General features: G+C 37.3%; 50 protein-coding genes, 1 tRNA gene and 1 other RNA gene (1 of these 52 running past the window's edge). 31 read left to right on the top strand and 21 right to left on the bottom strand.

Translation table 11 applies throughout. The annotated features are described in order from the left end of the window. Window positions 1-367 precede the first annotated feature (367 nt). The 4 genes from BCL90_RS23975 (at window position 368) to BCL90_RS23995 (ending at window position 3,048) form a co-directional block, all read left to right on the top strand. Window positions 368-676, top strand: a complete 309-nt coding sequence (locus tag BCL90_RS23975; RefSeq protein ID WP_394341724.1) for a hypothetical protein — start codon at window positions 368-370, stop codon at window positions 674-676. Next, window positions 673-1,161 carry a DUF6624 domain-containing protein gene (locus BCL90_RS23980; protein ID WP_121287843.1) on the top strand — a complete coding sequence of 163 codons (489 nt, stop codon included), beginning with the start codon at window positions 673-675 and terminating at the stop codon, window positions 1,159-1,161. The genes BCL90_RS23975 and BCL90_RS23980 overlap by 4 nt, the downstream gene beginning before the upstream one ends. A gap of 734 nt (window positions 1,162-1,895) precedes the next feature. Continuing rightward, entirely contained in the window at window positions 1,896-2,258 is a 363-nt protein-coding gene (locus BCL90_RS23990) for a VOC family protein (protein WP_121287845.1), read from the top strand. A 181-nt stretch (window positions 2,259-2,439) separates the two neighbouring features. After that, a complete protein-coding gene (locus BCL90_RS23995) occupies window positions 2,440-3,048 on the top strand; it encodes a hypothetical protein (protein WP_121287846.1) in 609 nt (202 codons plus the stop codon). Window positions 3,049-3,370: 322 nt separating this feature from the next. Here BCL90_RS23995 and BCL90_RS24000 read toward each other — a convergent pair whose 3' ends face one another. After that, complete coding sequence (locus BCL90_RS24000; protein ID WP_394341725.1) at window positions 3,371-3,631, bottom strand: hypothetical protein; 261 nt, start codon at window positions 3,629-3,631, stop codon at window positions 3,371-3,373. Between the two features lie 177 nt (window positions 3,632-3,808). Here BCL90_RS24000 and BCL90_RS24005 point away from each other — a divergent pair, with 177 nt between their 5' ends. Next, on the top strand, window positions 3,809-5,095 hold the full coding sequence (locus BCL90_RS24005) for a hypothetical protein (RefSeq protein WP_121287847.1): 1,287 nt from the start codon (window positions 3,809-3,811) through the stop codon (window positions 5,093-5,095). Window positions 5,096-5,166: 71 nt separating this feature from the next. Here BCL90_RS24005 and BCL90_RS24010 read toward each other — a convergent pair whose 3' ends face one another. The 3 genes from BCL90_RS24010 to BCL90_RS24020 all read right to left on the bottom strand — a co-directional run bounded on the left by BCL90_RS24010 (window position 5,167) and on the right by BCL90_RS24020 (window position 7,781). Further along, window positions 5,167-5,988, bottom strand: coding sequence for an RpnC/YadD family protein (locus BCL90_RS24010; RefSeq protein ID WP_121287848.1), 822 nt, complete (start codon window positions 5,986-5,988; stop codon window positions 5,167-5,169). Window positions 5,989-6,239: 251 nt separating this feature from the next. Next, the gene (locus BCL90_RS24015; protein ID WP_121287849.1) at window positions 6,240-7,460 is read right to left on the bottom strand and encodes a site-specific integrase; all 1,221 of its coding nucleotides are present in this window, start codon (window positions 7,458-7,460) and stop codon (window positions 6,240-6,242) included. A gap of 248 nt (window positions 7,461-7,708) precedes the next feature. Beyond that, window positions 7,709-7,781, bottom strand: a tRNA-Lys gene (locus tag BCL90_RS24020). A 494-nt stretch (window positions 7,782-8,275) separates the two neighbouring features. Between BCL90_RS24020 and BCL90_RS24030 the strand changes: the two genes are divergently transcribed. Continuing rightward, complete coding sequence (locus BCL90_RS24030; RefSeq protein WP_121288007.1) at window positions 8,276-9,562, top strand: sugar MFS transporter; 1,287 nt, start codon at window positions 8,276-8,278, stop codon at window positions 9,560-9,562. Between the two features lie 154 nt (window positions 9,563-9,716). Next, complete coding sequence (locus tag BCL90_RS24035) at window positions 9,717-10,223, top strand: D-glycero-alpha-D-manno-heptose-1,7-bisphosphate 7-phosphatase (RefSeq protein WP_121287851.1); 507 nt, start codon at window positions 9,717-9,719, stop codon at window positions 10,221-10,223. 929 nt (window positions 10,224-11,152) lie between these two features. Here BCL90_RS24035 and fsa read toward each other — a convergent pair. Both fsa and ffs read right to left on the bottom strand, forming a co-directional pair. After that, the gene (gene fsa, locus BCL90_RS24045; protein ID WP_121287853.1) at window positions 11,153-11,812 is read right to left on the bottom strand and encodes a fructose-6-phosphate aldolase; all 660 of its coding nucleotides are present in this window, start codon (window positions 11,810-11,812) and stop codon (window positions 11,153-11,155) included. Between the two features lie 91 nt (window positions 11,813-11,903). Then, an RNA gene (ffs, locus tag BCL90_RS24050) (signal recognition particle sRNA small type) lies at window positions 11,904-12,003 on the bottom strand. A gap of 423 nt (window positions 12,004-12,426) precedes the next feature. Between ffs and gltB the strand changes: the two genes are divergently transcribed. Continuing rightward, a complete protein-coding gene (gene gltB, locus BCL90_RS24055; RefSeq protein WP_121287854.1) occupies window positions 12,427-16,926 on the top strand; it encodes a glutamate synthase large subunit in 4,500 nt (1,499 codons plus the stop codon). A gap of 3 nt (window positions 16,927-16,929) precedes the next feature. Beyond that, window positions 16,930-18,396, top strand: coding sequence for a glutamate synthase subunit beta (locus BCL90_RS24060; RefSeq protein WP_121287855.1), 1,467 nt, complete (start codon window positions 16,930-16,932; stop codon window positions 18,394-18,396). Between the two features lie 530 nt (window positions 18,397-18,926). Here BCL90_RS24060 and BCL90_RS24065 read toward each other — a convergent pair. Further along, a complete protein-coding gene (locus BCL90_RS24065; RefSeq protein WP_121287856.1) occupies window positions 18,927-20,129 on the bottom strand; it encodes a DUF763 domain-containing protein in 1,203 nt (400 codons plus the stop codon). 317 nt (window positions 20,130-20,446) lie between these two features. Here BCL90_RS24065 and BCL90_RS24070 point away from each other — a divergent pair, with 317 nt between their 5' ends. Continuing rightward, entirely contained in the window at window positions 20,447-21,550 is a 1,104-nt protein-coding gene (locus BCL90_RS24070; protein ID WP_121287857.1) for a metallophosphoesterase, read from the top strand. Here BCL90_RS24070 and BCL90_RS24075 read toward each other — a convergent pair. Continuing rightward, complete coding sequence (locus tag BCL90_RS24075) at window positions 21,536-22,603, bottom strand: sensor histidine kinase (protein WP_121287858.1); 1,068 nt, start codon at window positions 22,601-22,603, stop codon at window positions 21,536-21,538. The genes BCL90_RS24070 and BCL90_RS24075 overlap by 15 nt on opposite strands. A 150-nt stretch (window positions 22,604-22,753) precedes the next feature. Here BCL90_RS24075 and BCL90_RS24080 point away from each other — a divergent pair, with 150 nt between their 5' ends. Further along, the gene (locus tag BCL90_RS24080; RefSeq protein ID WP_121287859.1) at window positions 22,754-24,226 is read left to right on the top strand and encodes a glycoside hydrolase family 130 protein; all 1,473 of its coding nucleotides are present in this window, start codon (window positions 22,754-22,756) and stop codon (window positions 24,224-24,226) included. 388 nt (window positions 24,227-24,614) lie between these two features. Here the strand turns inward: BCL90_RS24080 and BCL90_RS24085 are convergent, their stop codons facing one another. Further along, window positions 24,615-26,885 carry a glycosyltransferase family 4 protein gene (locus BCL90_RS24085; RefSeq protein WP_121287860.1) on the bottom strand — a complete coding sequence of 757 codons (2,271 nt, stop codon included), beginning with the start codon at window positions 26,883-26,885 and terminating at the stop codon, window positions 24,615-24,617. 130 nt (window positions 26,886-27,015) lie between these two features. Here BCL90_RS24085 and ku point away from each other — a divergent pair, with 130 nt between their 5' ends. Beyond that, window positions 27,016-27,786, top strand: a complete 771-nt coding sequence (ku, locus tag BCL90_RS24090) for a non-homologous end joining protein Ku (protein ID WP_121287861.1) — start codon at window positions 27,016-27,018, stop codon at window positions 27,784-27,786. Window positions 27,787-27,905: 119 nt separating this feature from the next. Here ku and BCL90_RS24095 read toward each other — a convergent pair whose 3' ends face one another. Continuing rightward, window positions 27,906-29,024 (bottom strand): alpha/beta hydrolase, encoded by a 1,119-nt coding sequence (locus BCL90_RS24095; protein WP_121287862.1) that lies wholly within the window; start codon window positions 29,022-29,024, stop codon window positions 27,906-27,908. Window positions 29,025-29,160: 136 nt separating this feature from the next. Between BCL90_RS24095 and BCL90_RS24100 the strand changes: the two genes are divergently transcribed. Genes BCL90_RS24100 through BCL90_RS24105 form a run of 3 tightly spaced genes read left to right on the top strand, consistent with a single transcriptional unit; the run spans window position 29,161 to window position 30,531 of the window. After that, window positions 29,161-29,529, top strand: a complete 369-nt coding sequence (locus BCL90_RS24100) for a SpoIIAA family protein (protein ID WP_121288008.1) — start codon at window positions 29,161-29,163, stop codon at window positions 29,527-29,529. Between the two features lie 17 nt (window positions 29,530-29,546). Continuing rightward, complete coding sequence (locus tag BCL90_RS25850) at window positions 29,547-29,699, top strand: hypothetical protein (RefSeq protein ID WP_166792280.1); 153 nt, start codon at window positions 29,547-29,549, stop codon at window positions 29,697-29,699. A gap of 25 nt (window positions 29,700-29,724) precedes the next feature. Further along, window positions 29,725-30,531, top strand: a complete 807-nt coding sequence (locus BCL90_RS24105; RefSeq protein WP_121287863.1) for a mechanosensitive ion channel family protein — start codon at window positions 29,725-29,727, stop codon at window positions 30,529-30,531. Window positions 30,532-30,535: 4 nt separating this feature from the next. Here the strand turns inward: BCL90_RS24105 and BCL90_RS24110 are convergent, their stop codons facing one another. Beyond that, a complete protein-coding gene (locus BCL90_RS24110) occupies window positions 30,536-30,904 on the bottom strand; it encodes a response regulator transcription factor (protein ID WP_121287864.1) in 369 nt (122 codons plus the stop codon). Window positions 30,905-31,046: 142 nt separating this feature from the next. Here BCL90_RS24110 and BCL90_RS24115 point away from each other — a divergent pair, with 142 nt between their 5' ends. The 4 genes from BCL90_RS24115 to BCL90_RS24130 all read left to right on the top strand — a co-directional run bounded on the left by BCL90_RS24115 (window position 31,047) and on the right by BCL90_RS24130 (window position 34,700). Further along, entirely contained in the window at window positions 31,047-33,260 is a 2,214-nt protein-coding gene (locus BCL90_RS24115; RefSeq protein ID WP_121287865.1) for an ATP-binding protein, read from the top strand. Beyond that, window positions 33,261-33,680, top strand: a complete 420-nt coding sequence (locus BCL90_RS24120; RefSeq protein ID WP_121287866.1) for a response regulator — start codon at window positions 33,261-33,263, stop codon at window positions 33,678-33,680. A gap of 72 nt (window positions 33,681-33,752) precedes the next feature. Continuing rightward, complete coding sequence (locus tag BCL90_RS24125; RefSeq protein WP_121287867.1) at window positions 33,753-34,337, top strand: biliverdin-producing heme oxygenase; 585 nt, start codon at window positions 33,753-33,755, stop codon at window positions 34,335-34,337. A 183-nt stretch (window positions 34,338-34,520) separates the two neighbouring features. After that, window positions 34,521-34,700 carry a hypothetical protein gene (locus BCL90_RS24130; protein ID WP_010602585.1) on the top strand — a complete coding sequence of 60 codons (180 nt, stop codon included), beginning with the start codon at window positions 34,521-34,523 and terminating at the stop codon, window positions 34,698-34,700. A 497-nt stretch (window positions 34,701-35,197) separates the two neighbouring features. Here BCL90_RS24130 and BCL90_RS24135 read toward each other — a convergent pair whose 3' ends face one another. Both BCL90_RS24135 and BCL90_RS24140 read right to left on the bottom strand, forming a co-directional pair. Beyond that, window positions 35,198-36,262, bottom strand: a complete 1,065-nt coding sequence (locus tag BCL90_RS24135; protein ID WP_121287868.1) for an HmuY family protein — start codon at window positions 36,260-36,262, stop codon at window positions 35,198-35,200. A 24-nt stretch (window positions 36,263-36,286) separates the two neighbouring features. Further along, entirely contained in the window at window positions 36,287-38,359 is a 2,073-nt protein-coding gene (locus tag BCL90_RS24140) for a TonB-dependent receptor plug domain-containing protein (protein ID WP_121287869.1), read from the bottom strand. 102 nt (window positions 38,360-38,461) lie between these two features. Between BCL90_RS24140 and BCL90_RS24145 the strand changes: the two genes are divergently transcribed. Then, window positions 38,462-39,397 (top strand): helix-turn-helix transcriptional regulator, encoded by a 936-nt coding sequence (locus tag BCL90_RS24145; RefSeq protein WP_121287870.1) that lies wholly within the window; start codon window positions 38,462-38,464, stop codon window positions 39,395-39,397. Window positions 39,398-39,418: 21 nt separating this feature from the next. Here the strand turns inward: BCL90_RS24145 and BCL90_RS24150 are convergent, their stop codons facing one another. Next, complete coding sequence (locus BCL90_RS24150) at window positions 39,419-40,435, bottom strand: LacI family DNA-binding transcriptional regulator (RefSeq protein ID WP_121287871.1); 1,017 nt, start codon at window positions 40,433-40,435, stop codon at window positions 39,419-39,421. Window positions 40,436-40,697: 262 nt separating this feature from the next. On the opposite strand from BCL90_RS24150, the gene BCL90_RS24155 reads away from it, so the two are divergent. The 8 genes from BCL90_RS24155 to BCL90_RS24190 all read left to right on the top strand — a co-directional run bounded on the left by BCL90_RS24155 (window position 40,698) and on the right by BCL90_RS24190 (window position 47,373). Then, entirely contained in the window at window positions 40,698-41,792 is a 1,095-nt protein-coding gene (locus BCL90_RS24155) for an MBL fold metallo-hydrolase (RefSeq protein ID WP_166792279.1), read from the top strand. Window positions 41,793-41,844: 52 nt separating this feature from the next. Beyond that, entirely contained in the window at window positions 41,845-42,207 is a 363-nt protein-coding gene (locus tag BCL90_RS24160) for a hypothetical protein (protein WP_121287873.1), read from the top strand. A gap of 53 nt (window positions 42,208-42,260) precedes the next feature. Next, on the top strand, window positions 42,261-43,046 hold the full coding sequence (locus BCL90_RS24165) for a hypothetical protein (protein ID WP_121287874.1): 786 nt from the start codon (window positions 42,261-42,263) through the stop codon (window positions 43,044-43,046). Beyond that, window positions 43,046-43,975 carry a tRNA (adenosine(37)-N6)-dimethylallyltransferase MiaA gene (gene miaA / locus BCL90_RS24170; protein WP_121287875.1) on the top strand — a complete coding sequence of 310 codons (930 nt, stop codon included), beginning with the start codon at window positions 43,046-43,048 and terminating at the stop codon, window positions 43,973-43,975. Before BCL90_RS24165 ends, miaA begins: the two co-directional genes overlap by 1 nt. Window positions 43,976-44,092: 117 nt before the next feature. Continuing rightward, window positions 44,093-44,617, top strand: coding sequence for an outer membrane beta-barrel protein (locus tag BCL90_RS24175; RefSeq protein ID WP_121287876.1), 525 nt, complete (start codon window positions 44,093-44,095; stop codon window positions 44,615-44,617). A gap of 154 nt (window positions 44,618-44,771) precedes the next feature. Next, window positions 44,772-45,323: a hypothetical protein gene (locus BCL90_RS24180; RefSeq protein ID WP_121287877.1), complete on the top strand. Its 552-nt coding sequence runs from the start codon at window positions 44,772-44,774 to the stop codon at window positions 45,321-45,323. 96 nt (window positions 45,324-45,419) lie between these two features. Next, window positions 45,420-45,950 carry a DUF3347 domain-containing protein gene (locus BCL90_RS24185; protein WP_121287878.1) on the top strand — a complete coding sequence of 177 codons (531 nt, stop codon included), beginning with the start codon at window positions 45,420-45,422 and terminating at the stop codon, window positions 45,948-45,950. Between the two features lie 133 nt (window positions 45,951-46,083). Further along, a complete protein-coding gene (locus tag BCL90_RS24190; RefSeq protein ID WP_121287879.1) occupies window positions 46,084-47,373 on the top strand; it encodes a citrate synthase in 1,290 nt (429 codons plus the stop codon). A 70-nt stretch (window positions 47,374-47,443) separates the two neighbouring features. On the opposite strand, the gene BCL90_RS24195 is transcribed toward BCL90_RS24190, so the two are convergent. The 5 genes from BCL90_RS24195 to BCL90_RS24215 all read right to left on the bottom strand — a co-directional run bounded on the left by BCL90_RS24195 (window position 47,444) and on the right by BCL90_RS24215 (window position 52,619). After that, entirely contained in the window at window positions 47,444-48,565 is a 1,122-nt protein-coding gene (locus BCL90_RS24195) for a DUF3667 domain-containing protein (protein WP_121287880.1), read from the bottom strand. A gap of 12 nt (window positions 48,566-48,577) precedes the next feature. Next, window positions 48,578-49,957, bottom strand: a complete 1,380-nt coding sequence (locus BCL90_RS24200) for a nucleoside permease (protein ID WP_121287881.1) — start codon at window positions 49,955-49,957, stop codon at window positions 48,578-48,580. A gap of 187 nt (window positions 49,958-50,144) precedes the next feature. Further along, window positions 50,145-50,759, bottom strand: a complete 615-nt coding sequence (locus BCL90_RS24205; protein WP_121287882.1) for a bifunctional nuclease family protein — start codon at window positions 50,757-50,759, stop codon at window positions 50,145-50,147. Window positions 50,760-50,810: 51 nt separating this feature from the next. Then, window positions 50,811-51,779 carry an electron transfer flavoprotein subunit alpha/FixB family protein gene (locus BCL90_RS24210; protein ID WP_121287883.1) on the bottom strand — a complete coding sequence of 323 codons (969 nt, stop codon included), beginning with the start codon at window positions 51,777-51,779 and terminating at the stop codon, window positions 50,811-50,813. 102 nt (window positions 51,780-51,881) lie between these two features. After that, window positions 51,882-52,619 (bottom strand): electron transfer flavoprotein subunit beta/FixA family protein, encoded by a 738-nt coding sequence (locus tag BCL90_RS24215; RefSeq protein ID WP_121287884.1) that lies wholly within the window; start codon window positions 52,617-52,619, stop codon window positions 51,882-51,884. Between the two features lie 131 nt (window positions 52,620-52,750). On the opposite strand from BCL90_RS24215, the gene BCL90_RS24220 reads away from it, so the two are divergent. Further along, window positions 52,751-53,086: a tetratricopeptide repeat protein gene (locus BCL90_RS24220; protein WP_090979096.1), complete on the top strand. Its 336-nt coding sequence runs from the start codon at window positions 52,751-52,753 to the stop codon at window positions 53,084-53,086. A gap of 36 nt (window positions 53,087-53,122) precedes the next feature. After that, window positions 53,123-54,340, top strand: a complete 1,218-nt coding sequence (chrA, locus tag BCL90_RS24225; RefSeq protein WP_121287885.1) for a chromate efflux transporter — start codon at window positions 53,123-53,125, stop codon at window positions 54,338-54,340. 490 nt (window positions 54,341-54,830) lie between these two features. Here the strand turns inward: chrA and dnaB are convergent, their stop codons facing one another. Continuing rightward, on the bottom strand, window positions 54,831-56,393 hold the full coding sequence (gene dnaB / locus BCL90_RS24230; protein WP_121287886.1) for a replicative DNA helicase: 1,563 nt from the start codon (window positions 56,391-56,393) through the stop codon (window positions 54,831-54,833). A gap of 200 nt (window positions 56,394-56,593) precedes the next feature. On the opposite strand from dnaB, the gene rlmB reads away from it, so the two are divergent. Beyond that, window positions 56,594-57,361, top strand: a complete 768-nt coding sequence (gene rlmB / locus BCL90_RS24235; protein WP_121287887.1) for a 23S rRNA (guanosine(2251)-2'-O)-methyltransferase RlmB — start codon at window positions 56,594-56,596, stop codon at window positions 57,359-57,361. A 133-nt stretch (window positions 57,362-57,494) separates the two neighbouring features. Here rlmB and BCL90_RS24240 read toward each other — a convergent pair whose 3' ends face one another. Beyond that, window positions 57,495-57,671, bottom strand: partial view of a GAF domain-containing sensor histidine kinase gene (locus tag BCL90_RS24240; RefSeq protein ID WP_121287888.1) — the 3' portion only. 1,038 nt of this gene lie beyond the right edge of the window; 177 of the gene's 1,215 nt are visible here — the last part of the coding sequence; its start codon lies beyond the right edge, outside the window; it ends in the stop codon at window positions 57,495-57,497.

Here is a 57,671-nt window from a genome sequence, read left to right on the forward strand (position 1 = left end):
GCTGTAATTGTGGCATTGAGAGAGTGGGGACTATTACACCGTGAAAAAGTGAAGACGGAATGGAATTGAAAAACAACAGCTGCCAATACTTAAACCGTTATGCGTCACCAATTGATGACAGTGCAACTTCAAACTTATTCACTTTCAATACTGTAAAGAAAATTCAGGACATAGTGGGGCTCTCCGGGGAGCTATAACCAATTCACAGAGATACATTTCCCAAGACCAGATCAAATCGTATTTTATGAACTTGATAGAAAGCCTACTGAATTCCTTTTTTCAATAACTCCACCTTTTCACGCTCACTGGCAAGTAAGCGCTCATAAAGTTCTACCACTTAAGGGTTCATCTGGCTTACCGTTCTGATATACACAACCTAAATAGACAACTTCGCTTGTGCGATAGCTTTTCTCCGGCACCATCAAAGCTATTCTTATCGGGCAGTGAAGAGGATAAACGGCTCTTTGATATCATGGGAAAAAGTTATTCCGCTGCACGTTACAAGGATGACTTTAAGGTTGAACAAGCCGATGCAGAGCAAATTTTCACCCGTGTTTCAACCTTTTTAAAGCTTACTGAAATTATGTGCGTTGACAAGATAAAATCCCTTGCAAAAGTGGCGGAGACAAATTTGTGCAAAGCGGAAAACTTAGCGAAGTTTATAACGAACAAATGAAAGAGTTGCATAACGAAAATGCTAAAATCCTGAACGACATAATAGACGCATTCGGCTATCCGACAATTGACAAAGTTGGTAAAGAAGCAAACGAAGCGGCTTGGTTGGTAATACAACACTCAATCGGACAACCTCAATTTATGAAAAAGTGTGCGAAACTTTTGGAAATAGCAGTTAGTGAAAGTAAAGCAGACTCGAAAAGTTTAGCATATCTAACAGACCGTATAGCAGTTTTTGAAGGTAAGCCACAACTTAACGGAACTCAATTTGACTGGGACGAAAACGGAAATTTAAGCCCAAATCTATTTGACGAATTAAACAAGGTAAATGAAAGAAGAAAATCAATTGGACTTAACACACTTGAAGAGCAAACAGAAATATTGAGAAGACAAGTAATAGATGAAAATCAATCGCCACCAAAAGACTTTGAGAAAAGAAAGCAAGAAATTGAACAATGGAAAAAAAATGTTGGGTGGACGAAATAAAAACAGCCACTAACAGGCGTTTGGCAAAAAAGCGGGTTCAGTGGTAGTTGAACATTCTACCTCTTATCAACTTTTGTGCTGGGTTGACAGTTTTGTGCTTCGAAATCCGCTTCTTCGCCAAGCGCCAAAACGTTACCAGTAATTGCCCGACCAAAAACACAATGGTTAATGAAAGGCAAGATTGACCTATCGTAAATTGCTGACCAAATGGGCGAAATTTCTGGTAGACTTAAGAAAAAAACATACGTAAAATCGACAAAAAAAACTTTCTGACCTAATCAATCGCATTCCGAAATTGGGGTTTCAATCGACCTAAAATTGTAATGACAGAATAATTAAATAATCTTTAATGCTGACCTAAAGCCATTATCCTGACTTAAAGAAATCCAGCAAATATGGGGAAATAGACCAAAATTATCATAGTCTGAAATCAATAAAATATCGCAAATACTGACCAATGAGATCAATAATAAAGTTCCGGCCATTGCAACTACTGGTAACCGCAGTTTTGCAAATTTTTGGGCGACGGGCGCTGTGCGGGTTTCGGTATTTTTTATTAAGTTAGTGCTGTGGATTATTAGTGCAAGTAAATCAAAAATTCGCAAAGCTGCAAACCGTTAGCGGTCATTTGAAGACAACTTTCTGCAAATAACATAGACATAGTTGACAACAAAACAAAAATGATAAAAACATTAGGTCTTGACCTAACAACTAGGAGACAAACTATATAAAATATGAATTATCTATCTATTGAGCCGTTTATTCCTTCGGGACAAGACTTTGACAAATCAAAACAGCTATTTCAAGAACTGGGTTTTGAAATAGAATGGGACGGGGGAGACCTTGTTGGTTTCAGAAATGGCAACTGTAAATTTATATTACAACAATACGACAATAAGGCGTTTGCCGAAAACCTGATGGTGTCTGTTAAGGTAGCTGACATAAATGAATTTTGGAAAAATATAAACAAAAAGAATCTTTCAGAAAAATTTGACATTCCACCAGTTGGACAACCAGTAGAACAGCCTTATGGCAAAGAAGTGAATATTATTGACATAGCTGGAGTTTGTTGGCATTTTATAGAAGAATTACTGTGACAAGACAACGAACCGCTAACAAGGTATTGGCAAAAAAGGGGCTGAAGTACAAGCCTCAACATTTGTAATTCTATTGGGCTTTAGCGCATAATCCAATATGACGTTTTTCAAATGCCCCTTCTTCGCCAATACCCAAACCGTTATCGGTCATTGTGAAAGAACCAAACTATCAGACAACAAAATGATTAAAAAGTATTTAGTATTAACAGGAATTGCAATATCAGTTTCGCTACTAATTATTGCTACATTAAATTATCCAGGTGGGACAGACCAAAATATGAATACATTAGGGTTTAGTTGGTCTGAAAATTTTTTCAGTAACTTATTCAAAGAAAATGCCTTGAATGGAGCAACAAACAGCGCAAAGATTTGGGCTATTATTAGTATGTTTTTTTATTCATTTAGTTGCGCTTTATTTTTCTATAACTTTTCTAAAAAAATAGTAAATAAAATTGCTTCGAATTTTATAAAATATGTTGGTATTTTGACAATGCCATTTACCTTCTTTATAGCTACACCATATCACGACCTGATGCTTGCTATTTCAAACACATTGTTTTGGGCTTGTATAATTTGCATTACTGTATATCTTCTAAAATCAAACCTGCACTTTTTTAAAATTTATGCAATCATATGCTTGCTCATTTATTATTATACTATGTATTTATACATATCAAAAGATTGGAATTCATTGGCTGTAGTGCAGAAGTGGAATAATATTAGCGCTATATTATTAATTTTAGGACTTGAATACTTTACGGATAAAAAAGATTTTGCTAACATCAGATGAGATTGGTTTAGACTAAATAATATGTGGAAGAAGGTCAATGGAGAACTTGGCGAAAATTTAACCGAAACGCTAATGAAGAATACCAAACCGTTATGAAACCTTTGGGATATTCAGCGACAGAAGAAATTCTAAAAGCCGAAGTTTCGGGAAATTTTCCGGGAGCCCAGTTGTGCTGTCTTATCATTTTAAATTAAATGACGGACTTATTCAATCGTTAAAAATAACAGGTTGACAAAAAGGGCAGCAGCTAACAGAAGTTCTACATTATAGTGATAAATATGCTTGGATTGAACATTTTTGTAAGATTCAAGTCGTACTCGATTTACTTATTTTTCAAAAGCTCATTTTTTTTCCTCTCGCTAGTAAGTAGACGTTCATAAAGTTCTACCACCTTATCTAACGGATTGTAATGACATTGGTAATTGTACTGGTATGCCGATGCGTTATCATGCATATTTTGAATATGGAATATAAGAACCTCTTCACTGAAATTCTTTATCGCTTCAGCACTCACACCAAGTACACCTGCAATCTTTTCTAACATTGCATCTTCAACTTCCTCACTTTGCTCTATCTTAGATATGGTCTGCTGGCTTACGCCAAGTTAAATAGCAAGAAAATCTTGTTTGATACCACGTATTTCCCTGATACGGCTGATTTTTCTGCCGATGTGCACTTTGTTAGATTTTGTAGGCGTTTCCATAAAGCAAATATAATAAATTCCCTTATACACAATTTAAAAAAGAAAGTGAGGTGGATTATGCCTGATAAAACGATTCCATCAATGAACTTCTTTCGTTTGCCTTTTACCCCAAATACAAGAATACTTACAGAAAATACACTGAACCAATATTCTGAGATCAGAAAACCCAAAAGGGGTTATTTCCCCATTAAAATCAGAAAAATATCTTTCAGCAATGAACTGCTCGTAATAGGTGTAATTCTGGACAAAGATCCGGAAGAACTGGTTTACATTAAGGTCACCACCTCCGAGCTATTAATAAGTTGCAGAGTTGATACCCATGAAAACTATTTGAGCCGATACGCTTATTTTTCGCTTGCCCAATTAATGTACTATGACACTGAATATGATTTCGAAGACTATTATTGGCCGGATTTCTTTGATCAGAAAACAGGGGAATCTAAGTACCTGATGATTAACAAGTCGAAAGACAATTTACATGTGTCTTCAAAAGTAAGATATAAAGGATTCTATAAACCAGGAAAACAACTTCCTGTAATATCACAAAATCCTGTTCCCTTAAGAAAAGCAGTTCCCTGCATTCAGGAACAACCATCTAAAGAGACACATGTGATATTAGGTTTTTGCCTTGCCGATTCTAATAATGAATGGTATCGGACTAACCATTATCCTTTTTTGGTTCCTTATACAGGGATTTTGAACAAGGCCAAAACCGAGGTGAGAAGCTTTACTATATATGTGCTTAATGAAACGCAGCTACCGGAAATTGATCTTACGGATGAGCAGCAAAAACTAGTTGAGATTTGCTTCGACATGAGGAAGATTGCCTTAGTAACAAGCCCAGCATATAAAGATGATGCTAATAGGCTAGCTGAAAAACGGCAACAGAACAAAATTAACTATAACCAACTGTTTGAACTATGGCAAAAGGCGCTTCCTTTACTTTCAGGAAGGTTGTACACGCACTACAGTTATACATATGGAATGCGTAATGTAAAGGGCAAGCCAAGAAGATCATCCATGATTCCATGTAGCTTTAGCATTGAAACGCCGGAAATCTGTTTTCTATGGAAAGATAAGGGCGATTACTACAAACTCGAACTCCGGTTGCGGATTGCCGGAAAAATCTATCAAATGCAATATCATTATAGCACAGCTTTTTTTGCGATGCTGTTCTGCAATCCAAGGCGATATGCGCTGTTAAATTCAATTATCGATAGCGAACTTCTTAGTTTCTTCCAAAAGAGTCATTTTCAACTATTGGTACTAAAGAAGCATTATGATGGTGATTTTAAAAATTTTGTAGATCAATTAAGGATGATATATGTGTTTATCAGTCAATAAAGTTTATAGATGTGGTCTATACAAAAAGAGCCACGAATGTGGCTCTTCCTATTAATAACTCTGTAATAGTCCTATTTTTTATTTAGTTCAGCACGTACTTTTTTAACGTATGCTAAATCTACTTCTGCAACCTCGGCAGCCTGTTCATCTGTAAGTCCAAGTTTAATAATAAGGTTTTCAACCACTGCATGGCTTTTCTTTTCTTCACCCTTGCGGTAAAGGAAATCGTTTTCTTCCTTGAAAAATTTAGTCACTGTTTCCATAGCTTTTTCAAATTGTTGTTCAACATTGCTGCGTAACTGTACAAAGATACGCAATTGTTTAAAATATCTGCTTTCGGCAAAATCGCCTTTTGTAATCGACTGTATACCGTCAATAATAGACTTAACGGCCTGGTAACTATCTTCTTTACCAAAGTTAGCTAATATTCCTAACATCTTAACCTCCGGATTGTTGGATCTGAGGAATAATTTGTAGCTGGCTTCTGAGATGCGGATCAGCGTAAAATCAAATTTAAGATGTTCAGTTTCTAGTGAAGTCGGCATTATAGGATTTGTATCCTTTAAAAATACTACGTATTGTTTTATCGGCAGCTGATACCTGCGCATCAGCATGATGTTGTATTCTGCCATGCGGTAGACCATTTCCTTTTCATCTTCTACCTGAAATTCGACCTGCAACACATAGGTGTTTCCGTTAGTATCGGTTACTTTTTTCAGCGCATCCGGTTTCCTTTCTTTGGTATGCTGTACATCATCAGGCAGTTCTTCACTAAGGAGGATATCCAGACCAAGTACATCCCTGATAATTACCGGAAGCGTAACTTCAAGGTTTTCCTTAATGATCTTATCATATTGGCTTGCTTGTTTCCTGTTGTAATTTTGATTTGGCATTTGTTAAAATTAATTAATTCCAATGGTACTGTACACATAAATTTATCCCCACGCTCGGTGCGGCCTGCGAAACCCCGTCGCTCAAATATCCGCCCGCTGTTCTCGCTTTTAGCCTTTACGGAGTGGTGGCTGTCGGTTTCCTGCGACTTCGGAGATGATATTGCAGCTTTGAACGGCATTCCTTTCCTTCGCATCCATACATTGTGACGAATGCACACCCGAACCGAAGTTTTGGGTGTGCATTATCTATGCTATACAACAGCAAACATTTCTCTTAATGGTGCCATATCGCTGGCAACTTTTTCATCCAGCATTTTTGCATAGAGTTGGGTGGTGCGTATATTGGTATGCCCCATCATCTTAGATACGCTTTCAATAGGTACACCGTTCAGTAGGGTAACAGTAGTGGCAAAAGTGCGTTTGGCGATCCTGTTGCCCAATGTTTTGACGATACCCGACAGGGCGGCAATCTCCACCAGATACTCGTTCATTTTTTGATTGCTGGAAACCGGCAGCGCCCTGTTCTGATTGACACAGAAAGGGTGATCTTTATACCTTTCCAGAATATCAGCGGCTATTGGGATAAGCGGGACTGCTACAGGCGTACCAGTTTTTTTACGATAGCTGAACAGCCACTTTTCCCCGTCAATCCCTATACGTATGTCGGTTTGTTTGAGTTTTTGCACATCGGCATAAGACAGCCCCGTATAACAGCTAAACAGGAAGAAGTCCCGAACTTGTGTAAGTCTTGCGGTACTGTATTTTTTGCCCGCAATGTTTTGCAGTTCATCCGCAGTCAGATATTCCCTTTGTACAAGCTTTGATTTAAGCTTATAGCCAAAGAAGGGATCAGTGATGATCCATTTGTTTCTAAGGCATATACGGACAATCTTTCCCAGATTTTTAAGGTGCTTACTGGCGGTATTGGTATCATTATCCTTTGAGGTGTGCAGGTAGAAATCAAAACCGTCAATAAACTCATAGTCTATATGGCGGATGTTGAGGTCACTTGTTTGATATTTGAATAAAATATATTCTTTAACGTGCTTTTCAAGCACCTTAAACCGTCTCAAAGTGCCTTCCGCATAATCTTCCTTTTCTACAAGTGCGGCCATGTTTGTATTATGGATTTTAATGGCCTCCATAATGGTGTGCATTTTTTCTGCCTTGCCCAGATACTTGCATTTAACGCCTTCAGCGGATATGTCTGCGTCTTCTACGCATAAAGCAGTATGGGCAGCAGTAACGCCCGCTTTCATTTTGTCGAGATAGGAATTTAAGGTTTTGGCATCTTCCTTTGTGCCGATCATGTGACCCGCTTTGGTGTTCCATAATTCTGGTTCACATTTTCTGCTGGCGGACATTTCCACAGGTTTTCCGTCAACGGTAATCCTTAGATAAACGGGAACAGCACCTTTAACATAGTTTTTTGGTTTCTTCAAGTAGAAGAGCAGACTGAAATTAGTTTTCATAATCGACTGATTTAAAGTTAACAAAGTTAGCCTTGCAGTCTAATCGTATCAAGTCGTTCAATGATTGAACTTTATGTAAATCAATAACTTACATCATTCCTAGTGAGTATACCACTTTGTAAAACTACTCACCGAATCACTCACTTTTTTTATGCGATTTATTGCATATTTTGGGTTTTCCGGTAAACGAAAAAAGCTTGCAATCATTTGATTTGCAAGCTTTTACGTAGTTTTGATACTATCTTCTGTGATCCCGCTGGGATTCGAACCCAGGACCACTACATTAAAAGTGTAATGCTCTACCAGCTGAGCTACGGAATCATCTTTGTTTAAAAACGTTATCCGTTTCCTTTAAAGTGGTGCAAATATAGGGTTATAGACTAATGCTTGCAAATAAAAAATCGCGAAAGGTGTTAGTGTATTGATTTATAGGCAAATTAATTATTTAGCGCTATTTTTTAAATAGATTTAACTGTTTTATTGCGTTGATTTAATGTTAACCCATGCCCGCATCTTTTATTGCGCTATTTTTTTGCTAACACGCTCCGTATCATAATGCTAATCAAATAAAGGTAAAGACGAGGGAAAGGCAAAACAAGTTTAAGATTCTTTCCTTTTGAATATTGCAAGGTTACCGGGTGATTTTGAGAAAGAAAACGGCTATTAATGCCGGTCTGGAGCATACCTGTTTTAGGTGCTTGAGCACTAAGGAAAGCCATTTTTTGTTAAAGTTGAAATTACGCAAACGTTTGATCGATTTTTATTAAATATTATTGTTTAGTTTGGTAAAATCAAATAAACCGAACCAAAACTTTATGCAACAAACAACAAGGCCAGGTCAAACCCAAGGGCCAAAACCGCTTATTATTATTTGCGCCCTATTCTTTATTTTTGGCTTTGTAACCTGGGCAAACGGAACTTTAATCCCTTTCTTTAAATTATCTTTCGGATTATCAAACTTACAGGCCTTCTTTGTAACCTTCGCATCATACATGGCTTACTTCTTTCTAGCGCTGCCATCATCGTGGATCCTGAAGAAAGTGGGTTTTAAAAATGGAATTATTTTAGGTTTGGTAATTTTAGGACTGGGCTCTTTAATATTCATCCCCGCAGCCCAAACCAGGACTTTTGGTTTGTTCTTAACCGGGATTTTTGTTCAGGGAGCCGCATTAGCTTTGTTGCAAACAGCCTCAAATCCATACTTAACTATTATTGGCCCGATAGAAAGTGCTGCAAAACGGATTAGTATTGCCGGGATCTGTAATAAATTTGCCGGAATGATTGTGCCTTTGATTATGGGCAGTTTGTTTTTAAAAAATGCTTCAGAAGTAGAGAAACAGATCAAAGCGGCAACCGGCGCTGTTCATGAGCAATTATTGAACGATGTTTTGGGTCGTGTAAATATGCCTTACATTGTTTTAGCAATCGTTTTCTGCCTTTTTGCGGTTTTTATTAAATTCACTGATTTGCCTGAGGTGGAGGTTGAAGAGGATGTTATAGATGAAAGTAAAGGCGCTGTTGTAAAACATCAAAGTATATTCCAGTTTCCGCATTTATTCTTAGGTTCCCTTTGTATTTTTGTGTATGTAGGCGCAGAGGTAATGGCAGGTGATATTATTGGTATTTATGGACGTGAGTTAGGCATAAGTGCCGAGATTAGTGGTAAATTAACTTCCATTACATTGTTTAGTATGTTAATCGGCTATATTATCGGTATCGTTACCATTCCCAAATACATCTCTCAGCAAAAAGCCCTTAGAATATGTGCCATTTTAGGCATTATCTTTACCATTTTATCTTTTGCCATTTCGAGTTGGTTTGCTGTAATTTTTGTAGCTTTATTGGGTTTAGCCAATTCACTCATGTGGCCGGCAATTTTTCCGCTTGGCATTAGCCACTTGGGTAAATTTACCAAAATCGGTTCGGCGATTATGGTAATGGGGATAGCAGGCGGAGCCATAATGCCACTTCTGTACGCTTTTTTAAATGAAAAGTTACATGTTAACTTTCAACTGGCCTATCTTTTAACCGTATTGCCTTGTTACTTATATATCCTGTTTTTTGCGATAAAAGGCCACAAGGCAGGATTGAATTTAAAATAACCAAAACCAAATAAATTTTATGATTAAGCCCGGTCGCATTAAAGATTGGGCTTTCTTTTGTCCTTAATTTTCAGTTATTTTGGCGAATTATAAACGAGATCTAAATCATATATCTCACATCTTGATACTTGATACTCAATCCCCATATTAAACAATGAACAAAGCTATTTTTCTCGACCGTGACGGTGTGCTCAATCACGAAATATATGATTACATCTGCCGTGTTGAAGATTTTAAAATCTTAGATTATCAAATTCCGGTATTAAAAAAACTATTTGATGAAGGTTATCTCTTAATCGTAATCACAAATCAAGGTGGTATTGCCTTAAAGCGCTATACTGAGCAAGAACTGGCCATTATGCACCAAATGCTCCGCAATGCTTTTGTGGCTAAAGGAGCTGATATTGCTGGCTTTTATTATTGCCCGCATCACCCAACTGTTGGCGGCGAATGCAAATGCAGAAAACCAGCTTCCGGAATGATTTTAGATGCCATTGATATGTACGATATCGACCCGGCACAATCTATCATGATCGGCGATAAGCCAAGAGATGTAGAAGCCGCAAATGGGGCAGGAGTGAAGGGCATCCTCATTGAACCTGATGAGCAAATCAGTTATGAGAAGATTAAGGAAGTCCTTAGTCGTGAGTCTTTAGTCTAGAGTCTCCGTGGAGGGTGCATAAAAAGAACAAGTTGAATATAGTATTCATTTATGGCTTAAGGATATGATCATTTGGGCGTTTTAACACGCTGTACACTGTATCTTTTTGGCTGTCCTTCTACTACGCTCAGGATGACAGCCAAAAAGGATGCCGTTTCCATCGTTAACGCAGAATAACGCGATGACTTACGAAGTTTAGAAAGGGAAGGAGCGGCGGGTAACTTCGTCAGTCAGAAGTCTGTGATCTCTACTGCGCTTTTCCTTGCCCAATACTTACGAAATCTTTCCACGCGCTTGCCCTTTGAGATTTCGTAAGATGTCCATTCTAATGATTTGGGCGTTTTAACACGTTGTACACTGTATCTTTTTGGCTGTCCTTCTACTACGCTCAGGATGACAGCCAAAAAGGATGCCGTTTCCATCGTTAACGCAGAATAACGCGATGACTTACGAAGTTTAGAAAGGAAGGAGCGGCGGATAACTTCGTCAGTCAGAAGCTTCTTAAATTCTATTCCGATTTTCCTACTCATACTTACGAAATCCTTCCACGCGCTTGCCCTTTAAGATTTCGTAAGATGCCCTGGCCACCTAGACCTGATTGAAATGGCATTCCGGTTTCCGCTAACTTTGTTATTATCGAACATTTACCGGAATATAATGGAAAGCAGGACTACAGAAACCGATTAGCACTGTTTCTGCGCTCCAAAAAAAATCACGATGATTTACGAAGTTTAGAAAGGAAGGAGCAGTGGGTAGCTCGTCAGTCGTAATCTTCTTAAATTCTATTCCGATTTTCCTACTCATACTTACGAAATCTTTCCGCGCACTTGCCCATTGAGATTTCGTAAGGTGCCCATAAAACAAAAAATCCTAAGTCTTAAACCGGAAACCCGACTCAAGACTTAGGACTCAAGACTTTTGACTTTATATTATTTTCCAGCAGCTTTAGCGTGGTCAGCTAAAAATGTAGCTAAACCGCTATCTGTTAGTGGATGTTTTAATAAACCTACAATAGCAGCTAATGGTGCAGTAATTACATCAGCGCCTAATTTAGCACAGTTTACAATATGCAATGGTCCGCGGATTGATGCAGCTAAAATTTGCGTTTCGTAACCGTAGTTATCAAAAATAGTTCTGATATCTTCAATTAAAACCAAACCATCACTAGAAATATCATCTAAACGGCCTAAAAACGGAGAAACGTAAGTAGCTCCTGCTTTTGCAGCCAATAAAGCCTGTCCGGCAGAGAAAATTAAAGTACAATTGGTTTTAATTCCTTTTGAAGAGAAATATTTAATGGCTTTAACACCATCTTTAATCATTGGAACTTTAACCACAATTTTAGGGTTCAAAGCAGCTAAAGCTTCACCTTCTTTAACAATCTCATCGAAAGTAGTCGCAATAACTTCAGCACTTACGTTATCGTCAACGATATCGCAAATCGCTTTATAATGGTTAATTACATTTTCTTCGCCGGTAATACCTTCTTTAGCCATTAAGCTAGGGTTGGTGGTTACGCCATCTAAAATGCCAAGATCTTGTGCTTCTTTGATTTGATCAAGATTTGCTGTGTCAATAAAAAATTTCATGTTTATAAATTCTTAAAATGATTATTAGGTTCTGCTGCTAGAACCCCTGAAGAATTTAATATCCCCCCTTCAGGGGATTAAGGGGGTAAAAAAAGGGCAAGCACCTTCTATCGCACCGCTACAACCTTCTACCCTTGCTGTGTTCCCACCCTGGGGGAGTTCAAAGGGAGCTGGTCGTAAAAGACTTGCCCGGCCACAAAGGTAGAAAAAGAAGTTGTTTCGCGAAATGCATTTTTGCATTTTTTTTATCTTTTAGGCTATGTGGCTGATTAGTAAATTAATAAAATTGAAATGTGTATTTGTTAAACAACAGGAGTAAATGCAAGTTAAATAACTTCATGGATGATATATTTATATTTAAATTATATATTCATAAATAAATCAATAATTAAAACGATTTATGTCTGATTTTGGTTGAAAAAATGAATTAATTGTATAATATTATCATTATTAATATGGTAATTTTTTAACTGAATAATTGTCATTTTTTTAATATAAACACTTTAAATTACCTAAGGGCTAAAATTATTCTAAAAATCATGTCAACTCTGTAATTTAAGGTTTGTTTTTTATATCTTAGTGTTTCCTATACACTAACAACTAACGAGCAAAGAATGGAACCAAACAGTGGATTGTACGATGCGCAATTTGAACACGATGCCTGCGGTATTGGGTTCGTTGCGCATGTGAAAGGGCGAAAATCGCATCAAATCATCTCTGATGCACTTACTATTTTAGAGAATCTAGATCATAGAGGGGCATGTGGAGCAGAACCAAATACAGGCGATGGTGCAGGTATTATGATTCAGATTCCTCACGAATTTTTTTACGACGAATGTTTAAAAGCTGGCTTTAGCTTGCCTGAAACCAATAATTATGGTGTTGGTATGTTATTTATGCCAAAGGATATCAGATCCAGAGAAGAGTGCAGAGAATTGATTTATCGTGCCGCAGAAAAACTAGGTCTGGAAATTTTAGGCTTTAGAAAAGTTGATGTTGACACAACGGATATTGGCAATATGGCCCTTTCTGTTGAACCAGAAATTGAGCAGGTATTTATCGCCCGTCCTTATGCGGTAGCACCAGGTGCTGATTTTGAACGTAAACTTTATATTTTTAAAAATTACCTGATTAAACTGATCGTAAACACCGTTCATGGTGGTAAAGATTTTTATATCGTTTCGCTTTCTGCGCAAACCATTATATATAAAGGTCAGTTAACTTCATTACAGGTACGCACCTATTTTACCGATCTTTCTGATAAGCGCATGGTTTCGGCTTTAGGTCTGGTTCACTCGCGTTTTGCAACCAATACTTTTCCTTCGTGGAGGTTGGCCCAACCATTCCGCTTTATTGCACATAATGGTGAGATCAATACTTTACAAGGAAATTTAAACTGGTTCAGGGCTGGCGTTAAGTCTTTTGCTTCTGCTTACTTTACACCAGAAGAACTGGATATGTTATTGCCGGTAATCGACGAGACCAACTCCGATTCAGGCTGTTTGGATAACGTTATCGAATTATTGCTTCATGCAGGCAGAACTTTACCTCATGTATTAATGATGTTGGTTCCGGAGGCATGGGATGGCAATGAAGATATGGATCCTGTTAAAAAGGCATTCTATGAGTTCCACGCTACTTTAATGGAACCATGGGACGGACCTGCTGCCATTGCTTTTACCGATGGTAAATTAATCGGTGCAACTTTAGATCGTAACGGACTCCGTCCGTCACGTTATGCCATCACTTCAGATGACCGTGTAATTATGGGTTCTGAAGCTGGTGCATTGGCCATCGATCAAAGTACTGTAATCGAAAAAGGTCGTTTAACGCCAGGCAAAATGTTCGTGGTGGATATGGAGCAGGGCAGAATTATCAGCGATAATGAAATTAAAGGAGAAGTTTGTGGTAAAAGCCCTTATAGCGATTGGATTAATCAATACCAGATCCGTTTAGAAGAACTGCCTGAGCCACGTGTAATGTTTACAGGCTTATCAGAAGAATCCATTTTTAAATATCAGCAGGTTTTTGGTTACAGCAGGGAAGATATTGATCTTTTGCTTAAACCAATGGCCATCGAAGCCAAAGAACCAATTGGCTCAATGGGTACGGATACCCCGCTGGCTATTTTATCAAAACGTCCCCAGCATTTATCATCTTATTTTAAGCAGTTATTTGCACAGGTAACCAATCCGCCGATAGACCCTATCCGTGAAAAGGTAGTGATGAGTTTGGCCAGTTTTATGGGTAGTAATGGCAATCTCTTGGAAGAAAATCCATTACAAGCACATTGCGTTGCTATTAAACATCCGATTTTAACCAATCAGGAATTAGAGAAGTTAAGAAGTATTGATACAGGTGTTTTCCAGGCGAAAACCTTACAGACTTATTTCAGGGCTGACGGTAAACCTGGCGCTATGGCAAAAGCCTTAGACCGTTTGTGCCGTTATGCGGTTGATGCGGTTGAAGATGGGTTCCAGGTAATTGTATTAACGGATAGAGCTATTGACTCTGAGCATGCTGCAATGCCGTCGTTGTTAGCTGTTTCTGCAGTACACCATCATTTAATCCGTAAAGGATACCGTGGTGCTGTAGGTATTGTGATCGAGGCTGGCGATATCTGGGAAGTACATCATTTCGCAACTTTATTGGGTTTTGGCGTTACCGCAATAAACCCTTACCTGGCTTTAGAAACCATTAATGGTTTTCAGGATGAATCAGGTTTGTCAGCAGAACAGTTAACCAAGAACTATATTTATGCGGTAAATAGTGGTTTACTCAAAATTTTCTCAAAAATGGGAATCTCTACCTTGCAATCATACCAGGGTGCGCAGATTTTCGAGATTTTAGGTTTAAATAAACAAGTCGTAAACACTTATTTCACTGGCGCTGTTTCGCGTATTGGTGGCTTAGGGCTGGATGAAATTGCAAAAGAAACGCTAATTAAACATCACCGCAGTTTTGGCCCGGTAACACAAACCGAAAACTTGTTGCCAGCAGGCGGAACATATAAATTCCGACGTAAAGGTGAAGCGCATTTGTTTAATCCGCAAACCATTCACTTATTACAAAACGCAACGCGTAAAAACGATTACAATATATTCAAACAATATTCTAAATTGGTGAATGAGCAAACACAGCAAGCTTATACCATCCGTGGATTGTTCGAATTTAACTATAGTCGCCCTTCAGTACCTTTAAGTGAGGTAGAATCAACTGAGGCCATTTTAAAAAGATTTGCAACCGGAGCAATGTCATTTGGTTCAATTTCTCATGAAGCACACTCTACTTTAGCTATTGCCATGAACCGTATTGGTGGCAAGAGCAATACCGGAGAAGGTGGTGAAGATGAAATGCGTTATACTAAATTGCCAAATGGCGATAGCATGCGTTCTGCCATTAAACAGGTTGCTTCTGCACGTTTTGGTGTAACCAGTTATTATTTAACCAATGCCGATGAGTTGCAGATTAAAATGGCTCAGGGTGCTAAACCGGGAGAAGGTGGTCAATTACCAGGGCACAAGGTAGATGACTGGATCGCAAAAGTTCGTCACTCTACGCCGGGGGTTGGTTTAATTTCACCTCCACCTCACCACGATATTTATTCGATCGAAGATTTGGCTCAGCTGATTTTTGATTTAAAAAATGCCAATCGTGCCGCAAGAATCAATGTTAAATTGGTTTCAAAAGCTGGTGTGGGTACCATTGCCGCGGGGGTTGCTAAAGCACATGCCGATGTGATTCTGGTATCTGGTTTTGATGGTGGAACGGGAGCATCTCCTTTAACCTCTATCCAACATGCTGGTTTACCATGGGAGTTAGGTTTGGCAGAAGCACACCAGACATTAGTTAAAAACAAATTGCGTAACCGTATTGTGTTACAAACAGATGGTCAGCTTAAAACAGGTAGAGATATCGCTATTGCTGCATTATTAGGTGCCGAAGAATGGGGTGTTGCTACAGCAGCCTTAGTAACTTCGGGATGTATTATGATGCGTAAATGCCATTTAAATACTTGTCCGGTTGGTGTTGCAACACAAGATCCGGAATTAAGAAAGTTATTTACCGGTGATGCTGATCATGTTGTGAACTTATTTTATTTCCTTGCAGAAGAGTTACGTGAGATTATGGCTGAATTAGGTTTCAGAACTATCCACGAAATGATCGGTCAGGCTGATATTTTAAAAGTGCGCGAACTGCCTGCTGAAGACTGGAAACTGAAACATCTTGATTTATCAGCTATATTATACAAAGCGGAAGAAAACGGCTTGCCTTTATTTAATACAGAGGGTCAGGATCATGGTTTGGATCATGTTTTAGATCATAAATTAATTGCTGCTGCACAGCCTGCTATTGACAATAACGAACCTGTATTTGCCAGTTTCGAAGTGAAAAATACCGATCGTGCATTGGGTACCATGTTATCGAATGAAATCTCTAAAGTTCATTTAGGCGCTGGTTTACCTCCGGATACGATCAACTTTAAATTTGTAGGTTCGGCCGGACAAAGTTTCGGTGCTTTCAATACCCGTGGGGTAACCTTATCACTGGAAGGTGAAGCAAATGATTACGTAGGTAAAGGCTTATCAGGTGCGAGATTGGCTATTTATCCTTTCTCTAATTCAACTTTTATCCCTGAACAAAATATTATTATCGGTAACGTAGCCCTTTATGGCGCAACTTCCGGTGAATTATTTGCCCGTGGTAAAGCAGGTGAGCGTTTTGCCGTACGTAACTCTGGTGCAACAGCTGTTGTTGAAGGAGTAGGCGATCACGGTTGTGAATACATGACCGGTGGTGAGGTGTTGATTCTTGGTGATACCGGAAGCAATTTCGCTGCTGGTATGAGTGGCGGTGTGGCCTGGATTTATGATGCCAATGGGACTTTTGCACGCAAGTGTAATAAAGAAATGGTTGATCTTGATCCATTACAAGCTGAAGATGAGGAGCGTATTTTAGCTTTACTTAAAACGCATATCCGCTTAACGGATAGTAAAGTAGCTGAGTTTATCTTAAGCGATTGGAAAACTCAATCTGCTCATTTCGTAAAAGTATTCCCTAAAGAATACAAAGCAGTTTTAAGCAAACGTAACCAACAAGTAAAAACACACTAGGCCATGGGAAAAGTAACAGGATTTCAGGAATACGATAGAGTTGCGCCCACCAGAGAAGCGGCTGCAACACGTGTAAAACACTATGGGGAATTTTTAAATGAATTACCCTCAAAAGAATTAAACAATCAGGCTGCCCGTTGTATGGATTGCGGCGTACCTTTCTGCCAGTCAGGCTGCCCATTGGGTAACGTGATACCAGAATTTAACGACGCTGTTTACCAGGGCAAATGGGAACTAGCTGCCAATATTTTATTAAGCACCAATAATTTTCCTGAATTTACAGGCAGAATTTGCCCTGCACCATGCGAATCTGCATGTGTATTAGGCATCAACCGTCCACCGGTTTCTATCGAGGAAATTGAAAAACATATCATTGAAATTGCTTTCGAAAAAGGGTTTATCAAAGCAAAAGCACCATTAATCAGAACTGGTAAAAAAGTCGCTGTAATTGGTTCAGGCCCGGCGGGCTTAGCTGCTGCTGCTCAATTAAATAAAGTTGGACATGAAGTTACTGTTTTCGAACGTGACGATGCTCCGGGCGGTTTATTGAGGTACGGTATTCCTGATTTTAAACTACAAAAAAATGTAGTAGATCGCCGTATCGATTTAATGAAAGAAGAGGGCATCATTTTTAAATGTAATGCCAATGTAGGTGAGAATGTTGAAATAGGTACATTGTTACGCGATTTCAATGCGATTGTATTGGCTGGCGGTTCAACTATTCCACGCGATCTGCCTATTGATGGCCGTTCGGCTAAAGGGGTTCATTTTGCAATGGATTTCCTGAAACAACAAAATAAACGTGTAGCGAGCAGAGCTGTTGAAGCAGAAGATATTATGGCTACAGGTAAAAATGTAATCGTAATTGGTGGTGGTGATACGGGATCTGACTGTATCGGAACTTCTAACCGTCACGGCGCGAAATCAGTGACACAATTCGAGATTATGCCGATGCCACCACAGGCACGTAACGAGCACATGCCCTGGCCAAATTACCCAATGTTGCTAAAAAATACTTCTTCTCATGAAGAAGGTGCACAAAGGGCCTGGTCGGTAAATACCAAAAACTTTATTGCTGATGAAAAAGGAAATCTTAAGGCTTTAAAAGTAGTTGATGTGGAGTGGGAAATTGATGCAAACGGACGTCCGGTTACTTTTAAAGAAGTGGCTGGTACCGAAAGAGATCTTCCATGCGAACTGGTACTTTTAGCAATGGGTTTCTTACACCCTCAAAAAGAAGGTTTAATTGAAAAATTAGGTGTGGAGTTAGATAACCGCGGAAACGTAAAAGCATCTGAACACACTTACCAAACTAATATTGGGAAGATTTTTGCCGCAGGTGATGTTCGCCGCGGACAATCATTAGTGGTTTGGGCCATTTCAGAAGGTAGAGAAGCTGCCCGTAAAGTAGACGAATACTTAATGGGAACAACTAAACTGGCATCTAAAGATGCAGTTGCATACGCTTAGTAGGTTTTAAATTCTATATTTTTAGGGTCGTGGTGCAAACCACGACCTTTTTTGTTTTTATGCGGTCGTCATACTGAACTTGTTTCAGTATCTATCATGCTGTTTAGTCTTCTCTAGTCTTAGCGTCTCGCTAAGACCTTTAATGTATGTGTTATTTCTGCCACGGAAACACCGAGACCACGGAATTAATTAACCACAGATAAAAAGGATGAACACAGATTTATTAATGTCGTGAGAAAAAATAGTATTTGGAACGATTCTTCAACTTCGCTCTATCAATGACAGATCTTGCAAGAAAGGTCGTCATTGCGAGGAACGAAGCAATCTTAATGCGCACGCTGGTAGCGATAGTTGTAAGATTGCTTCGTCGGCTGAAAAAGCCTTCTCGCAATGACGATTCTTCGCGGCCTAAAACTAAAAAAACGCCTCTGTCATCTCTTTTTAATTTTATATAATAAGTTAACTATCAGACTGATAAATCTAAAAATTAGATCCGTGTGTTGTGTGTTTCTTGATAAAACAAAACCAATTTAAAACAACTTCAACTGTTCATTCTTTGGTGGTTTTTCTTTCCCAAAAATTGTTCTGCCACCATATTTCCAGCTTTCGGCACGTTCTTTTTGAATCACCTTTTCAAAATCCATATTCGGAATAAAGTCTTTTTCTGCATTACGGGCAATTTGATACAATGATTTAATGGCTTGTTGCTTATCGGTGTTGCCAATCTTCGCTTTTTCAATTGCTTTCTGCAAAACACTTATAGTCTCATCATAAACGTTTACCGGAACAGGGAAGGGATGACCATCTTTGCCGCCGTGTGCGAAAGAATAACGTGCAGGATCAGTAAACCGGGAAGGCGTACCATAAATTACCTCACTTACCAAAGCCATGGATTGTAAGGTTCTTGGCCCCATACCTTCGAGTAATAATAATTCCTCAAAATCCGCCGGTTGCTTTTCCTGAGCCAGCCACAAAATACTTCCCAAACGTTTTAAATCTACATCTTTCGATTTTACCTCATGATGATCGGGCATTACCAGCTTTTGTATTTCACTGATCATCCGTGTTGGCGATTCAGTCGTCATACTCATCATGCTCTGCCTTGCCTTATCAGCATCATTAGCCGTTAGGTTCAGGATCTTGCCTTGATTAATACCGCAAATGCCTGTATGTGGTTCTTCTACAAAAGATTTTAAGTTTTCAGAATGCCAGTGGTATCTTCTTGCTGTTGAGCTGCTATCGCTCATGCCTTGTTGCACCACTGCCCAATCGCCTTCGTTGCTTAAAATAAAACTATGAAGGTATAATTGAAACCCATCCTGAATGGCAGTATTGTCTACCTTTGCACTGAGTTTACTCGCCCGAACCAATTCGGTCCCATTTAACCCCGTTTTATCAGCAATTTTTAAAAGTTCATTTGGCGTTTCTCTGCTGTGTTTTCCTTTGCCACCACAAATGTAAATTCCAAGCTCTTTTGATAAGGGATTAATCGATTTCTTCAAAGCACCCATAACTGATGTGGTAATTCCGGAAGAATGCCAATCCATCCCCATTACCGCACCTAAACTCTGAAACCAAAAGGGACTGCTTAAACGGCGTATTACTTCTGCTTTACCATATTCCAGTAATATAGCTTCCGTTATCGCTAAACCAAGTGTAGCCATACGCTGGGCCAACCATGGTGGTACATGGCCATAATGTAAGGGTAAATCTGCGCTTCCTGATCTTTTCAATACTAACAAATTTAGTAAATATTTTTAAATTGAATGCTTTTATTTGTCATTCTGAATGCAATGAAGAAGTCGGGTTGCAGATTAGGATATTCATTCAGTTAATTCTGTAATAGCATTTTGTTACCGAAATTTAGAAAGTAGGACTTAATTCACTTAACTTCTTATACTAAGTAACCAATATCATTTCTGAAAAGGTTTGGGTTCTATGTTTCATAGGCCAGAGATTCTTCACTATGTTCAGAATGACAGTTTAAAACGATTCACAATATTTTTTGTTACTTTAAAAAACTATTTACCAGCGACGGCTCATTTTATACATGCGACGACTCTTACAACGTTTACTCAGTGCCTGGATTATCCGCATGTCGAATAGATTTGGTTCAAGGCCTAACCGTAAACGTATCCATGAAGCTTTAAATAAACTTTACAAAACTATTAATGCCAACCCTGGGAAACGGGGACTTATTTTTGAAGTTACCGATACTGATAAATTTATTATTTTATCAGATCAGCATAAGGGTGCCCTTGATTATGCCGATGATTTCACTTTAGCCGAAAAGAATTACCTGAAAGCACTCGAATACTATAATCAACAAGATTTCCATTATATAAATCTGGGCGATAGCGAGGAACTTTGGGAGAATTTGCTGGAATCTGTGATTAAACACAATCAAGCTACTTTCGAAGCAGAAAAAGCCTTCATTACAAAAAACCGTTTCACTAAGATATTTGGTAACCATGATTTATATTGGGATAATGATCCTTTAGCCGGGTTTAACCTCAATAGAATTTATGGAACTAAAATCCGTATTTACGAAGGGGCTATTTTAAGGTTGCCAGTAGGAGAAAGTAAACTTGATATTTTTTTGACTCACGGACACCAGGGAGATTTACAGAGTGATGGGAACTGGTTTAGCAAGTGGTTTGTGAGTACCATTTGGGCACCACTACAGTCGTACCTTCAAATTAATCCCAATACGCCTGCCTACGACAATCAGCTTAAAACAGTGCATAATACATTGATGTACAACTGGATAATGACAAAAAAGAATATGGCTTTAATTACCGGACACACACATCAGCCTGTTTTTGCATCTTTAACACATCTGGAACGGATTTATGTAAAATTAAACAAAGCGAAAAAGGAAAAGAATGCTGTTGATCTTGCTTTTTTAAACGCAGAGCTTCATAAACGGATAAAAGAAGGGGATGAAGCACCAAGCTTCGGTAAATACAAACCAGGTTACTTTAATAGCGGATGTTGCTGTTTTAGTGATGGCGATATAACGGGTATTGAAATTGAAAATGGCTTAATTAGACTAATAAAATGGTCATACCATAGAAATGCCATTTCTGAAAGGATTTTGCTCGAAGAAATGAAACTCAGCGAATTATCAGATTCAAACCTATTTAATGGGTAATGTTACGTAAAAAGTTGTGCCCAGATCTTTTCCATCGCTTTCTACCCATAACTTTCCTTTATGGATATCCACTAATGCATTTGCGGTAATCAGCCCTAATCCATAAGTGTTTTCCTGATTGGTGCTTACCGGACTCAACCGGGCGAATTTCATAAAAACTTTTTCAAGATCTTCTTCGTTCAGGCCCACGCCATTGTCTTTTATCGCAATCGTTACCGCATTATCAGCTATTTCATGGGTAATGTAAATTTCTTTTCCTGCTGGTGAAAACTTGATGGCATTGTTAAGTAATTCACTAAAAATCGTTGCTAATTTATCAGGATCAGCAAAAATTTCAACGGGTTCGTTAATATCAATTAAAACGGATTGATTTTTAAGCTTAAGGGATAAATTGAGTGCAAGTTTTACCTGTTCTAATATTTCTTTTAAATCTACTTTATATTTCTTAGGCTTAAATGAGTTACCTTCTTTCCGGGCAGCGCTTAAAATGCCGTTCAAATTATCAATCATTCTTTTCGATTGTGCATTAATCTTACCAGCAATTAATGCAGCTTTATCATCAATACCCGGCATGCGTCCCATCAATTCAGATTGAAGTGAAATGGTCGTCATAGGGTTTTTAAGATCATGAACAAGCACGTGTAAACGATCATCGTAGGCTCTTAAAGCTTTTCTAACTGCAATTCTAGACTCCAGTTTTTCCATCACCATATCCGCTAAATTACTCAGCATTTTTAAATGCTGCGCTTCGGCTGTTTTAAATTTAGTATCGGCAACGTAAATCAGGCCAAGAGGATAACCTTCAGGCGAACTGAGGGGAGCAGAGGCAAAAAAAGTAAAGGCATCATTTTTTAAAGGTAAGCCGATGGCTGATCCCACCTGAGCTTTCATAAAAATTTCCTCCTCTGTCTGAAAACCGATACCTGCATTCGGAACATCAAATATTTCAGCAGCCAATTGTGCGATCTGATCAAAAGCACTTTCTGCAGGTGTGCTTACAATTTCGTAGTATTTTAATTTTTCTAAACGTAAGATTTCGTCTGATGGAATCATGTTATCTGCTTTAAAAGGGAGAATAATTAAAGGTAAAAATTATGTGCAAATACTGTAAATAATATAAACAATTAAGTCGTAACTTCCGTTATTATAGCGTTGGATGACATCAGGCGGAAAGCGTTAAAATTACAATAAACAGCTAAAATAATGAGATTATACATAGAACGTAAACCTGTTAAGGTTAACCCAGATACTAAAAGAGTTATTGCACGTTTTTTTTTTAATGGAGAGGAGAGAGCATTAGAGGTAATCCGGAAGGTTTTAGAGTTTTCAGATGAAAAAGTATTTTCACTGATATCGCCTATATTACAGGAATATTCTAAAAGACACCGGAATATTACCAAAATCCTTACCCGGCACTGTAAAAAGTTAAAAAAACAATTTGCAGCATTAGGCACCGAATTTGAAGATATTGATGAATACACCAGATTGTTGATTGGTGCTTACTTTACCCACGAATATTCAATAGAATCTGCTGCTTTTTTTAATCCCAGTATTGTTGATGATCCTGACCAAACCGATTTAGTGGAAGGTGAAAAGAGAGTAATCATAAGCTTTAGGGCCGTAGGTGAGGGGCACATTTCTTCAATTGTTTTCAGGCGTGCATTAATTGATAAAAACAATAATATCCAGGTTTTGCCTGTAGGGAATTATGTTGATGAAGCCGAGGTAGTAAAAAATGCGATTTACGTTAAAAAACTGTTCCTGAAAAAAGCGGCTTATGCGCAGATCGATCCTTCTGTATTAGAAGAAATTGAATCAAAACTGGATGACAAATTTGAATATACCAGTTTGAGCAATATCATCAAAGATTCTAAAAGCTTACACAAAGATAATCCATCCCGTTTAATTGAATACGATAAAGTGCTTTGGTTATCAGACACCTATCACACCATCACTTTCTCGAAAGATACAGACATATCTGATCGTGTAATTTTTCCTATTTCAGAATTTGAACGTAAAGGGATTGAGGATGCACGTTTCGTTAAATTTATTAAAGATGATGGAAAAGTGCTGTACTATGCCACGTATACAGCTTTTGATGGTTCTTTAATTATCCCCAAACTGGTACAAACTGAAGATTTTTACGAGTTTAAAGTGATTCCACTTTATGGCGATGGTGCACAAAACAAAAACCTGGCCTTATTTCCAAGAAAAATTAAAGGAAAATATGTAATGATGAGCCGGATTGATGGCTGGAATAATTACCTGATGTTTTCGGACAAGGTTAATGTTTGGGAAAACCCAATTCTGTTAAAACAACCCCGTTACGATTGGGAGCTGGTACAGATCGGCAATTGTGGTTCTCCGATAGAAACAGAAAAAGGATGGATTGTAATTACCCATGGCGTTGGCCCGATGCGTAGATATTGCATTGGCGTAAGTTTATTGGATCTTGAAAACCCAAGTATAGAAATAGGCCATTTAAAAGAGCCTTTAATTATCCCTAATAACGATGAACGCGAAGGTTATGTACCCAATGTGGTTTATTCCTGTGGATCGATCATCAGCAACGGTGAACTGATCATTCCTTATGGATTGTCTGATTACAGTTCTTCATTTGCAACGGTAAATTTAGAGCTGCTGTTGAATAAATTGTTGGAGAATAATGATAGATAATTAACGATATTTCTCGTTACAATGAGGGCAATGAATTTAATATCATTAAACCTCGCAGGTTTTTAAAACCTGCGAGGTTTTGATCGCATAAGTTCCTTTCCATGGTCTGTGAGAACACAGGCCGAGGGTAGTGGTGAATCTAAAATCCTAAGAACCACATAGCAAATTTAAATAAACCTGATAGAACGAAAAGCCCGGAGCGAAGCATGAGTGAGGACATGAAGAGATAGCAGGACTGCTGTAACCGAAGCGTGCCAAACCCTGATTTTCAAAATAATATTGACCACTTAAGTCATCTGAGCCAATTTAAGGATGACCTGGCTTTTACTACAAAAAAAGGGTGGTTCGCTTCTGAACCAGCCTTAATATTTCCAGGACAAATCTATCTCTAGCTACATTTATCTGCCTCCACTAAGGGGGAAGACAAGGTTTCATATTCTGCTTCTGCTGCTTTTAATATGGCTAAATGGGAGATGAAATAAGCCAGAGTACTTTCCGCACCTTGATTCCTGTTTACACTGTTAAATTGTAGCCCATCTGCACAACCATGTGTTTCAAAATCGTACAAAGGAATATGTAAACTATTTTTTCCTAAAAACCACTCATAGCTGATATGCATTAAACTCAAATATTGATCATCTTTAGTCACCTCGAAAGTTTTAGCATACAATAACACCATCGCCATCGTTTCTATAGCCTGTTGATCATAAATAGGATTTTTACCATGTTTTTTCATCCATCCGGCATTGCCGACAGGATTTAGATATCCATTTTCGAAAGAAAAGCTATTTAGAAATTCAATACTTTCCATGGCAATTTTATAAGATGCAGTATTCCCGGTAACTTCATAATGATGAAGCAATGCCAAAGGAAGTATTGCATTATCATAGGTAAGAATATTTTCAAACCAATGCCAGTCGCCATCTTTATTGTCTTGATATGATGCCATTAATGAATTGGCCAGCAAATTGATTTCTTTTGTAATTAACTCATCACCAGGATGAGCACACAGGTAATAGGATAAACCAATAATGGTATTTGCTTTTCCTCGGAGGTATTTTAATTCACTGAAATGGGGAATAGCATGCGAAAATAATTCCCTGCCGAATTCACGGTAAGAATTGTTGGGTGCACTGCAAACTAAATAGCCCAATGACCAAATGGTCCGGCCAAAAGAATCTTCAGAGCCAATTTCATCCAGATAATTGCGGTTAAAACTCAGGAAATTCCTGAAATTTCCATCTTCGGTCTGCATATATTGAATAAAGCTTAAATATACGGGCATCAATTTTAAAGCTTTAGGGTTTTTACCCTGCTCTACAGCCATTATTGCCATAATTAAGGCCCTTGCATTGTCATCAATACAATAGCCTTCCTTCAAATTTGGAATACCAAAACGCGCATGTTGTATAATTCCGGTATCGTCGGTTAGTAATGAAATGTGATTTAAATTCAGTACAGGCATCCCTTCTACATCTATTATTGGCGGGATGGTTCTTTCAGATTTGGCTTCCGCTGATAATGCCTCATTCAACACATTAAGATAAACACTTCCAATAGCTGGCCAACGAAGATTTAATCCATATTCGTAAGCCTTTTGTTTTAGTTTTTGATATTTATCATGATCACTTAAGAGTTCATTAACAATGGCCGCAAGTTTAGCATCATTTTTAAAATCGAATAATTTGCCTCTGTCATTGGCTAAAAGCTCTTGTGCATGCCAATATGGGGTAGAAACTACCGCTGCACCTGCGCCAATGGCATAAGATAGCGTACCGCTGGTAATTTGGGCTTCATTTAAATAAGGCGTAATATATAAATAACAGGCCGTTAAATATTGATGTAATTCTTCTTCAGATACAAATTTATTAACGAAAGCAATATTATTTTCTACGCCTAAATCTTTCGCCAATGCTTTTAAACTATCGCGATATTCTTCACCATTATGTTTTACCACGCCAGGATGAGTATTGCCCAAAATCACATATAAAACATCAGGATGTTGCGCTACAATGCTGGGTAATGCTTTAATCACCGTTTCTAAACCTTTATTCCTGCTAATTAAACCAAAAGTAAAAAGCACTTTTCGATTTTTAAAAAGTTCACTTTGTGAAATTTCGTTATTAAGTATAGGTTCCAGATCTGGAACTCCATGCTCTATTAATTTGATAGAAGCCTTGGAAATTTGGTAAATACTGGTTAAAAATAAGACTGCTTTTTTGCTCATCACCACTATTTTAGACGATTTAACCGCAATCTCTTTAATAATGGTCTGCTGCATAAAATTAGGTTCTTTTAAAACCGTATGCAAAATGGTAATGAATGGTTTTTTTAATCTGTTAATTAAAGACAATAAGAATAAACCACTATTGCCACCATATATACCAAATTCATGTTCAATGATACAGCTATCTACATCACTGTTATTGATAAAATCTGCAGCATCAATATAATCTTTTTGATTTTGTTGACGGATGACAAATTTTACTTCGTTTGGGTAATCGTGTTCATTAACATCATCCGATTCATTTAATGCAACAACAAAGCTTTTCTGCGCATCATAAGCAGGATTTAAACTTAAGGCATTAACCAGATTCTGATTAAAAGTAGCTAAACCGCATTCACGAGGAGGATAGGTTGAAATATAGGCGATTTTCATATGTATTTCAGATAGGGTTTATACTTAAATAACATTGCATTATCTAAATAGTTTGTGATTTCCTCAATTTACGCTTAATAAACCCAAAACAATCTGTTTTAGGCGCTTGTTAGTAAGTAAATATTAAGCTATGAGATCAATATGGAAAGGTTCGATTGGGTTTGGTTTGGTAAATATCCCGATTAAGTTGTTTTCAGGAGTCCAGAATAGTAATCTTGATTTAGATATGCTTGATGAACGTGATCAGGCAAAGATTAAATTTATAAGGGTGAATGAAAATACACATAAGGAGGTGCCTTATGAGAAAATAGTTAAGGGCTATTTTTTGAAAGACAGGTACGTTATTTTAGATAAACACGATTTTGAAGAGGCTGCACCTGAAAAAACTAAAATTATTGAACTGGAGAATTTTGTTGATATAAAGGATATTAACCCTATTTATTACGAAACTTCTTATTATACCGAGCCTGAAAAGCAAGGCAAAAAAGCTTATGGATTATTACTAAAAGCCTTAGAGAAATCGGGCAAAGCTGGTGTTGCCAGGTTTGTATTAAGGAACACAGAAAACCTTTGTGTAATCCATCCTATGGAACATGTAATTGTAATTACAAAAATCAGATTTGAACAGGAAATCAGGAGCCTGTCAGAAATTAATAAGGTTGATGATGTTACCATTACCAAAAAAGAAATGGATGTAGGATTGGCTTTGATCAAACAATACAGCTCAAAATTCGACCTCAGTGCATTTAAAGATGATTATAGTGATGAATTATTAAAGATTATCAAAGCAAAAGCTAAAGGAAAACGAGCAACCGTTAAAAAGATGAAACCACAAAAAGCTTCAAGCGATGATTTATATGATCAATTGATGCAGAGTTTGGGTACGAAGAAAGGAGCATAGTTAGTTTGGAAGCGACCAAAGCATCATTTGCTTATGGCTAAAAATTTTAACCACAGATATTAAGGATGGACACAGATAAAAATCCGTGTTTATCTGTGTCCATCTGTGGTTAAAAAACGCTATTTAAAAGCAGCTTTTAACTGATCAGCGGCATAAGCCTGAGCAGCCTTTGCTTCGGGTACAAGCAAAGCCATACCAAAGAACTCATGCGTAACGCCCTCGTAATTCCTTGTATTCACTTTAACGCCTGAAGTTTTTAGTTTATCGGCCAGCATTATACCATCATCATGTAACGGATCTATTTCTGCAGTAATAATGGTTGTTGATGGAAGGCCTTTTAAATTGGTATTAATCAGAGATATTTTTGGATCTTGCGCTTCAATCATCGTGTTGAGGTATTGTTCATTAAACCAGCCCATCATTGCTTTGTTTAACGGTTTTGCATTTTGATACATTTTATAAGATTCAGTATTCATATCCGCCTGAGCAATAGGATAGATCAAAACTTCGTGTACAGGAAGCATAATATGTTTGTCTCTGGCCATAATAGATACGTTTGCCGCCAAATTACCACCTGCACTTTCGCCAACAACTGCAATTTTTGCCGGATCGGCTTTTAAGTCTACTGCGTTTTTCACAGCCCATTCATAAGCCGTAAAAGCATCGTTATGAGCGGTAGGAAATTTGTTTTCGGGGGCTAAGCGATAAGCCACAGAAACTACAATTGCACCAACCTGCTCTGCCAAAGCTTGTGCAGATGCATTATAAACATCTAAATTGGCAATAACGAAACCGCCGCCATGGTAATAAACAATGAGTGGATACGGTCCGTTTCCTCCTTTTGGGGTGTAAATACGCAAATGAATTTTGCCGCCAGTAACATCAATATCCTTACCCATGGTATCTATCTTGGGCGTGGGCACCGCAATGTTATTTTGTTTTATTAAATCCATTACGGCATCCGTTGGTGTATTGTTTTTGCGCGCATCAGTAGCGCTTAAAGTTTCTAAAGGTTTATCTCCATAACTACTTAGTTTTTCTATAACCACCTGCATTTCCGGCTTTATTGTTTTTCCCCATTCAGGGGCAGGGCCAGCAGGTTTTAATGCTGCAGCCAGTGTTGAATCACTTCTGGTCGAATCTGTAACAGTTTCATTTTTTGTTACCCCCGTACAGGCAGAAAGTAAAACAGCCAGCCCACAAGCAAGCGTAAAAGATTTTAAGAAATTTATCTCCATAGGATTGTTTATTTATAAATATTGTTTCTATAACAGTATCAGTAAGATAGTGTTTGGTTTACGACACAACTTTCAGAATTTATTTAAATAGCAAACATCTTGGTGAATTATGGTGTTCTTAAATAAAAGAAATTTTATGCTAACTGAAATAACAGGACTACCAGATCACATTTTTGGCGTAAGAGCTACCGGAGAAGTGACGAGCGATGATGTAAAGAGTGTTTTATTAACCGGCTTGCAAAGAACCGCTAAGCGATTTAATGAAATCAGGTATTTGCTTGTTTTAGAGACTGATGTGAAAAATTTCACGGCTGGAGCATGGGTAGAGGATGTTAAAGCTGGCCTGCAGAATTTTGCCAAATGGAAAAAAATTGCTGTAGTAAGTGCCGAAAAAGGAGTGGAGTGGTTTACTGATATTTTTACCGTAGTTACGCCGGGTAAATCAAAAGGTTTTAAACCAGTAGAAATAGAAGAAGCCAAAGCCTGGCTCAATGCCGAAGACTAATTATTAAAGAACTGAAAATGAAAAATGCTAAAACAGCGGCAGAAAGTAGCAAGGCTACTGCACCGGACAATGCAAAAGCTAAAGGAGCTGATGACAAAGTAACATCAGCTAAAGATGCAAAGAAAGTAAGTGTATCTAAAGACAACCCTGTTAAACATAAAAAACCGTAATATTTTAGAGAAGAATCTTTAGTTTATGAAGACTGATGCCAATAATATCAACCACTTTTATGATAAAGCTTACGATTGGATAATTGATAAAGGACCGTCTGTAATTTTAGGTGTGGTAATCCTTTTTTTAGGATTATGGCTAATTAAGTTATTAGGAAAATGGGTGCAGGGCGGCATGCATCGAAAGGATGTAAATCCATCGTTGCGCCCTTTTTTAACCAGTTTAATGCTGATTACCTTAAGAATTTTACTAGTACTTACGGTAATGCAGATTATTGGCATTCAGCTTACTTTTTTAACCGTGCTTATTGGTGGTATCGGTGTTGCGGCAGGTTTAGCATTATCAGGTACCCTGCAAAATTTTGCCAGTGGAGTATTGATTTTACTATTAAAACCTTTTGTTGTAGGTGATAATATTATTGCACAAGGACAGGAAGGGACGGTAACCTCAATCCAGATATTTTACACCATAGTTAAAACCTTTGATAATAGAACAGTAGTTATTCCAAATAGTAAATTATCGAATGAAGTGATTATCAATATTAGCAGGGAAGGGATTAGAAGATTGGATATTGAAATTAAATTTAGTTATGGAATCGATTATGAAAAAGTTGTTTCTATTTTCAATAAAACTGTCGATGAATTTAGTCCTTGTTTAAAAACACCGGAACGAAGAATAGGCGTGTCCGCTTTAGAAGATAGTGGTTATAGAGCAAATATAAATGTTTGGGTAAATGCGCATGGATTTACAGATACTAAACTCTCTTTTCTGGAAGTATTAATGAAAAACCTAAAACTTGGGGGAATAAAATTGCCTGGTATGCCTGAATAAAAGCCTATTTTCTCAGTAAAGCATAAATCTTGTCCATCAATTCGTCAATGTTAAAAGGCTTGGCCATAAAATCATCTGCTTCTATACCATCTAATGAATAGTTACTTGCATTGTAACGGGCAGAAATCATTAATACAGGAATATGATTCGTAGCCTCAGTCTCTTTTAATTCTTTTAAAAGTACCCTTCCATCAACATCAGGGAGCATAATATCCATAATTATTACATCTGGATTAAATTCCTGAACATGCTTAATAAAGTCAGCACCTTTGTTTAGCCCATTAACATTAAAAGCTTCGCTTTCCAAAATAAGAGTTATAACATCCAGGATTGCATGGTTATCTTCAATAACCAAAATATTTTTCTTAGCCAAGTTTGAATGATTTTTTTAAATTCAAACAAATATATAATAAAAAACAAATCTCAAATCCGAATTTATCAAATTATAGGCATTCTAAAATATACGCTTTATATTTGTTAATTCGTAGGATTAAATATGCTGCCAAAAAATACGTATGACTAAATTTTCTGTAGACCTAACCAATTGTGATAAAGAGCCCATTCACATACCGGGCAAAATTCAATCACATGGTTTTCTAATAGCTGTTGACAAGAACAGCACAGCCATTACCTATATTAGTGAAAATACAGGAGATTTTTTAAATGAACCAGCCAGAAACTTATTAAATAAACCACTGTTTGAGTTAAATCATTTTATTAAACAACAAGATTCTGCGTTTAAAATTGAAGACTTGCTTAAACTGGGTATTATCCGTAAAAGTTTTGATGCCATTAGTCCACATCCTATCGAGATTAACGGACTTCCATTTTACCTCATTATTTCTTCTTCAAAAAACGACTGGTTATTAGAATTTGAACCCGTTACGCTGCAGTTCGACATTCAAAGTTCAATTGGTCGTTCAGCTTCATCTATGCTTCAGGGCAAAAATATTTCGGCCTTATTAAAGGGAGCAGCCAAGGAAGTAAAAAGATTGATCAATTACGACCGTATTATGGTCTACAAGTTTTTAGAGGATGGACATGGCGAAGTTGTTGCAGAAGAAAAAGAAGAAACGTTAGAGTCTTTTTTTGGCTTACATTATCCCGCATCAGATATTCCGAAACAAGCAAGAGAACTATATAAACTGAATTTAACCAGACTAATTGCAGATGTAAACGTAGCCGATTCACCCATCATTACCTTCAAAGAAAACGAAGCACTAGATTTAACGAATGGAGGTTTACGGGCAGTATCACCTATACACATTCAATATTTAAAAAATATGGGTGTTCACTCCAGTTTTAGCATATCCCTGATTTCTCATGGTGAGCTTTGGGGTTTAATTGCCTGCCATAATTATAGCCCTAAATTTATTGATTATAAAGCTAGAGAAGGCGCTAAGCTAATCGGCCAAATTCTTTCTTCAGCTTTGGAATACCGCCAGGAAGAAGAAGATGCAAAAATTATTGAGCAATTTAAAAGTACGGCGAATATCCTGTCTGAGCATTTAACACGCGATAAATATTTAATTGAGGCTATAACCACCCATAAACGTACTATTTTAGATGCGACCAAAGCATCCGGAGTTGCTGTCATTTTTGAAAATGAACTCAAAACCATTGGCAATGTACCATTAGAAGAAGATATAAGGGAACTTGCTGAATGGTTGAAAACAACTAACGATGAGTCGATATATTATACCCATCGGCTGTCTGAAATCTATTCTCCGGCTAAAAAATATAAGTCAATCGCCTCTGGCATTCTTTCTTGTCTGATAAATAAAGAACTGGGAGAAATGATCATTTGGTTTAAACCCGAAATGATTACCGATGTAAATTGGGCTGGAAATCCGGATAAATCCGTTGTTGAATCAGAAAGTGGTTTAATGAGTCTTTCTCCACGCAAATCTTTCGAAATCTGGTCGGAGGTAGTTAATAATACATCTGAAAAATGGATGGCTGAAGAAGTTGCCTCTGTGTTGAGAATACGCGAAATTATCGTGGCCGATATTAATAAAAAGGCGAATGAAATCAGAGCACTTAATGAGAAGCTGCAGGCTGCTTATGAAGAACTGGATACGTTTAGCTATACCATATCTCATGATCTGAGAACTCCGCTTACCTCGATTAAAACCTATACAGAGCTAATGCTTAAAAACAAGAGTATAGATGAGGGAGGTAAAAAAATGTTAAGCAGGATTTTAGTCGGGGCTGATAAAATGAACTTATTGATTAAGGAAATTTTAAATTTAGCAAGAGTTGGCCGTTCTGAGATTCATTTTGAAACCGTAAATATGGAATCTTTGCTTAAAGACATCAAAACCGAGGTATGGTCGGCCTATAAAGCAGATCATTCAGTGTTAATTTTAGGACAACTTCCTAACATCAAAGGAGATAAAACCATGATTACGCAGGTTTTTACAAATCTGATTGGAAATGCTGTAAAGTACTCTGCTATGGTTGAACAACCCCAAATTGAAGTTTCTGCGTATATAGACGAAGGGGAGATTATCTATTCGGTTAAAGACAATGGTATAGGAATTGATAATCGTTATTATGACAGGGTTTTTGAGCTTTTTAAACGTATGGATAATGTGAAGGAGATTGAAGGATCAGGAGTGGGACTGGCTATTGTAAAAAGGGTTGTAGAAAAACATCATGGCAGAGTTTGGTTTGAGAGTAAGTTAAATGTAGGATCGACCTTTTTTGTAGCTTTTAAAAACAGATAAATGAAAACACCAGATATATTTTATGTTGAGGATGATATAGATTATGCTTTTTTTATGCAAAGTGCTGTACAGGAAGTTAAGGATACACTGAATTTAACGATAGTTGAAGATGGGGTAGAAGCATTGAAAAAACTTCAGGGTTTTGCGGAAAATAAAACTAAGCCTAAATTAATTTTGCTCGATTTGAATTTACCAGGCTTATCTGGTTTGGATTTACTGAAATTTATCCGGGATATTCCCTACCTTAAGTCCATACCCGTAATCTTGTTTTCAACATCCGATAATCCGGACGATGTTAAAGCCTCAATCGAATTTGGCGCGAATGCATACCTTACCAAGCCAGACGGTTACGAAAACTTAGTTAAATGTGTACATTCCGTACACGACTTTTGGTTTAACCAACATTTAAAATTAAATTAAAATTGAATAAAAAATATGGATAGATTCGGGCATTAGTCCGAATCTTTTTTATTTAGTAATAAACTCCCAAATATGATTTCCAATTTATTGAGAACTGAAACTGCACAAAATCATAAAACATTAGAATCCCTGATGTTCGTTAATGAGATTATGAACAATACGTTAAGTACCGATCAGTATAAAAAGTTGTTAACTATTAATTATATCATTCACCAGAAATTAGAAAATACACTCGCAAATAGTTTAGACTCAACTATTGCTGGGCAATTGGGGATGAAGGACCGGTTAAAACTGGGCGCATTAGAACAAGACCTAAATTACTGGAATATCAGCACCTTAACCTTGCCAGAGTTAAGTTTTGAATTGTTTATTCCGGAAAAAAATATTGCAGAAGTTTTAGGTGCACTATATGTGCTGGAAGGGGCAACATTGGGCGGTAACGTTATTAAAAGGCATCTTTTAGCCAATCCGAATTTTAAAAACCACGAGGATGGCCTAAATTATTATGGCGTTTACGGGGAAGAGCTGAGCGCAAAATGGAAAATATTTCTTTCTGTATTAAATAAGCATGTTACTGAGGCAGATTATGAACGCTGTATAAATAGTGCCAACTTTACCTTCAATAACCTGACGAAGCTCTCTGAGCAAATTGCATAAGTGCTAATATTTTATCTTCGAATTGTTAAAAATGTGGCTGCAATAAGTGTAAAGGCATTTTTTTGATTGTGAAAATGTGCAAAACTTATTGCAAATAAATATTTGCTTTCTGTTGTTAATTCAAGGTAAATATGTATTATTGAAAAAAATAAATTTTTTAAACCCTAAAAACATCAATTAGCGATGGAAAAATTCTCAAAAGTTAAAGCTGCTGTTGCTGCTATTGAAGCAGATGTAGAAAAATTTTATAATGCTGGCAACGCAGCTGCTGGTACTCGTGTGCGTAAAGCAATGCAAGATCTTAAAGTTTTAGCACAAGAAATCCGTGCAGAAGTAACTGACAAGAAAAACTCTGGAAAATAATATTTCGCGAGTATGAAACAAAAAGGGTTCTGGTATGCCAGGCCCCTTTTTGCGTTTATAGCATTCGTTAGACTTACGAAGTTTAACCGTAATATGCGTGTAACACTTAGCAAGTCTTGCATCTTCACCCTGAGGGATAGTTTATTTTATAAAAATCAATATATTGAACAGAGGGTTCTATTGCTATGTTCCGGCGAGGAATCGTCATTGCGAGAAGGCTTTTTCAGCCGACGAAGCAATCTTACAACTATCGCTAACAGCGTGCGCTTTAAGATTGCTTCGTGCCTCGCAATGACGACCTTTTTTTGGAGTCTGTCAATGGTGGCTTGTTTCAGGGTCTTAATGAGAGTTACGGTATAGATGCTGCAATAAATCCGATAGCTATCTGATCAGCATGACGCCCATAAATTAATAACACCTGTAAAAAGATAAAGCTCCCCATCGCGGAGAGCTTTTATCCAACTAACAAAACATATTTTTTTAAGCTTTAGCTTATATTATCCTTTTTTAACCAATTTATATTCGATTACCGGTTTACCACGTGTACCGCCATCTCCAGAAATATAGCTTACAAATTTTAACTTGTATACATTTCCTGAGCCATCTTTTATTGCGTAAAAAACTTTATCATTGACAGCACCTCCTAAACCTTGTTGATTAGGTGAAGTTCTCCATTTAGAACCGATTATATCTCTTGATGCAGAAAAGGTTACACTTGTAAGGTCCGATTCAGAAAATGCTGCATAACTTTTAGTAGAGGTAGCAATTGAAGCTGCTGTTACACCAGCCAAATTATTGATGAAAACTAGGTCTGAAAAAGCATAAGGAAGAGTACTAGTCCAATACATGCTGTAACCCCAAACAATATCCCAACTTGCCTTTGTAGGCTCTGAAGTAACAGCTATTCCTTTAACTAAGGAGGTGAATTGGAAACTGGCTTCAGGGTTTTTAGTTACATCCAATGTTTTAAATGTAGTTTCAGTTACTTTAGCATATTGTAAAGTATAGCCTGTTGTGCCTTTTCTGATTATCCTAATTTTATAAAGCTCTTCATTAGCAAGCACTGTTGCGGCTCCACCTTTTCTATTGATGATGTACACTTTATTTTCTGCATCAATCGAAGATATAGCCGCAATAGCAGTTTTATTTAAAATATTTGGTTCTCTACCATCATCAACTATTGTAAAGTTGCCAAGTCCTTGACCAACTTTTAAAGCATTAGGATCAAAATCGGCGATTGTTACAGCGTTTAAGTCTGTTTTATTGATTACTAAAGCAGAAGCTCCATTGCTTGAATTCAAGATTACTTTAAAATCAGTTCCGGAATAAAAACCTAAATCCCAACTATCCCGTTCTATCGAAGTTTGTTTATCTGCACTAAAATCTACATAAACACTATTTCCTGCGGCGCTTCCAGCTTCAGCACCAATTAATCCGCTAAGTGTTAACGTACTTCCATCAGAAGGTGGAGCAATAAAAATGGGTTCATCGGTATCTTTTTTACAAGCCGTAAATGTTATGGCCAGAAAAGCCACAGCGATCATTGAGTTAAGTTTATTCATCTTGTTTTAATTATGTTATTATTGTTAAAGTTTATTCCAGTTATAGGTTAGCCCAAGCACATACGATCGACCATAACTATACGGAAGATCACCACCTGTGCTATGCGCTCCGCCGGTAGCGGTTGAACTGTTACTTAATTGAGTAACATCAAAAAGGTTTTTAATACCGGCATTAATGGTTAAAGATTTAAATAGATTTTTGTTCAGCATTAAATCTGCGGTATGGAAATCACTGATTTTCGTCAGTATTACTGAGTTGGGATCGTTTTCTACCATAAGTTTATAGTTTGGTAAGCTGCCGGTATATTTATAAAAGAGACTGATACTCCCATTTATTTTCGGAATTGTATAAGTTATATTCGAGTTTACTTCCGTAGCCCATGCAAATTCAGGAGTCTCCAGGTCTGGATTGCTCACCCTTAAATCATTGTATCGGCCAATATATGATACACCCAGTGTAGCCTGAATATTTTTGTAAATCAATGTATTATCTAACGTAGCACCTGTTGTTTTATACTTATCTACATTAAATAGTGAGGTTATGGAGTTATCCGTAGGAGACTGAGCAAAATTAATCCTGTTTTTAAACAAATTGTAGAATCCCGATAGGGTAGAACGGAACTGCAAATCTTTTTCATGTACGCCGGTCCAGGCCAGCGAGCCATTAAAACTGTTCGATTCTTCTGCTTTTAAATTAGGGTTACCTAAAATATTGTGACTGGCATCTACAAAATCGTAATATAATTCCCTCAAAGCTGGAGAACGGAAACCTTTAGCGTAAGCCAGTCTAAGATCTAAATCTTGGGTTAAAGTAAACTTGGCATTTAATGAAGGAATTACAGGAGGGGCATCATAAATGGAATTTTTAATAAACCTCAATCCTGGTCTAACACTTATTCCACCAGTAAGTTTAATCTCGGCAGAAATAAACGCTGCATAATCATTAATGATCGGCGATCCATTAATTCTCTGGCCACTAGCTGCATCTCTATTGTATTCGATTCCGGGCTGAAATACAATTGATTTATTCAATACGTAAATTGCAGTGGCCCTAAAAATAGCGGAGTTGAATTTTGCGATATCCTGTTCGCCCTTATCCACGCTTAATCGTTCTGTGTTGTTTGTAAAATTATGGATAACGGTATAGGTTGATCGTTGTAAATCGGTGTAACCACCTACAGCGGTGAGCTGTAATTTGTCATTTACCCTCCATTCAGACTGCAATTGTTGCGTATAACGTTTGGTAGTATAGGTAGACAGCTTTCCTTCGAAGCTTGATGGATTTATTCCAAAACGCGAATCAATATCCTCGTTTAGCCCATCTAAACGATACCATATATTAAAATCTTGATTTCTATAACCGATTTTAGTATTACCAAGCCATTGCTTTTTAGGCTTCCATTGATTTTTATAGCTATTAAATTCTTCTAAAAATGCCGTTTTCGGAGCCATATTCCAGCCACCAAAATCGTTATGTGACACACCAAGCAAAGCACTCCAGCCTTTTTTTTGCCAGCTAATACTTAGATTCTGATTATGCTGACCTGCACCATGGAGCAGATTATATTCTTTTCCAGCTGTTTCTTCCTGTACACGCGCATGAATACTCAGGAATTGCTTACCAGGATTTTTAGTTATAATATTAATTACGCCGGCCAAAGCATCGGTACCATACACAACAGACATTGGGCCTTCTACAATTTCGATCCTTTCAATGGTATTAACGTCTATCTGATTTAAACTTTCGCGGGCATCCGATCGGTCTACCATCGGTACACCATCCAGTAAAATTTTAATATTTCTGCCGGTCATCCCCATTAAAGAAACATCAGTTGTGCCTAAGGTTAAATCATTACTAAAACGAAAACCGAGTTCGGTATTTAAAATCTGCTGTACATTGGTTGCTGCTCTTAACTTAATCCGTTCTGCACTTATGGTTTTTACATTGTAAACCGAATTTTTCAAAGTTTGCGGCCCGTATTGGCCCGTAATCACTACCTCTCTTAAATCATTTGCCTTTACTGTATCCATTTTAATTTCCTGAGCCACAGTTACAAACCCATAAAGCGAAAAGGCAATTGATAAATATATCTTCATTTATTTAGACTAATTATAAATAATTATGCAAATTTGTGGATATTCACTAAAAACAGATAACGTTAAACGGATAATTAATACCGCTAAACGGATTAAATCAATATGGAAGTTAAACTCTCAACCAATCCGGAAGGAAAAATTATTTATGAACACACCTACCCAGATAATTTTGATGGAGCTAAAGATGTAGAGGAGATTGTAACTGAATTAAAAACAGACGATTTCAACTTTCACATCACCCAAAAATGGTTTAGCGGGATTCACATTTCTATTTTTGAAATTGGTCTGCAACGGGAAGAAAGTTTTTCTTTTGAATCTTCACAACAGCATATTGGTTTTCTGTTTTGCCTGAGCGGCACGATTAATTATTGCCATAACCGGCACCAGCATCATTTTTTATCACTTGCTAAAAACGAGCAGGACTTTAATATAGGCCTGATTAATTCGATTAAATTTAATGTAGCAGGGAAAACCAGATGCCTTTATATACAGCTAACACAAGCGTATTTCTGCCAGTTAACAGGTGCAGAACTTGCTAATGATCTTAAAAAGACCATCCAGAAATCTATTAGCCCGGAAATTGGTTTAATACTGCAGCAAATTATTTATCCCAGGCACGAAGGTAGGGTAAAACGCCTGTATCTGGAGGCCCGGATATTTGAATTGATTATCGCTTATTTTAATCAAAAACCAAAGAAACAGACAGGCATAATGAAAAAGGATGATGTAGAAAAAATTATAATGGCCAAAAGATTGGTGGAGTACGATTTACAAAATCCAAATTCGTTAATGGAATTGTCGCGTAAGGTTGGTATTAATGATTTTAAGCTTAAAAGAGGCTTTAAGGAACTAACCGGATATACTGTATTTGGTTATCTTTATAAGATCAGGATGGAAAAAGCTCATTATTTTTTATCAAAGGAAAAGAAAACGGTTAATGAAGTTTCTTTTCTTGTGGGCTATAAAAATGCACAACACTTTATCACTGCCTTTAAAAAGCAGTATAATATTTTGCCAGGAAGTTTAAACAAAAGCTAGCCATTCAGCGCAAATGTTGGTTTATTCTTTTACCTCGTTTATAATCAAATCAGATTCTACAATGGTATTGTAATAGGCCCGGTTCTCAGAATTTGGACTATGAATAAGATCTAACAAGATATTGGCGGCTTTTTGTCCCTGCAAATATGGATATTGCTCTACCGAAGCTATAGGTGAATTATCCAAGTAACTGATAATAGGTAAATTTGAGTAACTCACGATATCATAATCATTAATTACATTTAATTTTTTAAAGTGTCTGATTAGAAACAGCGCCACATAATCATTAAAAACAACGATAGCCGTCGGTTTTCTTTTGTGGTTTAAAAACTGTCCGGCAGCGTCTATTGTACCTTGTTCGGTTAAATCGCAGTTTACCACTAAAGATGGATCGAATTTTAAGCGGTTAAAAGCAATTGCCCGCATATAACCATCCTTGCGCTCCTCACTCGCATATAAGGTGCTCGGTCCATTAATCATTCCAATACTTCTGTGTCCCTTTTTCAGAAGATAGTTTACAGCCTTTACTGTTGCACTTTCTAAACTACACGCAACATAATGCACGTTTTTTAATGGCGGTATCCGATCAAAAAATACGACTGGTATATTAAAAGAATTAAGTTTTTCGAAATGATCGAACCTGGAAGTTTCTTTACTGATGGAAACCAATAAACCGTCTACCCGCTGATTTTTCATTTTTTCAACGAGCTTTACTTCCTGCTCATAATGATCGTGCGATTGAGCAAAAATTACGGTATAATTTTTCTTAATAGCTTCATCTTCAATTGCTGAAATAGCGACGGAGAAAAAATATTCTGATAGCTCTGGTAAAATTACGCCAATAGTATATGTTTTCCCTTTTTGAAAAAGAATTGCCGCATTGTTAGGCTCATAGTTTAACGACTTCGCCAGCTGCTTAATTTTCTCTTTGGTAACCGCCCCAATGCTCGGATGATCATGTAATCCCCTTGAAACACTGGATGGAGAAATGTTTAAGATTCTGGCTATTTCTTTGATGGTTGTTGGTTTCGACTGCATTCTGAGTGCTAAACTACATTAAATTTCTTCGGTATGTAATAATACAAATTAATCAAACGTTTGCGATGTCTTTTTCTCAATCTTTCCGCTATTATGAATATCAATCTTTTTCAATTATAAATTAAGGTTCGTTATACAACAATGCCGTAGCCAGTCGGGGAACTGCTGTTTAAAATCCTTAACAGTAATCCATACGTCAAATATCCATGGCATGTTATTTTTATAAAAGCATATTTATAATTTGCCTGAATTAATAAATAACATGATCACCATATATATTGTACTCGTTCTCTTTATTGCATTTTTAGTCATTATAAATCTTCCGGTTTTTGGGCGTTTGCCGAAAGGATTACGATTGGAAAAAATCCGCCACCTGACTAATTATCGTGATGGTGCCCTGCAAAATGAGTCGTTAACGCTCATGCAACCTGAAGGGGTTAGCTTTTTTAAGGTTTTAAGCGCATTTCTTTTCGAAAAACACCCGAATAAGGCTCCGGATAAAGCGCTTCCATATATTTTACCCGACTTAAACGGTAGTCCTAAAAGCGATGCTCCCGAAATTATCTGGTTTGGACATTCATCTTACCTGATTAAAATAGCTGGTTTGAGAATTCTGGTTGATCCTATATTTAGCAAAACCCCTTCTCCATTTTCATTTATCGGGAGTAAGGCTTTTTTTGGCACCGACGTAATAAAAGCAGAGGAATTTAAAAATATCGATATCCTGATCATCACACACGACCATTATGATCACCTTGATTATAATAGTATTTTAAAAATTGCACCACAAGTTAAAAGTATTGTTACTTCGCTGGGAGTAGGTTCACATCTGGAGCGATGGGGGATTAAGAAAGAAAATATAAATGAACTGAGCTGGAACGAATCAATAACATTGTTTAACAACTTGCAATTAACAGCTGTTCCGGCGAGACATTTTACCGGGAGAAAATTTAAAAGAAATCAAACGCTTTGGTCGGCCTTTGTACTGAGAACTGCAAACTGCCAACTATTTTTAGGTGGCGATTCTGGATATGATACACACTTCGCCAAAATAGGTGAGGAGTTTGGCCCATTTGATTTAGCCCTGCTCGAGTGTGGGCAATACAATGCCTATTGGCCGTACATCCACATGTTTCCGGAACAAACGGTGCAGGCGGCAATCGATTTAAAAGCAAAAGTTTTAATGCCAGTGCATTGGGGAAAATTTAGCTTAGCTATGCATCCATGGAACGAACCTGTTAAAAGAGTTGTTTTAGCGGCTACAGCGAAACAGCTTCCTTTAGTTACCCCAAAATTGGGCGAAACCATAATTTTAAACGAATATTTACCAACTGAAAATTGGTGGCTAACAGAATAAAAACTAAACAATAGTTGTACTATGGTGTTTAATTCTAAAATCAAATACAATTATGAAAACTGATCTTGTTGAAATTTTTCAGACCATTAGAGCCGGAATACAGCCCTACGCCACCCGCGGATATACGGTACACGAAAATTCGGAAAACGGGTATGATCTCTACAGTGAGAAAAATATTGAATTAGACGGCGAAAAAGTGACCGAACGTTTTTTTACAGGTGTTTATATTAACGGTGATGTTGTAGAAGTTAAAATCAATACAGATGAATTTTCTGCAGAAAATCATGATTTACACGATTTTGGTGATCATAAAGCGGGTTTTAAAATTTCAACCCTTGATGATGCCAAATTAAAGGAAGTAGAAACTTTAGTGGAGATTATCCATACTAACTTTAAAGAAAAAGAATGGATTTAACAATCTGATGGTTAAATTTGCAGCAGATAATTTTTCTGAATAAATTCTGCTGATTGAATAATTTAATTTCCCAGGATAACTGGCACCATCAATTTAGTTTATCACTTGCTCATCACAAAATTGGTTGTTTTTTTTATTTAGAGGATGGATTTCAGTTATTACGGATTAATCATCAATTGATCATCAACCTGGTAAGTTTAAATAATAACTTCAGCCCGCAGGCACTCATTGAACTTCAAGAAAGATATCATCATCAGGAAGGCACTAAACTCATGCACTTATGGGAAGACCTTTGGCTATCAAAACCAGACCAGGTTTTAGCGAGAATAAAATCTCTGATTGGTGAAAACATTCGCATTCATGGCAGGAAAACCAAAGTATGCAAAATTACTAAACCCGTTGCTGATTCTTTTTTAACAGAAAACCATTTACAGGGATCAGTAAGTAGCCGTTATAAAATTGGTTTATTTGAAAAAGATGAACTTGTGGCTGTAGCTACCTTTTCTGCACTGCGCAAAATGAATCATACCGAAAATTATAAATCTGCAGAACTGATCAGGTTTGCCGTTAAAGCAGGCTATTCCATTACCGGCGGATTAAGTAAATTGATTTCCTTTTTCGCTGCAACTTATAAACCTAATGACTTGATGACTTATGCAGATCGGGACTGGTCTGCAGGAGAGGCTTATATTAAATTGGGTTTCAGGCAAACTGCGGTTTTGGAACCTCAGATTTACGGATTAGATGAAAATCTAAATCGTCAGCTTAAAAAAGACCAGGAGGTTTTTGCACAAGAAGTGTTTAATACAGGAAGTTTAAAGTTTATTCTCCAGTTTTAATGGATCAGCACAATCTCATCATTATTTTAGGGGCCACGGCATCCGGCAAAACTAAACTGGCCGTAAGCATAGCGGATGTTTTAAATGGAGAAATTATTAGTGCTGATAGCCGACAGGTATTTAAACGAATGGATATTGGCACAGGGAAAGACCTGCAAGAATATCATATTTACGGAAAAAAAATCCCTTATCATTTAATTGATATTTTAGCACCTGGAGAACGTTATCATGTAGATGCTTTTAAAAACGACTTCTATCAGGCCTTTGAATCTATAACACAAAAAAACAAAATACCTATCCTTTGTGGCGGAACAGGAATGTATATCCACAGCCTTTTGCAAAATCAAACTTTTACCGCCATTCCGGTAAATCAACAGTTTAGAGATCAGCTAAATTTATTATCGAAAGAGGAATTGATTTTAAAATTGCAAAATGATAAAAGCCAGGATACCAATCATGTTGATTTATCCTCTAAAAAGAGATTGATCCGCGCATTAGAAGTAGCAGATTATTTAAAATATCACACACTGGAAGTGGTAGAGCGGCCCGAAGTTAAACCCATTATTTTTGGATTAAAAAATGAAGTCGAAATAACACGAGCGAAAATCCTGGCAAGGCTCGATCAAAGATTTAAGGCAGGCTTAATTGAAGAGGTAGAGCAATTGCTTAAAGAAGGTATTAGTAAAGAAATGCTGGTTTTCTATGGCTTGGAATATAAATTCATTGTGAATTACCTGGATGGCTTATTCACTTTTGATGAGCTAAAGCTGAGACTTGGCATTGCCATTTGTCAATACGCCAAAAGACAAAACACTTTTTTCAGGAAAATGGAAAAGGACAATGTGGAGATTATCTGGCTGGATGCATCGGCACCTGCTAACCAGTTACAACAGCAAGTTCTGGAAAAAGTTTCAGTAAAACTCAATTAAAAATCATCGGTCATTTTAACGTTGCTTTATCTATTAAAAACAACGAAAAAGCCCTTTTGGCACAGCCTTTGTATTTGTTCAAGTATATTAGTTTAACTCAAAAATAATAATATTAAAATGAAAACAATTACTAAAATTATTGCTACCTCAGCAGCTGTCGTGGCTTTATTCTTTACTACAAATGCTAATGCGCAATCTTCTCCAAAATTAGGAATAGGAATTATCGGTGGTGTACCTACCAGTGATGGATACAATGTAGCTCTTGGTGCAGATTTACGTTATCAGTTTGATATCGATAAACAATTATCAATTCCTGTAACTGCTGGTTATACCCGTTTCTTAGCTAAGGATATTACTGTGGGTAATATCACAGTTGATGGTGTAGACTTTGGTTATATTCCTGTAAAAGCTGGCGTTAAATATTTCTTTAATGATTCAGGTGCAGGTGCTTATGGTCTTGCAGAGCTAGGTGCTGGTTTCGGTACTAATGAAGGTAGCGGTACATCATTTGTATATTCACCAGCTGTTGGTTATGCATGGAGTAACGGTTTAGATTTAGGTCTTAAATATGAAGGTTTAGCTAGAAATGGTACTAGCACTGGTTATGTTGGCCTACGTTTAGCTTACGGATTTAACTTATAGTCGTCATCCCGCTAAATAATATGGAAAGCCCCGACTTTAGTTGGGGCTTTATTATTTCATAACATTCTGAAAAAAGTGAAAAATTGAAAATCCACCTTAGCTGTTTTAACGTAAATAAGTTAAATCCTTAATTAATAACTTAAATATCTTTAAAATGAAAACAGCTACTAAACTTTTTGCAACGACTTTAACGGCTCTTGCAATTTTAACCACCTCTAATTTAAAAGCGCAAACTATGGGTTCCACCGAGCCAATGACTACAGGAAGCGGAATGGCTTTCAAAATCGGCGTAGGTGTAAATGCCGGATTATTTCCAGACAAATCGGAAATGGATTATGGTTATGGTGCAGACGTAAAACTTCAGTATGATTTAAGTCCTTATGTAGCCGTTACAGCTTCTGGCGGTTATACCCGTTTGAAATGGAAAGGTAGCCCCTTAAAATTCGAATTCATTCCGGTAATGGGCGGTGTTAGGGTATTCCCAATTGAAAGGATGTACCTGGCTACAGAACTTGGTTCGGGCCTGGCCATCAAAGACGGTGCTAACATGAATTTTATTTATACTGGTGGTTTAGGTTACGAATGGAAAAACGGACTTGATCTTGGTGTAAAATATGAAGGTTATGTAAACAACAGCGCTTCCGATCTTTACTTCATGAAAACAGGACAATTTAACTTGAGGCTGGCCTATAATTTTAAATTATAATTCAAACATCATATAATTTTGGAGTCCCGATGAAAATCGGGACTTTTTTATTTATTTACCATTTAAATTGCTATTTTGAGCCGAAAACCAAATACCATGAAAAGAATATTCGGGATAGCCGTACTTACCATTCTAATGGCCTGCAACCAGGCAGAAAAAAAATCTACTGAAACTAAAGATTCAACAAAAACGGATTCAGCATCGGTTAAAAATGAGGTTTCCATAAAAGACAAGCAGAAATCTGAAATCTTTAACCAGTATGTAGATTTAAAAAATGCGCTGGTAAAATCAGATTCTGCCAGTGCACAAAAATCTGCAGCAAAGTTACAAACGAGTTTGGCTGCCTATAAAGGTTGCGAGCCTACTGCAGCTGTTGCAGGCAAAATCGTTGCAAGCAAGAATCTCGTTTCGCAACGAAAAGATTTCACTGTTTTAAGTGCTGATTTAATCGCTTTACTTAAAAATGCAGAAATAGAAAAAGGCACTATATATGTTCAGCATTGCCCTATGGCGAATAAAGGAGACGGAGGTGATTGGTTATCAACTGAAAAGGAAATTAAAAATCCTTATTATGGTGACGAAATGTTAGAATGCGGTAGAGTTGCCGAAGAGATTAAAGCAAAATAAGGTGCTAAAACAGGTTTAATTAAGCATGATTGTTACTTCATTTTGACTAATTATTCATATTAATTTAACAGATTTGTTATGCATGTATATTAATTTTATATAATTTAGAAAGCTATAAACATAATACAATAATATGTCAGATATTGCAGAGATAAAAGTTGATGGTAAGACAATAGAATTGCCAGTAATTACAGGAACAGAAGATGAAAAGGCCATTGATATTTCGAAATTAAGAGATCTAACGGGCTTCGTAACTTTAGATACTGGTTTTAAAAATACTGGTTCTACAAAAAGTAAAATCACTTTTTTAGATGGTGAAAAAGGCATTTTAAAATATAGGGGATATTCTATTGAAGAGCTTGCCGCAAAGTCGAGTTTTTTAGAAGTGATTTATCTGATCATTTACGGAGATCTTCCAACACAAAAACAACTGGAGGATTTACAGGCTGATATCAGCAAGCACACCCTGATTCATGAGGACATGAAGAAATTCTTTGATGGTTATCCATCAAGATCTCATCCAATGGGTCAATTGGGTTCGCTAATCTTCTCATTGTCTACATTCTATCCTGAATGCTTAAAACCAAATCAAACTGCAGAAGAACAAGATTTAACCATTATTAAACTTTTGGCTAAATTTCCAACCATTGTTTCTTTTGTTTATAAAAAATCATTAGGTCATCCGCTTATTTATCCAAAAAATAAATACGATTATGTAACCAATTTTCTTTGGATGACATTCGGACAACGTACTGAAGATTATGATGTAAATCCGATTGTTGTGAATGCCATGAATAAATTGCTGATCCTGCATGCAGATCACGAGCAAAACTGTTCCGCATCAACTGTTCGTATTGTAGGTTCTTCTGATTGTAATTTATATGCTTCAATTGCTGCTGGTATTGCTGCACTTTGGGGACCATTACATGGTGGTGCTAACCAGGCTGTGATCGATATGTTAGAATTGATTAAAGCTGATGGTGGTGATACAGAGAAATGGATTGCAAAAGCGAAAGATAAAAATGATCCGTTCCGTATGATGGGCTTTGGTCACCGTGTTTATAAAAACTTCGATCCAAGAGCTAAAATCATTAAAAAAGCTTGTGATGATATCTTAGAAAACTTAGGTATTGATGATCCGATTTTAGAAATTGCTAAAAAACTGGAAGAAGCAGCTTTAACCGATCAATACTTCATCGACCGTAAATTATATCCAAATGTAGATTTCTATTCAGGTATTATTTACCGCGCATTAGGTTTTCCATCTGAAATGTTTACCGTTCTATTTGCCTTAGGCCGTTTACCAGGATGGATTGCGCAATGGAAAGAAATGCACGAGAATAAGGAACCGATTGGTCGTCCACGCCAGATTTATGTTGGCGAAACGGATAGGGAATTCGTTGATATTAAAAACAGAAAATAACTCCAGTTATAATTACATAAAAAAAGCTTCCGAAAATTCTGAAGCTTTTTTTATGCCTGGTTATTTCCAGCTAGGTGGCAACGTAATAAATTAGATTCAACATGACCATTTCAGTTAATTTAAACGCAATAGCGTAAAGAATAAAAATCATTATCATTTTGCCAATTACTTTTTTACGCTGATAGAATATTTTTAATGCATTAAACATATACCAGCAAATCCATACGATAATAGCAAGCCCAATTAGATTGGATATTATAGAATCTTCGCCGAATATGTACTTCATAAATGGTTTTGTGAAAATCGACACAATGAAGTAGGCTGTCATTCCATGTATCGTAAATATCAGGTGATCAAGATAGTAAATGTGATTTTTCCTGAAGTTCCACATAATAAACATCGCAAGTAAAGGCATCAGCAAAAAATATTGTTTCGGCCTGTTGTGCTCTAAAGTTTCCTGTATCACTTCAGATTTTTGGCCAATTGTTATTGAACGTTTTGTAGCCATTCGTTTAAACCAATTGTCTCTTTCAATTAAAGGCAATGTTTTTTGTCTCGATAGGTAAGCATCATAGGTTGAGTCATTTCTATCATTATGAATGGTATTAAATCTTTTAAAAACTTTTTCCAGAGAATCTGATTTATTGGCTTTTAGTTGTTTCTTCAAATCAACTAAAACAATCGCTTGTTCCTTAAAGCCTAAGGTTTTAAAAGTACTTCTGTCTAAATCTTCTTTAATTTTTGCTTTAACTTTGATTGCAATAACCGGATCTTTTCCTAAAATACCGGCTTTTTCAAGTTTACTATTAACCGTATCTAAAGTAGCCTTTTGCTGAACTCGTGTCTTTGCATCGATATGCTCATCGTTATTAGTGCGATGCTCAGGAGAATACGCCACTAAGAAGTAAACGATTGATACAAAAATATACATGCTAACCGGATTGATGTATCTCGCTCTTTTACCAGCTAAATAATCAAGTGTAACCTGACCGGGTTTCGTTAGGAGTGGGGTTAGTGTCTGGAAAAACTTATTGTCGAAGTGGAAATAATGGGCAATACTATGGCTTATGAAGCCCCAAAAGCTTTCTTTTAGCTCTAAATTGGGCTGACCACAATTACTGCAATAATGGCTTTCAACGTGCGAACCACAGTTTAAGCAATTGTGTTCTTTTCTGTACTTACCTGCTGACATGGATAATTGAAATTATAAATGGTTAATGGCTTCTACTTCTGCCCGGGTATGTTTGTGTTTAAATATCACCACAAAAACGACTGCAATAACAAGTACATAAATGGTAAAAGTTAACCAGATGTTATGCCAGTCCTTTACATCGAGGGCTCTGCTCAGGTCTCCATTTGGTAATACATCAATCCCTTTATTTTTAAGAAATTTAAGCAAGTGTACATTGTCTTCCTCACTTTTAACATATTTGGAGAGCGAACCGATGGTATGATAGTAAGTGGTAAAAAAGCGGCTAATCATCCAGCCTGAAACCAAACTGCCAAACACGGCACCAAAACCATTGGTCATCATCATAAATAAACCCTGTGCAGAAGAACGGATTTTTGGCGCAGTTGACGTTTCAACAAATAGTGATCCTGATATGTTAAAGAAATCGAATGCCATTCCGTAAACGATACATGAAGTAATGATCATCCAGAGGTTGGTTGACGGATCGCCATAGGCAAATAAACCAAAACGCAGTACCCAGGCAAACATGGCAATTGCAATTACCCATTTAATACCAAATCTTTTCAAAAAGAAAGGGATGGCCAGGATAAACAGTGTTTCAGATATCTGAGAGATCGATAAAATGATGGTAGAATATTTAATTACAAATGACTCTGCAAAAACGGGAAATAATTTAAATTCATCAAGAAAAACATCACCATAAGCATTTGTAAGTTGCAATGCTGCTCCTAAAAACATAGAGAAGATAAAAAACAATGCCATTTTGTAATCGGTAAAAAGCTTAAAAGATTCGAGCCCGAGTTTCTGTGTAAATGTCTTTTTATCGCTGATTAAGTTTAAAGGTTTACAAGCAGGTAACGTAAAAGAGTATACACCCAACAATAAGGCACTTATACCTGCAATATAGAATTGGTTGGCACTTGCCTTGTTACCCGTTAAATTGGTAATCCACATGGCAGCAATAAAACCAATGGTACCCCAAACCCTGATGGGCGGAAAGTCTTTTATTACATCGAAATTGCCATTTTTTAAGGTCGTGTAACTTATCGAATTGCTCAGCGCTATGGTTGGCATGTAAAAACACATGGCTACCAATATTACCCAAAAAAAAGTGTGCGGATCATTCACCTGCGGCAGGTAAAACATGGTTGCTGCGTAAAGAAGATGCAAAATCGCATAAAGTTTTTCTGCGTTAATCCATTTATCGGCTAAAATACCGGTTAGGGTAGGCATAAACAGCGAGGCGATGCCCATAGTAGAAAAAATGATTCCAAAATCTGCGCCGTCCCATTGTTTGGTTCCAAACCAATAATTTGCAATTGTAATTAACCAGGCAGCCCATACAAAGAATTGCATGAAACTCATTATAGTTAAGCGAAACTTAACATTCATAATAATAATTTAGTTTGAATGATTGAAAGTAAAAGCTGAATATAGAACTATTTTGAATGATAATCCAAAATGAACCCAAATTATTTAAAATAATCTGGCTCATTTTAGAATTTAGCTTTTATAGAGGGTAATTGAGAAAAAGATTCGGACAAAATTTGAGTGAATAAACGTTTTAGATCCACCAAAACTAAGATGTTCCGCGTTTATTCAATTCATCTCTTAATCTTGCGGCCTTTTCATAGGCTTCTTCGGCAATGGCTTCCTGTAATTTTTGTTGAAGTTCTTCTAATGTAAAATCGCCAAAACCCTGTTGCTGAGTTGAGGTTGGCATGCTATCGGCTTCTGGTTCTTTAGCAATTGAATCCATGTTTTCAAGAAAAAGAAAGTCATTACCTTCTATCACGATTCCGGCAGAAGCCAAAATAAATTCGTAAGTATAAATCATGGCATTAAACCGAACGGCCAAAGCAATAGCATCAGATGTTCTGGCGTCAACTTCATGTGTGTTTTTACCATCGCTACAGATTAACTTTGCATAAAAAACACCATCAACCAGATTGTAGATAATAATTTCCTTAATATTAATATGAAAAGTATCAGCCATTGATTTGAATAAATCATGCGTTAATGGTCTACTAGGAGTCATTTTCTCAATTTCTATGGCAATGGCCTGCGCTTCAAATGCACCAATAATAATCGGTAAGCGGCGGCGTCCATTTACTTCTCCTAAAACAAGGGCATAAGCACCAGATTGAGTCTGGCTGTAAGATAAACCTACAATATCTAATTTAACTTTTTTCATATTTATGGTAAGACCTTATAGGTTATTAAAACCTATAAGGTCTATAAGATATTATCCTTTATGTGCTTTTAATGCTTCAATTAATTTTGGTACAACCTCAAAAGCATCACCAACAATACCGTAATCAGCCACTTTGAAGAAAGGAGCTTCAGGATCCTTGTTGATTACAACAATCACTTTTGATGAACTAACCCCCGCCAGGTGCTGGATCGCGCCAGAGATACCAATAGCGATATAAAGGTTAGGGCTAATCGCAATCCCAGTTTGACCAACGTGTTCTGAGTGTGGTCTCCAGTCTGCATCCGATACCGGTTTAGAACATGCAGTAGCAGCGCCCAGCAAGCCAGCTAATTCTTCAATCATTCCCCAGTTTTCTGGTCCTTTTAAACCTCTGCCAGCCGAAACCACTAATTCTGCATCAGGTAGTGAAACCTTATCGGTTGCCCTTACGATCTCCTTGATAACCGTTCCTAAATCTGATTGTTTAACATCTGCACTAAACGCTTCTATTACAGCATCTGTAGCATTTTCTTTAACGCCAAATGCATTTGGATTTAAAGCGATTACTTTATTAGCCGATGTTAATTCGGTAATGGCGAAGGCTTTACCTGAGAAAGCTGTTTTCTTAACCGAGAATTTACCATCAGTACTTGGCAATTCTACTGCGCCATCAGCTAAACCTGCTTTAAGTTTTACTGCAATACGCGGCGCTAGGCCTTTGCCAGAGAAAGAGTTAGATAAAACGATAATATCAGCACTTTCTTTTTCTGCAGCAGCAGCAATAACGCTTGCATAAGCCTGATTTACAAAGGTTTTTAATTGATCAGCATTTACATTTAATACTTTTGATGCACCATATTTACCTAATTCCTTTAATTCACTTTCGGCTACATCGCCAATAGAAATTGCGGTTAAATGAGTTGACTGTTGATCGGCAATGGCTTTGGCATAAGAAACGGCTTCAAAAACAGATTTCTTAAATTTTCCCTCAGCTTGTTCTACATATACTAATACTGACATATATTTACCCTTAATCCCCTAAAGGGGCTATTTTTTATAATTAATTATTATTTATTAACGCTGCAATACCAGGCAACTGGAAATTGCTAACTGCCTTACTGGTTAGATTACTTTAGCTTCGCTGTGAAGTAAGCTAATTAACGATTCTGTTTGATCCGCAGGAATTAATTTTACCGTTCCACGAGGAGCAGGAGTTTCATACTTCGTTACTTTGGCTACTTCTTCAGTTTCAACAGCATCCACCACAGTCAATGGTTTAGTTCTTGCACTCATGATACCACGCATAGTTGGGATTTTAGGTTCTGCCACACCTTCAGCGCAACTTGCAATAAACTTACCAGAAACGGTTAAAACTTCTTTACCACCTTCAATCTCTCTTTCAATTGTTGCAGTATCGCCATCAAGAGTTAACTTTTTAATAATTGATATTGAAGGGATGTCTAAAAATTCGCCAACCATAGCAGCAACCTGATTACCGTTATAATCGATAGATTCGCGGCCTGTTAAAATCAGATCAAAATCTTTATCCTTTGCATATTCTGCAATCTGTTTAGCCACGAAATAAGCATCTCTTGGCGCTGCATTTACCCTAACTGCATCATCGGCACCAATGGCCAGTGCTTTCCTGATGGTTGGATCGTTAGCTGCTTCGCCAACATTGATCGCAGTTACGGTTCCTTTTCCACCTTCGGTTAACTCAATTGCACGTGATAAAGCGATTTCATCGTATGGATTAACAATATATTGCACTCCCGCCGTATTGAATTCGGTATTATCATTAGTAAAAGTTATTTTTGTCGTCGTGTCTGGCACGTTACTGATACAAACTAATATTTTCATATGTTAATAGTGGTTTTTATTGCTATGAACGTTCTGGAACTAAAATTGTTTAGCTGCTGATCGGTTCATATATGATATCATTATTATATAAGGTCTTTCTGCAAATTTAATTAAAAAAGCAAGGAAATAAAATGTCATCCACCCGTTTAAGCAAGTTATTAGAATTTTTAGAAAGCGATCCTAACGATCCGTTTATACTATATGCCTTAGCCACAGAGTATAACGCTCAAAATGACAAAGAAAAAGCCTATTCTTTTTACCTTCAGTTAACCGATAAACATCCTGATTATGTAGGCACTTACTATCATTTAGGTAAGTTATTGGAAAAAGATGACCAAAAAGAGAAAGCAATCGAAATTTATCAGAAGGGGATGCAAGTGGCCCGAAATAAAAGAGATATGCATGCTTTTTCAGAATTACAGGGTGCTTACAATACAGCCGCCGGATTAGATTATGAAGACGACTAGTTCAGTTAACAGTTATCAATTTTCAGTTTTGAACTAATGCAAACAAAACCTATAGCTGCAAAAAAACAGTGGTTATTTATTAGGAACGTAATCTTTTTTACATTCACCTCTTTTGGCGGGGCGCAGGCGCACCTGGCTTTGCTGCTTAAATATTTTGTTCAGAGCACCAAATTTATTTCGGAAGAAGAGCTCCTGGAGTTAAATGCACTGGCACAGGTACTCCCCGGACCAGCATCTACGCAAACCCTCGTTGGAATAGCCTGGAAGGTCGGAAAACTTAAACTGGCTATCATCACTTTCCTGATCTGGATATTGCCCACTGCGACCATCATGACTTTTGCAGCCATTAGTTATGCTTTGCTTGATCAAAAACAAAAGTTTAATGATATTCTGGAATACATCCAGCCAATTGCACTGGGGATAGTAGCTTATGGCGCATGGAAACTGGGCAAAAAGGTTTTATCCTCTCAGGTTTCTATATTTCTGGCCATTGCTTCGGTTATTGCCACATTAGTTTTAAGAAACGCCTATGTATTTCCATTGTCAATATTGATAGGTGGAATGATTTCTTCCGCTATCGAAACACCAAAAGAGGAAACTGAGTTAAGGGTTAAACTTTTTTCGAATATCAATCCCAAGAAACTAATCTACTTTTTAGGCGCTTTGCTTTTATTTGCGTTAGTAGGTGCAATTATAAACAGGACCTCGCCTTTTAGTTTACCAATTCGTTTGCTCGAAAACTTTTATCGTAACGGAATATTGGTTTTTGGAGGTGGACAGGTACTTGTGCCTTTAATGTTTACCGAGTTTGTAGAGATGAAACATTATTTGCCTTCATCTGGATTTTTATCGGGCTTTGCATTACAACAAGCTTTACCTGGTCCAACATTTTCTTTTACCAGTTACTTAGGTGCATTAAGCATGAAGAATTTTGGATACGGATTATGGGGACAGATTTTAGGAGGATTAATTGGCGTGATCGGTATTAACTTACCTGGACTTATCCTTGTTTTATTTATTGTACCCTTCTGGGATGATTTAAAAAAGATCTCGAGAATCCGTCATAGCCTTTCAGGAATTAATGCCGTTAGTGTTGGTTTTATTATTGCTGCTTTTGTGCTGCTGTTAATACCAATGGGTTTTAACTGGCTATTTTTAGGGATAATGGCCGCTACATTTCTGTTGCTTAATTTCACTAAGATAAGTCCGCCATTAATTGTACTGGCTGGAATCCTGGTTGGATATTTATTTTAAATGCCATACTAATTAACAGATTGCGATTGGGCTTATAAAAAAAAGTTAGAACCTGGAAAGCAATTACAGTGCAACGTAGGTTAATGTATTCCCGCTATCACTGCTGCTCCGATGAAGAATCGGGAGCATTCGTTTTATCGGGTTTAGATTGGTTGGGCTTGGTGCTACGAGGTTAGTTTTTCGGGCCTGTGCCGATAGTTTGGTCTTTTATATTGAAGCTGAAATACTTGTTGTTATGCTTATGTAGTTTATTGCATAAAAACAATATGAATAACAGGGGAATTTAAATGAATTAATACATTTCGTTGGGTCGTCATTCCCAACTTGATTGGGAATCTTAATGCCATAAGCCTAAAGATTAAGATTCCCGCCTGCGCGGGAATGACGATCAAATCTATTGAAGCCTTTCGCCCCAAGAGGAATAATTATTTCACAAAGATCAATATGTATGACATGAGATTTTTGTGCATTTTAGCTCGTTTGAAATTTCCTAAAACGGTGGATCATCATCATTATAATCATCCATTTTTGAAGGACGGATAATGACGTTGCTTTGTTTCTCGAAATCCTGAGATGGGTACATTCCGGCAGACGGATCTGCAGCAAATGAATTTGGCGGAGCATTAAAATCATCTTCCAAATCCGTAAACTTCACAAATTTACCAATAAATTTAAGTGGTACAATTCCGGTTTCACCGTTACGGTGTTTTGCAATGATAACCTCACCAATACCTGCTTGCGACCTTCCTTGCTCATCTTCGGTAATACCGTAATATTCAGGGCGGTACAAGAATAATACCATATCCGCATCCTGCTCAATTGAACCCGACTCACGTAAATCGGATAACATTGGCCGTTTTCCTTGTAAACCTGGTCTGCTCTCTACCGCACGACTTAACTGTGATAGGGCCAGTACCGGTACATCTAGCTCTTTAGCAACCGATTTTAGCGCTCTCGAAATACTACCAATTTCCTGCTCACGGTTACCACCGCCTTTTCCTTCGCCTTTACCATGCATTAACTGCAAGTAATCGACAATTACCAATTGGATATCGTATTGCGATTTTAATCTTCTGCATTTTGCCCTGAATTCAAAAATATTCAATGCCGGGGTATCATCAATTAACAGGGGAGCTTCGGTTAAGCGGCCAATTTTACTGTGCAGCTGTTGCCATTCCCATTCCTGTAAATTTCCTTTTCTGATTTTTTCCTGCTCAATTTCTGCTTCTCCTGAAATTAAACGATTCACCAGCTGAACCGACGACATCTCTAGAGAGAATACTACAGTTGGTTTTGCGAAATCGACGGTGGCGTTTCTCGCACAGGTTAGTACGAAGGCCGTTTTCCCCATCGCCGGACGTGCAGCGATAATTACCAAATCCTGTTTTTGCCAGCCACCGGTAATTCTGTCTAAGCCGGTAAAACCCGTTGGCACACCAGTTAAACCATCGGTTTTGGTGCGGAGTTCCTCAAGTGTAGCTAACGATTGTTTAATGATATCGTCCATTTTCTGTGTATCTCTACGCAGGTTATTCTGGGCAATTTCGAAAAGTCCTTTTTCTGCCTGATCTAAGAGGTCGAAAATATCAGTCGTATCTTCGTATGCATTTGTAATGATTTCAGTTGAGATTCTGATCAGTTCACGCTGAATATATTTCTGAGAAATAATACGTGCGTGAAACTCGATATTCGCTGCTGAAGCAACTCTATTGGTTAAGTTGGTAATGTAGTAGGCGCCACCTACCATTTCTAAAGAGCCTAATGTTCGCAGTTCTGCCGTTACTGTTAAAATATCAACTGGTCGCGATTTCTGAAATAGAATATGAATCGCTTCAAAAATTTTCTGGTGGGCAATGTTATAGAAAACCTCTGGTTTTAAAACATCAATTACAGCAGAAAGTGCATCTTTTTCGAGCATTAAAGCCCCAAGAACTGCTTCCTCAAGGTCTAACGCCTGAGGGGGGATTTTCCCCTGTGAACTTATGGTATTACTTAACCTGCTTTTTCTAGCAGTCATACTGTTCTTTCCGCCTTGTTCGTTATCGATACTCATTCCACAAAAGTAATCAATTTTTGATGGTGTTGTTTGAATTAGTTACTAGCTCTTTGTTAACAAATTGAAGCATAATCAGATTGAATTTTATTGCATTTGTGATGTCATAAAAATTTTTAAACAATTAAATGTTAATAAGGAACACATTGTTTAAGGCTAAAACATTTTATTTGAATACTTTTGCCTAACAATTTCAAAACATGGATAATTTTAGAAGACCGCAACGCGCAAAAGAGAATAATGAGTTTGTATTCGGCATCAGGGCCGTAATAGAAGCCGTTAAAGCAGGAAGAGACATTGAAACAATTTATCAGCAACGCGGTTTGGGCGGGGAACTTTTTCTAGAATTAAAAGCCTTGTTAAAAGATACTTTGATTCCTTTAAATTCAGTTCCAATTGAGAAGCTGAATCGCATGTCGCAGAAAAACCATCAAGGTGTTATTGCTGTAATTTCTCCAATTACTTATCAAAATATTGAAGACATCATTCCAACCGTTTTCGAAAAAGGTGAAGTTCCATTAATTTTAGTTTTAGATAGCGTAACTGATGTCCGCAATATGGGTGCAATAGCACGTACGGCTGCTTGCGTAGGTGTTCACGCCATAATTGTTCCATTAAAAAATGCGGCACAAATTAATGCCGATGCTATTAAAACCTCTGCAGGTGCATTATTCAGCATTCCGATTTGTCGCCATGCTAACCTGCACAAAACCTGCTTGTTTTTACAAGAAAGTGGTCTGCAGATAGTAGCCTGCACCGAAAAAACTAGCTATTTTATTTACGCACCGGATTATACCATGCCTACAGCAATTGTAATGGGCTCTGAAGATGAAGGAATTTCTAATGATCTTTTAAGGGTGGCTGATCATTTAGCTAAAATACCAATGGCGGGAAAAATCGAATCGCTAAACGTTTCAGTAGCTGCAGGGGTAATTTTATATGAAGCTGTTAGACAGAGAACTGTTTAAGGGATTGGTGCAATTAATAACTTAGAAAGATAGGCTGTATCATGGATATAGAATGGTTAACGTGAAAAATTCTAAGTGAATCTATAATACAGCCCTTTTTTGTTTTATAACAATTTTCAAATTGTTATAAGTGCTAGCTTTTTTTCGATCTGATCGTAACGGTAAAGGCACTGCCTGTGCCAGGGGTAGACCGGACGCTGATTTGTCCACCAAGTTTCTCGACTAAAAGTTTTACCGTCGCAAGGCCAATTCCTGTTCCGCTCTGGGCGAAGCGGTCAGCGGTATTTAGGGTAACATTTCTTTGAAAGAT

Source organism: Pedobacter alluvionis (assembly GCF_003664035.1).
Lineage (GTDB): Bacteria > Bacteroidota > Bacteroidia > Sphingobacteriales > Sphingobacteriaceae > Pedobacter > Pedobacter alluvionis.

Bases quoted from the DNA above. Each gene is read 5' to 3' on its own strand.
- BCL90_RS23980 (WP_121287843.1), top strand. From the start codon at position 673: ATGAAAGAGTTGCATAACGAAAATGCTAAAATCCTGAACGACATAATA.
- BCL90_RS23990 (WP_121287845.1), top strand. From the start codon at position 1,896: ATGAATTATCTATCTATTGAGCCGTTTATTCCTTCGGGACAAGACTTT.
- BCL90_RS23995 (WP_121287846.1), top strand. From the start codon at position 2,440: ATGATTAAAAAGTATTTAGTATTAACAGGAATTGCAATATCAGTTTCG.
- BCL90_RS24005 (WP_121287847.1), top strand. From the start codon at position 3,809: ATGCCTGATAAAACGATTCCATCAATGAACTTCTTTCGTTTGCCTTTT.
- BCL90_RS24010 (WP_121287848.1), bottom strand. From the start codon at position 5,988: ATGCCAAATCAAAATTACAACAGGAAACAAGCAAGCCAATATGATAAG.
- BCL90_RS24015 (WP_121287849.1), bottom strand. From the start codon at position 7,460: ATGAAAACTAATTTCAGTCTGCTCTTCTACTTGAAGAAACCAAAAAAC.
- BCL90_RS24030 (WP_121288007.1), top strand. From the start codon at position 8,276: ATGCAACAAACAACAAGGCCAGGTCAAACCCAAGGGCCAAAACCGCTT.
- BCL90_RS24035 (WP_121287851.1), top strand. From the start codon at position 9,717: ATGAACAAAGCTATTTTTCTCGACCGTGACGGTGTGCTCAATCACGAA.
- fsa (WP_121287853.1), bottom strand. From the start codon at position 11,812: ATGAAATTTTTTATTGACACAGCAAATCTTGATCAAATCAAAGAAGCA.
- gltB (WP_121287854.1), top strand. From the start codon at position 12,427: ATGGAACCAAACAGTGGATTGTACGATGCGCAATTTGAACACGATGCC.
- BCL90_RS24060 (WP_121287855.1), top strand. From the start codon at position 16,930: ATGGGAAAAGTAACAGGATTTCAGGAATACGATAGAGTTGCGCCCACC.
- BCL90_RS24070 (WP_121287857.1), top strand. From the start codon at position 20,447: ATGCGACGACTCTTACAACGTTTACTCAGTGCCTGGATTATCCGCATG.
- BCL90_RS24075 (WP_121287858.1), bottom strand. From the start codon at position 22,603: ATGATTCCATCAGACGAAATCTTACGTTTAGAAAAATTAAAATACTAC.
- BCL90_RS24080 (WP_121287859.1), top strand. From the start codon at position 22,754: ATGAGATTATACATAGAACGTAAACCTGTTAAGGTTAACCCAGATACT.
- BCL90_RS24085 (WP_121287860.1), bottom strand. From the start codon at position 26,885: ATGAAAATCGCCTATATTTCAACCTATCCTCCTCGTGAATGCGGTTTA.
- ku (WP_121287861.1), top strand. From the start codon at position 27,016: ATGAGATCAATATGGAAAGGTTCGATTGGGTTTGGTTTGGTAAATATC.
- BCL90_RS24095 (WP_121287862.1), bottom strand. From the start codon at position 29,024: ATGGAGATAAATTTCTTAAAATCTTTTACGCTTGCTTGTGGGCTGGCT.
- BCL90_RS24100 (WP_121288008.1), top strand. From the start codon at position 29,161: ATGCTAACTGAAATAACAGGACTACCAGATCACATTTTTGGCGTAAGA.
- BCL90_RS25850 (WP_166792280.1), top strand. From the start codon at position 29,547: ATGAAAAATGCTAAAACAGCGGCAGAAAGTAGCAAGGCTACTGCACCG.
- BCL90_RS24105 (WP_121287863.1), top strand. From the start codon at position 29,725: ATGAAGACTGATGCCAATAATATCAACCACTTTTATGATAAAGCTTAC.
- BCL90_RS24115 (WP_121287865.1), top strand. From the start codon at position 31,047: ATGACTAAATTTTCTGTAGACCTAACCAATTGTGATAAAGAGCCCATT.
- BCL90_RS24120 (WP_121287866.1), top strand. From the start codon at position 33,261: ATGAAAACACCAGATATATTTTATGTTGAGGATGATATAGATTATGCT.
- BCL90_RS24125 (WP_121287867.1), top strand. From the start codon at position 33,753: ATGATTTCCAATTTATTGAGAACTGAAACTGCACAAAATCATAAAACA.
- BCL90_RS24130 (WP_010602585.1), top strand. From the start codon at position 34,521: ATGGAAAAATTCTCAAAAGTTAAAGCTGCTGTTGCTGCTATTGAAGCA.
- BCL90_RS24135 (WP_121287868.1), bottom strand. From the start codon at position 36,262: ATGAATAAACTTAACTCAATGATCGCTGTGGCTTTTCTGGCCATAACA.
- BCL90_RS24140 (WP_121287869.1), bottom strand. From the start codon at position 38,359: ATGAAGATATATTTATCAATTGCCTTTTCGCTTTATGGGTTTGTAACT.
- BCL90_RS24145 (WP_121287870.1), top strand. From the start codon at position 38,462: ATGGAAGTTAAACTCTCAACCAATCCGGAAGGAAAAATTATTTATGAA.
- BCL90_RS24150 (WP_121287871.1), bottom strand. From the start codon at position 40,435: ATGCAGTCGAAACCAACAACCATCAAAGAAATAGCCAGAATCTTAAAC.
- BCL90_RS24155 (WP_166792279.1), top strand. From the start codon at position 40,698: ATGATCACCATATATATTGTACTCGTTCTCTTTATTGCATTTTTAGTC.
- BCL90_RS24160 (WP_121287873.1), top strand. From the start codon at position 41,845: ATGAAAACTGATCTTGTTGAAATTTTTCAGACCATTAGAGCCGGAATA.
- miaA (WP_121287875.1), top strand. From the start codon at position 43,046: ATGGATCAGCACAATCTCATCATTATTTTAGGGGCCACGGCATCCGGC.
- BCL90_RS24175 (WP_121287876.1), top strand. From the start codon at position 44,093: ATGAAAACAATTACTAAAATTATTGCTACCTCAGCAGCTGTCGTGGCT.
- BCL90_RS24180 (WP_121287877.1), top strand. From the start codon at position 44,772: ATGAAAACAGCTACTAAACTTTTTGCAACGACTTTAACGGCTCTTGCA.
- BCL90_RS24185 (WP_121287878.1), top strand. From the start codon at position 45,420: ATGAAAAGAATATTCGGGATAGCCGTACTTACCATTCTAATGGCCTGC.
- BCL90_RS24190 (WP_121287879.1), top strand. From the start codon at position 46,084: ATGTCAGATATTGCAGAGATAAAAGTTGATGGTAAGACAATAGAATTG.
- BCL90_RS24195 (WP_121287880.1), bottom strand. From the start codon at position 48,565: ATGTCAGCAGGTAAGTACAGAAAAGAACACAATTGCTTAAACTGTGGT.
- BCL90_RS24200 (WP_121287881.1), bottom strand. From the start codon at position 49,957: ATGAATGTTAAGTTTCGCTTAACTATAATGAGTTTCATGCAATTCTTT.
- BCL90_RS24205 (WP_121287882.1), bottom strand. From the start codon at position 50,759: ATGAAAAAAGTTAAATTAGATATTGTAGGTTTATCTTACAGCCAGACT.
- BCL90_RS24210 (WP_121287883.1), bottom strand. From the start codon at position 51,779: ATGTCAGTATTAGTATATGTAGAACAAGCTGAGGGAAAATTTAAGAAA.
- BCL90_RS24215 (WP_121287884.1), bottom strand. From the start codon at position 52,619: ATGAAAATATTAGTTTGTATCAGTAACGTGCCAGACACGACGACAAAA.
- BCL90_RS24220 (WP_090979096.1), top strand. From the start codon at position 52,751: ATGTCATCCACCCGTTTAAGCAAGTTATTAGAATTTTTAGAAAGCGAT.
- chrA (WP_121287885.1), top strand. From the start codon at position 53,123: ATGCAAACAAAACCTATAGCTGCAAAAAAACAGTGGTTATTTATTAGG.
- dnaB (WP_121287886.1), bottom strand. From the start codon at position 56,393: ATGAGTATCGATAACGAACAAGGCGGAAAGAACAGTATGACTGCTAGA.
- rlmB (WP_121287887.1), top strand. From the start codon at position 56,594: ATGGATAATTTTAGAAGACCGCAACGCGCAAAAGAGAATAATGAGTTT.